This window comes from Blastococcus sp. SYSU DS1021 (assembly GCF_054050995.1).
This window is the reverse complement of the sequence record NZ_JBJHAL010000008.1, coordinates 1-55,391: the sequence shown is the minus strand read 5'-3', so window position 1 is coordinate 55,391 and position 55,391 is coordinate 1. Positions and strand designations below refer to the sequence as shown.

The following is a 55,391-nucleotide window of genomic DNA, read 5'->3' as shown; positions in this document are numbered from 1 at the left end:
CACCTGGCCGGCTTCCGGTCGCGGAGGGCGGCCGAGGCGGCGGGGGAGGAGCTGGTCGCCGCCGGCTACCGGATCGACGGGCTGCGGCGCCGGTTCCTCACCGTCTGGCTGGAGTTCAGCGCGATGACCGCCGTCGACTCCGACACCGCGGCCGCCTTCACCCGTGAAGTCGTGGGCATCGTCGACCGGCACGGCGGGAGCTACGACGGCTGGGGCGGCTTCCTGGTCGCCGCGGAGGACTAGCTCCTCGGCCCCGTCCAGAGGCCCGCGCCCGGGCCTGCGAGGGCGGGAGGAGGGAGGGCTCCTCTTTCTGGCACAATGAACGGTCGAACACGGCGCCAGCGGCCCTCTCACCGTTGACGCCCGTGTCCCTGGCTCCGCCCCGGCGTACCCCCACACGTCGTTCCGGCGAGCACCGAAACGCGTTCGAGGAGAACACCACACACCGTGGCAACCAAGATCAAGCTCATGCGCCTCGGCAAGATGCGCGCGCCGTACTACCGCATCGTCGTCGCCGACGCCCGCACCAAGCGCGACGGGCGCTCGATCGAGACGATCGGCAAGTACCACCCGAAGGAGGACCCCTCCTTCATCGAGGTCGACTCCGAGCGGGCGCAGTACTGGCTGGGTGTCGGCGCGCAGCCGACCGAGGCCGTCGCCGCCATCTTCCGGGTCACCGGTGACTGGCAGAAGTTCAAGGGCGAGGCCGCGCCGCCGCCCATGAAGGTCGCCGAGCCGAAGCCGGACAAGAAGGCCCTCTACGAGGCCGCCGTCCGCTCCGGCATGGACGAGCCGGCCGCCGGTGCCACCACCCCGAAGAAGAAGGCCGCCCCCAAGGCCGACGCTCCCAAGGCCGCCGCCGCCGAGGCCCCCGCGGCCGACGCTGCTCCGGCCGAGACGCCGGCCGAGTAAGACGTGCTCGAAGAAGCGCTCGAGCACCTGGTCAAGGGCATCGTCGACAACCCCGACGACGTCACCGTCGACCTGCTCACCAACCGCCGCGGCAAGACCCTCGAGATCCGGGTGCACCCCGACGACCTCGGCAAGGTCATCGGCCGCGGCGGGCGCACCGCCAAGGCGCTGCGCCAGGTGATGACCGGAGTCGGCGGACGGGGCCTGCGGGTCGACGTCGTCGACACCGACGGGCGCTGAGCACGAGCTCTTCGAGCGCGAGCACGTGACACAGGACGAACCCACCGACACCGTGGTGGTCGGCCGCATCGGCCGGCCCCACGGTGTCCGTGGGCTCGCCACCGTCGAGGTCCGCACGGACGACCCCGACCTCCGCTTCGCCCCCGGCGCGGTGCTGCTCACCGATCCGGCCGACCGGGGCCCGCTCACCGTCGTCGACAAGCGCTGGCACAGCGGCACCCTGCTGCTGCAGCTGGCCGGTCCGGCCGGTGAGGTCTACGACGTCCGCGAGGCCGTGGACGAGCTGCGCAACACCCTCCTGCTGGTTCGCGTCGCCGACCTGCCGGAGATCGAGGAGCCCGACTCCTACTACGACCACCAGCTGGTCGGCCTGACCGCGCGGCTGACCGACGACTCGGTGCTCGGCGAGGTCACCGCCGTCCGGCACGAGGCGCAGGACCTGTTGGTCGTGCGCCGCGCCGAGGGGCGCGAGGCGCTGATCCCCTTCGTCTCGGCGATCGTGCCCACCGTCGACGTCGACGGAGGGTTCCTGGTCGTCGATCCGCCGGAGGGGCTGCTCGACCTGTGAGCGGACAGGGGCGTGAGCATCGCAGCGAGGAACGAGCGAGGAGCGGAGCGGCCCGCGGGAGCGAACCGGGTGCACTGAGCGACGCCTTCCGCATCGACGTCGTCACGATCTTCCCCGAGTACCTGGCGCCGCTGCGTCAGTCGCTGCTGGGCAAGGCCATCGAGCGCGGCCTGGTCGAGGTCGGCGTGCACGACCTGCGGCAGTGGACCGACGACGTCCACCGCACCGTCGACGACGCCCCCTACGGCGGCGGCCCCGGCATGGTGATGAAGCCCGAGCCGTGGGGCCGCGCGCTGGACGCCGTCCGCCCGCCGGGCACCCGGCTGGTCGTCCCGACCCCCGCCGGCCGGCCGTTCACCCAGCGCATGGCCGCGGAGTGGGCCACCGAGCCGGGGCTGGTCTTCGCCTGCGGCCGCTACGAGGGCATCGACCAGCGGGTCGCCGACTGGGCCGCCGACGCCGGACCCGTCTCCGAGGTGTCGATCGGCGACTACGTGCTGGCCGGCGGGGAGTCCGCGGTCCTGGTGATGACCGAGGCCGTGACCCGGCTGCTCCCCGGCGTCGTCGGCAACCGCGAGTCCGTGGAGTTCGACTCGCACGCCGACGGCCTGCTCGAGGGCCCGTCCTACACCCGGCCGGTGACCTGGCGCGGTCACGAGGTGCCCCCGGTGCTGCTGTCGGGCAACCACGCCGAGATCGACCGCTGGCGCCGGGCCGAGTCGCTGCGGCGCACCGCGGCCCGCCGCCCCGATCTGCTCGCCGCGCTGCCGGAGGGCGCACTCACCGACGCCGAGCGGTCGGCGCTGGCCGGTGAGTGACCGGCCGGTCCTGCGCAGGACGGCGCGGGTGGTCGTCCTCGACCCGGCCGGGCGGGTGCTGCTGCTCGGCGCCCGCCTGCCCGACCCCTCCGTCCCGCCCGGCGAGGTGCTGTTCTGGTACACGCCCGGCGGGGGAGTGGAGGACGGCGAGACGCTCCGCACGGCCGCCGTTCGCGAGCTGGCCGAGGAGATCGGGCTGCACGTCGAGCCCGGCGCGCTGGAGGGGCCGGTGTGGCTCCGGCGGCACGTCGGCCCGTTCGGCGACCAGGTCTACGACACCCGCGAGACCTTCTTCGTGCTGCGCGACGTCGTCCACGAGGTCGTTCCCGGGGCGCTGACCGAGCTGGAGGTGCTGGCCGACGAGCCGCACCGGTGGTGGGCGGCGGAAGAACTGGCGGCGCGCGTGGACCTCGTGCCGGCCGAGCTCCCCGCGCTGCTGGCCGAGTTGCAGGCGGGGCCGTGGACGGGGCCGCCGCGCATCGTCGGCTGACGATGTGGCACAGTAGAGAGTCGCTGCTGACCGACGGCCGGGCTGTCGGGAGCTCCGCACCGGAGCCGCAGCACCCCGGAACGGACAGCCGGGGCGTTCCGCTGTCCGAACCGAGAACGAGCCATCTGAGACTGAGGACTGCCGAGATGAACACCCTGGACGCACTCGACGCCGACTCGCTGCGCGACGACATCCCCTCGTTCCGCCCGGGTGACACCGTCAAGGTGCACGTCCGCGTCATCGAGGGCAACCGCTCCCGCATCCAGGTCTTCCAGGGCGTCGTCATCCGCCGCCAGGGCGGGGGCATCCGCGAGACCTTCACCGTGCGCAAGGTGAGCTTCGGCGTCGGCGTGGAGCGCACCTTCCCGGTGCACACCCCGGTCGTCGAGAAGATCGAGGTGCTCACCCGCGGTGACGTGCGCCGCGCCAAGCTCTACTACCTCCGCGAGCTGCGCGGCAAGGCCGCCAAGATCAAGGAGAAGCGCGAGACCGTCGCGCGCTGACCTCCTCGCGAGGACACGCCTGCAGCCGGCCCGACCGGCTGGATCTCGGCGGGTCCCCTGCGCCGTACGCTTGCTCCTGATGAGCAGCGACCGGCCCGGGGGGCCCGCCGACGTCGTTCCGGGCGAACCCGACGAGCCCGACGAGACGCACGACGGTGCGCCGGCCGCCGAGAAGCCCGGCCGGCGCCGTCGCCGGGACGAGGACGCGAAGAAGGGCTCGCTGCTGCGGGAGCTGCCCGTCCTGCTGCTGATCGCCTTCGTGCTGGCCCTGGTGGTCAAGACCTTCTTCGTGCAGGCGTTCTTCATCCCCTCCGGGTCGATGGAGCAGACCCTGCACGGCTGCACCGGCTGCACCGGCGACCGGGTGCTGGTCAACAAGGTGCCGTACTGGTTCGGCGAGCCCGAGCCCGGCGACATCGTCGTCTTCCGCGGCCCCGACACCTGGACGCCGGAGATCTCGGTGGACGAGCCGGACAACTGGTTCACCGGCGCGCTGCTGTGGGTGGGGCGCACCATCGGCGTCGCGCCGCCCAGCGAGGACGACTTCGTCAAGCGGGTGATCGCGACCGAGGGCCAGACGGTGCAGTGCTGCGACCTCGAGGGCCGGGTCACCGTGGACGGCGAGCCGCTCGAGGAGCCCTACATCTTCGAGGACACGCCCATCGAGCGACGCGCGTTCGGCCCGGTGACCGTGCCCGAGGGGCGGCTCTGGGTCATGGGCGACCACCGCTCGGCGTCCGCGGACTCGCGCTCCCACATGGGCGACGAGTACGCCGGCACCATCGCCGTCGACGACGTCATCGGCAAGGCGGCGGTCATCGTGTGGCCGCTGGACCGGTTCGGCCTGCTGGACTCGCCGGACATCCAGGGCGTCGAGGCGGCGGCAGGTGCGCCCGCCGGTGAGCCGGCCCCGGTCCCGGCCGGGGCGGCGCTGGCGGCGCTGGCGGTGCTGCCGTGGGCGGCCGGGCTGGCCGGCGCCGTGCCGATCAGCGCCTGGCGCCGGCGCCGGTGGCCCAGGAGCGTGCCGCCGTCCCGCTAATGGTCGCGCCGTTACGGCTGTGACTCACGCATTGCACCGTTCCGGATGCCGATAACGGCTGAAGGAAAGGTTGGAAAAGCATTAAAGCAACCGTTTCACCCTTCCGATGCAGAGATTGAACCTACTCGGAAGTGAAACGGAGTCAGTCGTGTCCGCACCCATGGCGAGCACCGCACGCGGTGTCACCCGCGTGCTCCTCCTCGCCGACGCGCCCGTCCTGCGTCGCGGGTTGGTCAGCATGGTCAACGAGACCGCCGGCATGCAGGCGGTGGGCACGCCCGGCGAGCTGCGGCGGGCCCTCACCCTCGTCGAGACGGCACGCCCCGATGCGGTCGTGGTGGAGCTGGGCTCCGGCCGGCCGGCCACGCTGAACGCCTGCCGCGACCTGCGTCGCCGCTTCCCCCGGGTCGCGATCGTCGCCCTGGCGACCTCGGAGGACCCGGCCGTGGTCAACGAGGCGCTGGCCGCCGGCATCCGCGGCTACCTGATGATCAACACGTCCCCGACGCTGCTCGGCTGGGCGGTCCTGGCCGCCCGCGCCGGCCGGGTCGTCGTCGACCCGCAGATCCGCCGGGTGGAGCCCTCGGCCGTGCCCGCGGCGAAGCCGTTCGCACCCGAGGTGCCGCTGACCCGCCGGGAGCAGGACGTTCTGGACGAGCTGCTCCAGGGGCTGTCCAACCGGCAGATCGGCCGCAACCTCTTCATCAGCGAGGACACCGTCAAGTCCCACGTCAAGGCGATCCTGCGCAAGCTGGGTGCCCGCGACCGGGCCCACGCGGTGTCGCTGGTGCTCTCCAACCGCACGCCGGGCTGCACCTGTGGAGCCCACTCCCTGCCGGCGCCCGCCCCCGAGGCGACCGCCGATCTCTGACCGATCCTCCGACGGCTCCGTGGGCCGGCTCCCGAACTCCTGGGAGCCGGCCCGCGGGGCGTCCGGGGGTGGGCGTCGTCCCCGCGCCCGTCGTCGTACTGTCGTGCCGCGATGGCTGCTCGTCCCACCCACCCTCGATCCGCGCCGGTGGTGCGTGCCCGGAGGACGGTCGCCGACGACCGGCCCGACGCGTTGTGGGACATGGAGCGCGCGCTGCGACGCCGCGGCTTCGAGACCGTCGCCGGAGCCGACGAAGCCGGCCGCGGGGCCTGCGCCGGTCCGCTGGTCGCGGCGGCCTGCGTGCTGCCCGCGGGGCGCCGCGGCCGGGTGCCGGGGCTGGCCGACTCCAAGCTGCTCACCGCAGCCACCCGCGAGCGCGTATACGAGGAGATCGTGCAGCGCGCCGTCTCCTGGTCGGTCGTCGTCCTGCCGGTCGAGGACCTGGACGCCAGGGGCATGCACGTCACCAACATCGAGGCGCTGCGCCGCGCGGTCAGCACGCTGGACCCCGGCCCGGACTACGTGCTGACCGACGGCTTCCCCGTGCCCGGGCTCGCGCGCCCGGGGCTGGCGGTCTGGAAGGGCGACCGGGTGGCCGCCTGCGTCGCCGCCGCCTCGGTGCTGGCCAAGGTCACCCGCGACCGGATCATGGCCGAGCTGCACGAGCGCTGGCCCGAGTACGACTTCGCCGGCCACAAGGGCTACATCACCGACGTGCACACCGCCGCGCTGGAGCGGCACGGCCCCTGCCCGGAGCACCGGATGCGGTACGTCAACGTCGCCCGGGCCCGCGACCTGCACGCCGCGCGGACCACCCACCTGACCGGTCGCACCGCCATGGTCGATGATGGGGCCATGCGCCCTGTGTCCCGAGCCCTGACGAGCACCGAGGACCGATGAGCACCGAGGACCTCGAGAAGTACGAGACCGAGATGGAGCTGCAGCTCTATCGCGAGTACCGGGACATCGTCCGGCAGTTCACCTACGTGGTGGAGACCGAGCGCCGGTTCTACCTGGCCAACTCCGTGGACCTGCAGGTGCGGGAGGCCGGGGGAGAGATCTACTTCGAGCTCAAGCTCTCCGACGCCTGGGTGTGGGACATGTACCGGCCCGCCCGGTTCGTGCGGAACGTGCGGGTGCTGACGTTCAAGGACGTCAACGTCGAGGAGCTCGACAAACCCGACCTCGAGCTGCCGGACGGCCCGCGCCTGCCCTAGCCGTCCACACCCGGCGGCGTCGTCCACAGACCGCCGCCGGCCCTTCGCCCGCCGCCCCCTGAGCGGCACGGTCGAGGGGTGCCTCCCACCACCGAACTCGGCGCCCACGGCGAGCGGATCGCCGTCGCCTACCTGACCGACCGCGGACTGCAGGTCCTCGATCGCAACTGGCGCTGCCGCGAGGGTGAGCTCGACGTCGTCGCCCGGGAGGGCGACGCCCTGGTCTTCTGCGAGGTGAAGACCAGGCGGGGCGCCGGGTACGGCTCTCCCGTCGAGGCGGTCACGCCGGCCAAGCAGCGGCGGCTGCGGGTGCTGGCGCAGCGCTGGCTGGCGGCGCACGACGAGCACGCACCGGAGGTGCGGTTCGACGTCGTGGGCGTGCTGGCGCGCCCCGAGCGCCCGGCGGTCGTCACCCACCTGCGCGGGGCGTTCTCGTGACCCTCGCCCGCACCTGGTCGGTCGGTCTCGCCGGGGTCCGCGGCGCGATGGTCGAGGTCGAGGTGGACATCGCCGCCGGGCTGCCCGGCGTCGTCCTCGTCGGGCTGCCCGACGCCGTGGTCCGCCAGTCGGTCGACCGGGTGCGCGCGGCGATCGCCAACGCCGGGGGCGAGTTCCCCGCCCGCCGGGTCACCATCGGCCTGTCGCCGGCCTCGATGCCCAAGCAGGGGAGCGGGTTCGACCTGGCGCTGGCCGCCGCGGTTCTGGCCGCTGCCGGCGCCGTGCGGCGGCGGGCCGTGGACCGGCTCGTGCTCCTCGGCGAGCTGGGGCTGGACGGGTCGGTGCGCGCCATCCGCGGAGTCCTGCCGGCCGTCCTGGCCGCCGCTCGGGCCGGGCACGCGCAGGTCGTCGTCCCCGTCGCGAACGCCGCCGAGGCCGCCCTGGTGGATCGGGTCGAGGTGCTCGGCGTCGGCACGCTCACCCAGCTCGTCGCGCACCTGACGGGCACCGAGCGGCTGGTCCCGCACGTCCGGGGCGCGGTGCCGCCGCAGCCGCCGGTCCCCGACCTCGGGGACGTCGTCGGGCAGGCCGCGGGCCGCCGGGCGGTGGAGGTCGCCGCCGCGGGTGGGCACCACCTCTACCTGGCCGGACCACCCGGCGCCGGCAAGACCATGCTCGCCGAGCGCCTGCCCGGGCTGCTCCCGCCGCTGGACGAGGAGGCGGCGCTCGAGGTCACCGCCATCCACTCCGTCGCCGGCACCCTGCCGCCGGAGGCGCCGCTGGTCACCCGGCCGACGTTCGAGGCGCCGCACCACTCCGCGACGATGGCGGCGCTCATCGGCGGCGGCTCCGGCCAGATCCGGCCGGGCGCGCTCTGCCGGGCCCATCGCGGCGTGCTGTTCCTGGACGAGGCGCCGGAGTTCCCCCGCGCGGTGCTCGACACCCTGCGCCAGCCGCTGGAGCGCGGGCAGGTGACCATCCAGCGGGCCGCCGGCGCCGCCACGTTCCCGTGCCGCGCGCAGCTCGTGCTGGCCGCGAACCCGTGCCCGTGCGCCACCGCCGCCGGTGACACCGCCTGCACCTGCAGCCCGCTGGAACGGCGGCGCTACCAGTCGCGGCTCTCCGGCCCGCTGCTCGACCGGGTCGACCTGCGGGTCGAGCTGCCCCCGGTCACCCGGGCGGCCTGGCTGGACGGGCTGCCCGCCCCCGAGCCCACCGCCGTCGTCGCCCAGCGGGTGGCCCGGGCGCGCGCCGCGGCGCGGGAGCGGCTGGCCGGCACTGGCCACGCCCTCAACAGCGAGGTGCCAGGGCGCCTGCTGCGCGAGCGGTTCGTCATCCCGCGCCCGTCGCTGCGGCTGGCCGAGCGGGCGCTGGAGCGCGGCGCCATCTCGGTGCGGGGCTTCGACCGGGTGGTGAGGGTCGCCTGGACGGTGGCCGACCTCGCCGGCCGGACCGTGCCCCACGCCGACGACGTCGCCGAGGCCCTCGGCATGCGGCTCCAGCGGGCGGCGGCGTGACCACCCTCGAAGAGGACCTGGAGGACGCGGCCGCCGCGCCGGCGGTAAGCGGGGTGGTGCACCCGGGGGTCCGCCGGGCGCGGGCGTGGCTGACCCGGGCGGTCGAACCGGGCACCGTCGACCTCTGGCGCTACGTCGAGGACGTCGGCCCGGTCGAGGCGGTGCGGCGGCTGCGGACCGGTGCCGCACCGGCCGGTATCCGCTCGCTGGTCGGCGCCCGCGCGGAAGAGGAAGCAAGCCTGGCCGATCTGCGCCGCGCCGAGCGGTGCGACGCCCGGGTGGTCGTGCCCGAGGACGACGAGTGGCCGGCGTTCCAGCTCCACGCGCTCACGGTCGCGGTCGCGGAGGAACCGCTCGACCGTCGGGAGCAGACCGACCGCACGCTGGCGCTCGTTCCGCCCCTCGCGCTGTGGGTGCGCGGACCGGCCCGGCTCGACGAGGTGACCGCCCGCTCGGTCGGCGTGGTGGGCGCCCGCGCCGCCAGCGCCTACGGCGAGCACGTGGCCGCGGAGCTGGGCCACCAGCTGGGCGAGCGAGGCTGGACCGTCCTCTCGGGGGGTGCCTACGGGATCGACGGCGCCGCGCACCGGGGAGCGCTGGCCGCGGGGGCGCCCACGGTCGCGGTCCTCTCCTGCGGGGTGGACCGCCCCTACCCGGCGGGCCACGGGGCGCTGTTCCACCGGATCGCCGAGACGGGCCTGCTGGTGAGCGAGTGGCCACCCGGCTGCGCCCCGCTGCGGCACCGCTTCCTCGTCCGCAACCGGCTCATCGCGGCGCTGACCTGCGGAACGGTCGTCGTCGAGGCGGCCGCCCGATCCGGGGCCCTGGCGACGGCCGCGCGCGCTCGGAAGCTGGGCCGCCCGGTGCTCGTGGTGCCCGGGCCGGTGACCAGTGCCCTGTCGGTCGGCTGCCACGAGCTGCTCCGGGACGGGCAGTCCGAGGCGGCCCTGGTGACGTCGGCCGCGCAGGTCATCGAGGCGGTCGGCCGCATCGGCGACGACCTGGCGCCCCCGGTCGAGCGCCCGGTGTCCCCGCGGGACGGGCTCTCCGACCTCGCCGCCCGGGTGCTCGACGCCTGCCCGGTGCGCATCGGCGTGAGCCCGGAGCGGCTGGCCCGGACGGCGGGGTGCGACGTCCTGGAGGTGCTGCGGGTGCTGCCCGCCCTGGAGATCGCCGACCTCGTGGAGTGGACCGGCACCGGCTGGCGGCTGGCCCCGCGGGCGAAGCCGCCCGGCGCGGCGGCTTGACCGGGGCCGGGCACCGACGGACGGTGCAGTCGTGGCCACCCCCAGCACCGACGAGGTCCGCGCCGGGCTCCCGCCCGCGCTGGCCGAGGCGCTGGCCGGCTACGAGGAGCACCTGACCGGGCAGCGCGACCTGTCGGCGAACACCGTGCGCAGCTACGTCGGCGACGTCGCCCGGCTGCTGGACCACCTGGCCCGGCGCAGCGGCACCCAGCCGCACGACCTCGACCTCGCCACCCTGCGCAGCTGGCTCGCCCAGGGGCGCACCCGCGGGCACAGCCGGTCGACCACCGCCCGGCACGCCTCGGCGGCGCGCTCGTTCACCGCCTGGCTGCGCCGGGCCGGCATGACCCCCGAGGATGTCGGACAGCGCCTGGTGAGCCCGAAGGCGCTCCGCACCCTGCCCGACGTGCTCGCCCCCGATCAGGCGCGGGCGCTCGTGGAGACCGCGGCGGGGGCCGACGACCCGGCGCGGTTGCGCGACGCCGTCGTCCTCGAGCTGCTCTACGCCAGCGGCATCCGGGTCAGCGAGCTCGTGGGGCTCGACGTCGACGACGTCGACCGGGGCCGCCGGCTGCTGCGGGTGCTGGGCAAGGGGCGCAAGGAGCGCAGCGTGCCCTACGGCGTCCCCGCGGAGCGGGCGCTGGACGCCTGGCTCACCCGCGGGCGGCCGGCGCTGGCCCGGCCGGACTCCGGGCCGGCGCTGCTGCTCGGTCTGCGGGGGGGCCGGCTCGACGCACGCGAGGCCCGCCGCACCGTGCACGCCGCGACGGCCGACGTCCCGGGTGCGCCGGACATCGGCCCGCACGGGCTGCGGCACTCCGCCGCCACGCACGTGCTCGAGGGCGGCGCGGACCTGCGTTCCGTACAGGAGCTGCTCGGCCACGCTAGCCTCGCGACGACACAGATCTACACGCACGTGACGGTCGAACGGCTCCGTGCGGTCCACGCCCAGGCGCATCCCCGTGCCTGAGGCGGGCGGCCGGAGGGCGGGACCTGCGGCGGCAGTCATGACCACGCGGGACCACGGACGGTGCCCGCGCAGCACGACCGAGGAGCGCGACCGTGTCTGAGGCAACCATCCATCGCATCGACGGGTCCGATGACGACCGCGATGCCCTGCTGGCCGACCTGTGGGCGCGGTACGTCGAGGGCCGGGACTCCGGGCTGCGCGACCGGCTGATCCTGCACTACGCGCCGCTGGTGAAGTACGTCGCCGGCCGGGTGGGCAGCGGTCTGCCCGCACACGTGGAGCAGGCCGACCTCATCTCCTACGGCACGTTCGGGCTGATCGACGCCATCACCCGCTACGAGCCGACCCGCGAGGTGAAGTTCGAGAGCTACGCGATGGCGCGCATCCGCGGCGCGATCATCGACGAGCTCCGCAACACCGACTGGATCCCGCGGTCGGTCCGCGTCAAGGCGCGCGCCTTCGAGCGCACCGTCGCCGAGCTCGAGAGCAAGTTGCACCGGACGCCGAGCGACGAAGAGGTCGCCGACGCCATGGACATGGACGTCGAGGACATCCGGAAGTTCCTCGGCCAGCTCTCCCTGGTCAACGTCGTCGCGCTCGACGAGCTGCTCACCGACGACGACGGCGGCTCCCCGCGCCTCGGTGACACGCTCCGGGACCCCAGCGCGCTGGACCCGCAGGCGATGGCGGAGCACGGCGAGGCCCGGCAGCTGCTGGCCCGCGCCGTCGAGCAGCTGCCCGAGCGGGAGAAGGTCGTCGTCTCCCTCTACTACTTCGAGGGCCTGACGCTCGCCGACATCGGCCGGGTGCTCGGCGTGACCGAGAGCCGGATCTGCCAGCTGCACACCAAGGCGGTCCTGCACCTGCGCACCAAGCTCGCCGACATCGCCTGAGGCCGATCCCCTGACGACAGCTGGGCAGTCGTCTTGCCTCGGCAGCACGGCAGCGGTTCGTCATCTCGTGCGTCCGCGATGCGCGGCCGCGCGCTGCGGTCCCGGCGATCGCTGCGGGTGTGGTCTGCCGTGCTCGCGGTGGCCACCGCTCTGGTCCTCGCCGCGCCCACGTTGCGGCTGGCGTTCGACGAGGGCGCCGTTCCGCCGTCCTCGGACACCCCCGCGCTCCCCACCGGTGTCACGGTCGCGCGGGAGGAGGTGGCGTGCGGGTCCGGTGGCTGCTGGCGCGAGCTGACATTGCGTGGGCCCCGCGGTCAGTCAGCCGCGGACCTGGCGGCGAGCGTCGGCCTGCCGCAGGAGGTGTGCAGCGCGCGCAGCCTGCTCGATCGGCGCCGCGTCTGCACTGGGATCCACGTCATCGGAGAGCGGGTCCTCCTGTACGTGCAGTTCGACCGGTCGTTGTCTCTCTGATGACTCAGCACGGCCTCCCCGAGCCCTCGCCCGCGGCCAGGCGCGGCTCGACGACGAGCTCCCGTCCGTCGCCGTGTCCGTGCGTGCGCCCCGGCCCTCAGTCCCCGGCGGGCTCGTCCCCCGTCCGGGGGCCCAGCAGGGGCTGGGTCCCCGGCGGGTTGCGGTGCCCCTCCTGCCAGGGGAGCCGGCCGGTGGAGTCCGGCCACACCAGCTGCAGCGCGTCCACCGAGCCGTGGAGCTGCTCGACCACGGTGAGCCGCTCGGTCTCCTCGACGCGGAGGAACACCACGGGGGAGTCGGCGTCGGTGAGTGCGGTCGTCGCCGCTCCGACTGTGAAACGCGCCCCGGCGCGGACGGCCTCGCCGACCAGGTTCAGGTACTTCTCTGCGGCGGGGAAGGGCAGCCCGACCACGATGACCTCGGGGTGCTGCCAGGCAGCGAGCCCCACGGTGTAGGAGTACCGCGGTTCGCCGGGGTTGCCGCCGCCGTGCAGGACCGCCCAGCCGAACGTGTCGATCACCCGGCGCAGGTCGCGGAGCACCTGGTCGGGATCCTGGCCGCCCTCGACGGGCCCACCCTCGACCGGCTCGTTCGTGGCAGCCGGAGCGCCGGTCGGCTCGCCCGCGCGGGACTTCGCGGCCCGCTTGCGTCCAAATCGCACTCCCCGACGGTAGCGCCGGGTCACCGGCTCGACGGGGATCTGCGCCTGCTCGCGGTGCACGATCCGTCACCGGCTGTCGGTCGGCGGGATGCGGAACGTCCTATGCTCGGAGCATCGGCCGCGCGAACCTGGAGGCGGCGCGTGCCCATCGACTTCCACGACGCCAGGAACCGGCGGACGTACTCGGGCCGGGAAGTGGACGCCTCCTGGCGCGACACCGTCAGTCGGCTGGTCGAGCCGACGGGCGCCGTGGTCGTGGACGTCGGCTGCGGCGGGGGCCCCTACACCCGCGCATGGCACGAGCTCGGCGCCGTTCGCGTCATCGGCGTCGACTCCAGCCGGCCGATCCTCGTCTCCGCGCGCGCTGATCACGGCGGTCTCCCCGGCGTCGAGTTCACCGTCGGGGAGGCGACCGCCACCGGACTACCGGACGCCTGCGCCGACGTCGTCTTCGAACGGGCGCTGGTGCACCACACGCCCGATCCGTCGGCTGTTGCCGCCGAGGCGTTCCGGCTGCTCCGGCCCGGTGGTACCTACCTCGTTCAGGACCGCACCGCCGACGACGTCGCCCAGCCGGGCTCGCCCGGCCACCCGCGAGGCTGGCTGTTCGAGGTCTTCCCGCGGTTGCTGGACGTCGAGGACCGTCGTCGACCTGACCCCGTGGAGTTCCTGGCGACCCTCACCGCGGCCGGCTTCGGCGACGTCGGCACCACGTCGCTGTGGGAGGTCCGTCGCCGGTATCCAGGCCCGGAGCCCTACCTGGCGGAGATCACCGCCCGCACCGGCCGCTCGATCCTCCACGAGCTGACCGACGGCGAGCTCGCCGAGCTGGTCCAGGCCCTGCGAACCAGGCTGCCCGACGGGCCGCTGGAGGAGGCCGACCGCTGGACGGTCTGGAGCGCCCGGCGTCCGGGCTGACGCCTGTGCCGAGGGGCAGCAGCCGGACCTGCGGAGACCGGAGGAGTGACATCGGGTCCAGGTAGTCCTCACCGCGGCGCAGACCCCAGTGGAGGCAGGCGGGCGCCCGGCAGCCGGTGTGCCCGGTCGCCAGCACGCCGAGCACGGCTCCGCGGGCGACCGCCTGGCCGGCGCCCACCGACGGCGTCACCGGTTCGTAGGTCGTCCGCAGCCCGCCGAGGTGGTCGACGCTGACCACCGGCCGCCCGGCGACCATCCCCGCGAAGACGACCACCCCGTCCCCCGCGGCCAGGACGGGGGAGCCGGGTGCCCCCGCGAGATCCACTCCACGGTGCCCCGGCCCGTACCGGTGCGGCGGCGGCTCGAACGGCCGGCCGACCACGGGCTCGCCGGGCAGGGGAGGGCTCCAGATCGATTCCAGCCGGGTCTCGACGACCCGCTCGGGCGCGGCCGCTGCGGGGACGCCTCCGGCCAGCGTCACCAGACCGAGGAGCAAGGCGGCGAAGGGCGCGGCGCGGTAGGGCACCCCTCGATGCTGGCCGCCCCGCGGTCCGGTGGAGGGCGCCCGGCGTCGCCTGTGGACGCCTGTCGGCGCTGTGGACGGCGGGTGGGGCAGCCACCGCCGCGCTACCCGACGGCGAGGACCGCCACGAGCACGCCGACGGGCACCGCGTACGCCACGGCGAGGCCGAGCAGGATCGCGTCCCGGCCGTCGGGCGGGGCGGGCGGGAGCGCGAGGTCGAGCCGGCCCCGCCGGAAGTCCCGTTCCTCGCGTGCGCTGCGCAGCTGCATGGTCACCAACCAGCCGGCGGCCAGCGCCGCGTAGCCCACCCACGTGCCCGTGACGAAGACCGGCACGGTGTCGTGCACGACCGAGTTCCCCGTGCCACCGCGGCCCGGCGGCGGCGCCAGCAGCAGCATCGCGAGGACGAAGCCGCAGATCAGGCCGGTCAGCCACGGGGGATAGGGGGCGCCCCGCGCCCGCCGCTGCTCCCCGGCCACGGTGGCGAGGGCGACGAGCAGCGGGAGCACCGCGGCACCCAGCGCCTCGCTGGTGGCCGAGGGCATGAGGTGGGCGAGCGGGCGGGCCAGTCGGTCGTCCAGGATCGAGGCGGCCACGACGGTGGGCAGCACCCCGAGGATCACGAGCCGGACGGCTCGCTGCAGCCGCGTCTGGGACCGGGGGCTGCGCTCCGTGCTGTCCGGCGCAACGCTCACGGGTGAACCTCCTCGTCGACCGGCGGGACGGGCCGGTTCCGGAGGGGCAGCGTGGCATGCCGGCGGCGATCCGACCGGCGGACGAGCAGCGCCTGTGGACGGGTATGCTGACCGGTGCGGCCCGTGCGAGCGGGTCGACTTCGCGCGTCCTCTTCCCGCCGATCGGCGGGGCAGTCGCCACCTCGGTCCCGGCCCAGCCGGGTGAGTGGTGCCGCAGGGCGCCAGGGCGGTGCACCACCCGGTGCCCGCGACAACCGGAATGCGTGCGGCCTCGGTCGCGCGCGGAGCAGAAGGGCTGCGATATGGCAGTCGTCAGCATGAAGCAGCTGCTCGACAGCGGCGTGCACTTCGGGCACCAGACCCGTCGCTGGAACCCGAAGATGAAGCGCTTCATCTTCACCGAGCGCAACGGCATCTACATCATCGACCTGCAGCAGACGCTCGGGTACATCGACAACGCCTACGAGTTCGTCAAGCAGACGGTCGCGCACGGTGGCTCGATCCTCTTCGTCGGCACCAAGCGCCAGGCGCAGGAAGTCGTCGCCGAGCAGGCGACGCGCGTCGGCATGCCCTACGTGAACCAGCGCTGGCTGGGCGGCATGCTCACCAACTTCCAGACCGTGCACAAGCGCCTCCAGCGCCTCAAGGAGCTCGAGGACCAGGAGCAGACCGGCGTGCTGGTCAGCCTCTCCAAGAAGGAGCAGCTGGTCCTCAGCCGCGAGAAGGCCAAGCTCGAGCGCAGCCTCGGCGGTATCCGCGACATGCAGAAGGTGCCCAGCGCCATCTGGATCGTGGACACCAAGAAGGAGCACATCGCCGTCGGCGAGGCGCGCAAGCTCAACATCCCGGTCGTCGCGATCCTGGACACCAACTGCGACCCCGACGAGGTCGACTACAAGATCCCGGGCAACGACGACGCGATCCGCAGCATCACGGTGCTGACCCGGGTCATCGCCGACGCCGTCGCCGAGGGGCTCATGGCCCGGTCGGCCGCGCAGGCCAACGCCGGTCGTGAGGACGGCGGCGAGCCGGCCGTCGGCGCCGGCGAGCCGCTGGCCGACTGGGAGCGCGAGCTGCTCACCGGCGGTGGCGACGCCGCTGCCGCGCCGGCCGACGCCGACGCCACCGCCACCCCGCTGCCGGAGACCCCGGCGCAGCCGGCCGACGTCACCGTCGGCGAGGTCGCCCCGGTCGAGGACGTCCCCGCCACCACCGGTGGCAAGGAGACCAACGCCGTCTGACGGTCCGGCGCCGTCCTCCCGCTGATCGGCGGGAGGGCGGCGCCGCCGCACGGCCGTTCCACAGCACGCACCACCCGACCAGAGGGAAGAGACATGCCTGCCTTCACCGCTGCCGACGTCAAGCGTCTCCGCGACGCCACCGGCGCCGGCATGATGGACGCCAAGAAGGCCCTGACCGAGGCCGACGGCGAGTACGACAAGGCCGTCGAGCTGCTCCGGGTCAAGGGTGCCAAGGACGTCGGCAAGCGCCTGGAGCGCTCGACCACCAACGGCATCGTCGTCAGCAAGGACGGCGCCCTGCTCGAGCTCGACTGCGAGACCGACTTCGTCGCGAAGAACGCCGACTTCGTCGCCCTCGCCGAGCGGCTGCTCGCGATCGGCCTCGAGAACAAGGCGGCCGACGCCGCGGCGCTGCTGAGCACCGAGGCCGACGGGCAGACCGTCGAGAAGCTCGTCGAGGGCGAGTCCGCCCGCATCGGCGAGAAGCTGGTCCTCTCGCGCTTCGTCGCCTTCGACGGCACCACCGCCGTCTACCTGCACAAGCGGGCCACCGACCTGCCCCCGGCCATCGGTGTCGCCGTGCAGTACTCCGGTGGCAGCGAGGACGCCGCCCGCAGCCTGGCGATGCACATCGCCGCCGCGCGGCCGCGCTACCTCAGCCGCGACGAGGTCCCGGCCGAGGCGGTCGAGACCGAGCGCCGCGTGGCCGAGCAGACCGCCAAGGAGGAGGGCAAGCCCGAGCAGGCGATCTCCAAGATCGTCGAGGGTCGGGTCAACGCCTACTACAAGGACTTCGTCCTCCTCGAGCAGCCGTCGATCACCGAGCCCAAGCGCACGGTCAAGCAGATCGTCGACGAGGCCGGCCTGACCGTCGAGCGCTTCGCGCGCTTCGAGGTCGGCCAGGCCTGAGCCGCACCCGGTACGGATGACCGGCCCCGTTCCCCTCGTGGGACGGGGCCGGTCGTCTGTGCGGACGCCCCCCGCTCGGCAGGAGCCGGGCAGCGGGATGCGGCAGGATCACACACCACCGACAGCACCCATCGACCACTCCAGGGATGATTCGTTGACCGACACCACCGCGCCGCTCTCCGCCCCCACCGCCTTCCAGCCGGCCGACGGCAGCGGCTACCAGCGGGTGCTGCTCAAGCTCTCCGGTGAGTCCTTCGGCGGCGGCAAGGTCGGCGTCGACGCCGACATCGTGCGGGGCATCGCGGAGCAGCTCGCCGAGGTCGTCTCGCGGGGCACGCAGGTCGCCGTCGTGATGGGTGGCGGCAACTTCTTCCGTGGCGCGGAGCTGTCCCAGGCCGGCATGGACCGCACCAAGGCCGACTACATGGGCATGCTCGGCACGGTCATGAACTGCCTCGCGCTGCAGGACTTCTGCGAGAAGGCGGGCCTGGAGACCCGGGTGCAGTCCGCGATCACCATGGGCCAGGTCGCCGAGCCCTACATTCCGCGCAAGGCCATCCGGCACCTGGAGAAGGGGCGGCTGGTCATCTTCGGCGCCGGCGCCGGGATGCCCTACTTCTCCACCGACACCGTCGCCGCGCAGCGGGCGCTGGAGATCGAGTGCCAGGTCCTGCTCATGGGCAAGAACGGCGTCGACGGCGTCTACGACGACGACCCGCGCACCAACCCGGACGCCGTCATGTACCAGGACCTGGACTACGCGACGGTGCTGGCCAAGCAGCTGAAGGTGGCGGACGCGACGGCGATCAGCCTCTGCATGGACAACAAGATGCCGATCGTGGTGTTCGACCTGCTGCGCGACGGCAACATCGCCCGCGCCACCGCAGGTGAGAGGATCGGCACGCTGATCAGCCAGCCGGCCTGACGCCGGCCGCACCGATCGCGCACAGACGAGGACGCCGGCGGGACGACAACCGCCGCAGGAGGGACACCCCGTGATCGACGACACCCTGCTCGACGCCGAGGAGCGGATGGACAAGGCCCTCTCGGTGGCACGGGAGGACCTGGGGTCGGTGCGCACCGGCCGGGCCGCCCCCTCGATGTTCAACAAGATCATGGTCGACTACTACGGCGCCTACACGCCGGTGCCGCAGATGGCGTCGATCACCGTGCCCGAGGCGCGCATGGCGGTCATCAAGCCCTACGACATGAGCCAGCTGACGGCCATCGAGAAGGCCATCCGCGACAGCGACCTGGGCGTCAACCCGACCAACGACGGCCAGATCCTGCGGGTGGTGTTCCCCCAGCTGACCGAGGAGCGGCGCCGCGACCTGGTGAAGCAGGCCCGCGCCAAGGGCGAGGATGCCAAGGTGGCGATCCGGAACATCCGGCGCCGGGCCAAGGACGAGCTCGACCGCATCGCCAAGGACGGCGAGGCCGGTGAGGACGAGGTGCGCCGCGCCGAGAAGGAGCTCGACCACCTCACCGAGCAGCACGTGGCGCAGGTCGACGAGGCGATGAAGAACAAGGAGAGCGAGCTGCTCGAGGTCTGACCTCGCCGGCCGCCGCACGACCATGTCGTCTCCCTCCGCCGACCGCCCGGGTGCCCTGCGCCCGGGGGGTCAGCCGTTCCCGCGGCGCGGCGGCCCGATGTCGGGCGAGCGCCGTCGGGACGGCGACACCGGGCCGGTCCCGATCGCGGCCTCGCGTCCGCTGCCGCCGCTCCCGCCGCGCCAGCCGGTCCCGGTCCCGGACGACAGCGAGGTGGCCGAGCCCGATGACGTCCCCACCTCCACGGCTCTGCCCCTGCCCGAGGAGGTCGCGCAGCTCCCCACCACGGAGCAGCCGGTGAGCCGGGCCGGGCGGAACCTGCGCGCGGCCATCGGCGTCGGGGTGAGTCTGGTCGCGCTCGTCCTGCTGTCGCTGCTCCTCTGGCGGCCGGCGTTCCTGGGCGTGCTCGTCGCGGCGATCCTCGTCGCCGTCGTCGAGATCACCCGGGCCCTGGGCAAGGGCGGGTTCTCCGCCCCGCTGGTCCCGCTGCTCGTGGGGGCCTTCGCCATGGAAGCCCTCGCCTGGACGCGCGGCCCGACCGGCCTGCTGGCCGGCTTCTTCCTCACCGCGCTGGCGGTCCTGCTGTGGCGGCTGGCAGGCGGGCCGGTCGGCTACCGGAGGGATGCGGCCGCCGGGGTGCTGGTCGCGCTCTACGTGCCGCTGCTGGCCGGTTTCGCCGTGCTGCTCCTGGTGCCCGTCGACGGCGCGCTGCGGGTGATCGCCTTCATCGCCACGGTGGTGGCCAGCGACGTCGGTGGCTACGCCGCCGGGGTGATGCTCGGCAAGCACCCGATGGCGCCGTCGATCAGCCCCAAGAAGTCGTGGGAGGGCATGGCGGGCTCGGTGCTCACCTGCATGCTCGTGGCGACGCCGATCCTGGTCCTCGGCCTGGGCGCCCCCTGGTGGGGCGGGCTGGTCTTCGGCGCGGCGCTCGCCGTCTCCGCGACCGTGGGTGACCTCGCCGAGTCGCTCATCAAGCGCGACCTCGGCATCAAGGACATGGGCGACCTGCTGCCCGGCCACGGCGGGATCATGGACCGGCTGGACTCGCTGCTGCCGTCCGCAGCCGTCGCCTACGTGCTGCTGACGGTGCTCGCGCCGGTCTAGGCAGGCCGGTCGACCGCCCAGGTCGACCCCAGCTCGGTGAACCCGCGGCGGGCGTACCAGTGCCGCGGCCAGTCGTCGCCCGAGGCCTCCAGCACGACCAGGTCGCAGCCGGCCTCGGCGGCCAGCCCCAGTACCCAGGTGAGCACCGCGTCGCCGTACCCGCGCCCGCGTGCGGCCGGCTCGGTCATCACCGACTCCACCGCCGCCGTCGCGCCGTCGACCCGCAGCTGTGCGGCGGCCACCACCCGGCCGTCCTCCCGCACCACCACGTCGGTCACCGCGACCACCCGGTCGTTGAGCTGTTCGCGACCGACGAGCTGCCGCACCACCGGCTCCAGCCCTTCACCGAGCGACGCCAGGTCCCGGCGCCAGCCCCGCTCCCACAGGTCGTGCACCTCGTGCTGGTCCACCACCTCGGCTGCGACCGCCGCAGCCGGCACCGGGAGCGCCGTGGAGCGGCCCATCAGCACCAGCTCCTCGACGTTCCAGCCACGGGCCGCGAGGTCGGCGGCGACCGGACCGGCGCCCGGCCAGGCGAGCAGTGCGGCGAGGTGCGTCCAGCCGGCGTTGCCGCCCACCTCCTCGGCCGCTGCCTCGACGGTGCCGGCGTCCACCGGTCCGGTGAGCACCAGCCGGTTGTTGTCCCGCGAGTGCGGGAAGTCCGGGTCGAGCACCGCGACACCGCCCGGTACGTCGCCCACACCGATCGCCCGGCGGAGCGGGATGGACGTGTACAGCGCGAGCGCCCGCCCGAGTGCGTCGTCGGGAGCGGGGAGGATGAGCGGCGCGGGCGGCCGGTGGGGCACGACGGCGACCACGGCCGACGTCGGCAGGGCGCCGTAGAGGGAAAGGACCCCCTCCTCCCCACCCTTCGCAGCCTCAGGGTGGGACCCGGGACGGGGCCGGAGCCGCGCCGGGTCGATGACCAGCAGGACGAGGTCGCGGCGGCCGGGGGACAGCCGCTGCGCGGGCAGCTGCACCTGGTCGGGCGTCGACAGGTGGACGAATCCGCCCGGGCCGGGCTGGATCGACCCCTGCCGCAGGGCGGCGCGCCACCGCGCCGGCTCCAGGAGGTGCAGGAGGACGTCGGTGCTCACCCCTGCGATCCTCCCTGGGTGCACGACGACGAACTGCCCGGCCCCACCGACTGGGGGACGACCGTCGGCGTCGGCCCGTGGGCGGGGCCGTGGCCGGACGACCCCCGCTACGACCCGCAGCTGCTCGCCGAGGGCGACCGGCGCAACGTCGTGGACCGGTACCGCTACTGGACGGTCGAGGCGATCGTGGCCGACCTCGACCGGCGCCGGCACCCCTTCCACGTCGCCATCGAGAACTTCGGCCACGACCTGAACATCGGAACGGTGGTGCGCACCGCCAACGCCTTCCTCGCGGCTGAGGTGCACGTGGTGGGCCGACGGCGGTGGAACCGGCGCGGGGCGATGGTCACCGACCGGTACCAGCACCTCCGCCACCACGTCGACGTGGGTGAGCTGCTGACATTCGCGGTCCGGCAGGGGCTCACCGTCGTCGCCGTCGACAACGGGCCCGGCGCGGTCCCGCTCGAGACCACCGAGCTGCCCGAGCGCTGCGTGCTGCTGTTCGGCCAGGAGGGGCCGGGGCTCACCGAGGAGGCGCGCGGCGGCGCGGCGCTCACCGTCTCGATCGCCCAGTTCGGCTCGACCCGCTCGATCAACGCGGGCGTCGCCGCCGGGATCGCCATGCACGCGTGGATCCGGCAGCACGCCGGTCCCGCTTAGCCCGCGAGGACCTCCCGCAGCCGCGCCGCGAACTCCTCTGGCTGGCCGGGCTGGCCGAACTCGCCGCCCATGAACCCGCCGTGGTGGCTCGGGAAGACGGCCAGCTCGGAGCCGAGGAGCCGTGCGGTCGCCTCGGCGGTACGCCAGGTGACCGTTCCCTGGGACTCGGTCCCGGCGGCGATCACCACCCGGCTGGCCGCCGACCGGAGCGCCTCGGCGTCCGGCCGGAAGGCGGTGACCGCGTTGGAGGCGCCCGAGAGCAGGGGGTCGGTACGCGATCCGTCGTCCTCGGCAGGCAGCCCGAAGACGGCCGGGTCGGGGGCGGCGATTTCGTCGGTGAACTCGCCCTGCCACGAGGTGAGCGCGATGAACGCGGCCATGCCCGCACCCCAGCCGCTCTTGTCGTAGGTGAGCTGCACCTGCCGTTCGGCGGCGAAGGCCTGCTCGGCGTCGGGCAGGACCGACAGGATCGGGGGTTCGTGCGCGACCAGGGTGCGCACGTCGCCGGGGTGCTCGGCCACCCAGGCGAGCGCGGTCACCGCGCCGCCGCTGCTGGCGAAGACGTCGACCGGACCGGCGCCGAGGGCCTCGACGAGCAGGTGGAGATCCTCGGCCTGACGGGCGGGATCGTGATCGGTGCGCCCGTCGGTGCGCGTGCTGCGGCCCAGGCCCCGCGGGTCCACGGTGACCACGGTCCTTTCGGGGAAGAGGCCGGCGAGCGTGCCGAACCCGCTCGCGTCCATCGGCTGGCCGATCATCAGCAGCGGCGGCTGTCCGTCCTCGGCCGGGAGGGGGCCGCGGACGTCGTAGACGAGGGTGGCGCCCGGTACGGGCAGCGACAGCGTGGTGGTCATGCCCTTCCGACCGGCGCGCCGACCGGAACTCATCGGTGCAGCGGGGGATCGGGGTCGATGCCGCGGGCGTGCAGCGCCGACTCGACGGCCTCGCACACGGTGCGAACGACGGCCACGCGCGCCCACCGCTTGTCGTCGGCCGGGATGACGTGCCACGGGGCCACCGGGGTGTCGGTGCGGTCGAGCATCTCCTCGACCGCCGCCTCGTACTCGCCGCGCTTCTCCCGGTTGCGCCAGTCCTCGTCGGTGAGCTTCCACGCCTTGTAGGGGTTCGTGCGACGGGACTCGAAGCGGTGGAGCTGCTCCTCGGGGGAGACGTGCATCCAGAACTTGACCAGCACGGTGCCCTCGGCGGCCAGCGAGGTCTCCAGGTCGACGATCTCCTGGTAGGCCCGGCGCCACGCCTCCTCCGTGGCGAAGTCCTCCACCCGCTCGACCAGCACCCGGCCGTACCAGGAGCGGTCGAGCACGGCCATGCCGCCCCAGCCGGGCAGGACCGGCCAGAACCGCCACAGGAAGTGGTGCCGCTTCTCGTCGTTCGTGGGAGCGGCGAACTGCGCCACCCGGACGTGCCGGGGGTCGAGCTCGCCGACCAGCCGCTGGATCGCGCCGCCCTTGCCCGAGGCGTCCCAGCCCTCGAACAGCACCAGCAGCGGCGGGCCGAGCTCACCCGGCCCGATCTGCCCGCCCAGCAGCAGGCGCAGATGGACCAGGCGCTCCTGCGCCGCGGCCAGCTGTTTCTTCCCCTCCTTCTTGTCCAGGGAGAGGCTCAGGTCGACGTCGTCCAGCCGGCTCATGGCCCCAGACCCTGCCAGGGATTCACCCCGCTCGCGTGAGTTCGGTCTCCGGACCGGCCCCGGTGGCCCGGGGGAGTGGGACCATGGAGTGGTTATGACTGCCCTGCCCCTGGTCTTCGATGCCCCCCGCCGCGGCAAGCCGCCGCGCCACCTCGCCGATCTCACCCGCGAGGAGGCCCGCGCGGCGGTGGCCGAGCTCGGCCAGCCGGCGTTCCGGGCCGACCAGCTCGCCCGGCACTTCTACCGCGGGGTCACCGACACCGCACTGATGACCGACATCCCGGCCGCCGCCCGCGAGTCGCTGCGCGAGGCCCTGCTGCCCGGGCTGCTGACCGTCGTCCGCCACCAGACCGCGGACAACGGTCGCACCCGCAAGACGCTCTGGCGGCTGCACGACGGGGCGCTCGTGGAGAGCGTCCTCATGCGGTATCCCGACCGCGCCACCGTCTGCATCTCCAGCCAGGCCGGCTGCGGCATGGCCTGCCCGTTCTGCGCCACCGGCCAGGCCGGGCTCACCCGCAACCTCTCCGCGGCCGAGATCATCGGCCAGGCGGTTGCGGCCGCCGCGGACATGGCCAACGGGGAGGTCGCCGGTGGGCCCGGGCGGCTGTCCAACGTGGTGTTCATGGGCATGGGGGAGCCGCTGGCCAACTACGCCCGGGTGCGCAAGACCCTCGACGCGCTGCTCGGCACCGCCCCTTACGGACTGGGCCTCTCGCAGCGGTCGGTCACCGTCTCGACCGTCGGCCTGGTGCCGGCGATCCGCCGGCTCACCGAGGAGGGGCGCAACGTCACCCTCGCGGTCAGCCTGCACGCCCCCGACGACGAGCTGCGCGACACCCTGGTGCCGATCAACACCCGCTGGAAGGTCGGCGAGGTCATCGACGCCGCCGACGCCTACGCGCGGAAGACCGGCCGGCGCTACTCGGTGGAGTACGCGCTCATCCGCGACGTCAACGACCAGCCGTTCCGCGCCGACCTCCTCGGGAAGCTGCTGGCCGGGAAGCTCGCGCACGTCAACCTCATCCCGCTGAACCCGACGCCGGGCAGCCCCTGGGACGCCAGCCCGCTGCCCGCGCAGCGGGAGTTCGTCGCCCGGCTGCGGGCGGCCGGTGTCGCGACCACCGTGCGCGACACCCGGGGCCAGGACATCGACGGCGCCTGCGGTCAGCTCGCCGCCGCCGACCGGGTCGAGGGAGTGCCGGCCGTCGCGATCCCTGTCCCGGCCGTCGAGGAGCCGGTGCCGCTGGGCGCCGAGGCCGACCAGGGGTGAGCACGGCGCTGCCCGACGCCGAGGCCCACGAGCACACCCACGGCGACGTCTCGGGCGGCTGGCTCCGGGCCGCGGTGTTCGGCGCCATGGACGGCCTGGTCACCAACACGGCCCTGGTCGCCGGGGTCGGCGGGGGCGGCGCCGCACCGCGCGCGATCGTCCTGGCCGGCGTGGCGAGCCTGGTCGCCGGCGCGGTCTCGATGGCGCTGGGCGAGTACACCTCGGTCAAGACGCAGAACGAGCAGCTGGACCTCGAGATCGAGAAGGAGCGGCGGGAGCTCACCCGCAACCCCGCCGGCGAGCTCGCGGAGCTGACCGCGATGCTGCAGGACCGCGGGGTGGACGCGCGGCTGGCCCGGCAGGTCGCCGTGCAGCTGTCGGCCGATCCGGAGATCGCCCTGCGGCTGCACGTGCTGGCCGAGCTGGGCGTCAACCCGGAGGAGCGCCCCTCCCCACGGGTGGCGGCGGTCTCGTCGTTCCTGACCTTCGCGACGGGCGCCGTGCTGCCGCTGCTGCCGTACTTCCTGGGGGCCCCGGTCCTGTGGGTGGCTCTGCTCAGCGGGGGTCTGGGTCTGCTGCTGGCCGGTGCGCTGTCCTCGCGCTTCACCCCACGGCCCTGGTGGTACGCGGGCCTGCGCCAACTGCTGTTCGGCGCCGCCGCGGCGGGCGTCACCTACCTGATCGGTGCGGCGATCGGCGTCGCGGTCACTTGAGCCGGCGCCGTTCGCCGTCCGGGACGCCGTGGCGGCGTCCCGGACGAAGGAACTAGCGGCGCCAGGCGGTCTTCTTGCGGCGGATGTCCCAGATGAGGACCGTCGCCATGACGGCGGCGAGGCCGATCAGCCAGAGGTCCTCCACCCGGCCCTCGTGGTTGCCCACCAGGTAGAGCAGGATCACCGCGGTCGCGATCCAGCCGCCGATCTGGCCCCACTTCCCGGTCTCGCCGTGCCAGCCCCAGTCCTCGGGCTGCTCGTGCTCCACGGGGTGCTCGCCGGCGCGGACGACGGCCTCTTCACGGCCGGGCTGGTTGACCCGCTGGGTCGACGGGGAGTGCAATGCCTCGGTCACCCCGCCATTCTGGCAGGAGCCGGTCCCGCGCACGCCCCGAGGTGGCTCCTCGGCGGGTCGTCACCGGTCGCAGGAGAGGCCGGCCGCGACCACGGCGGCGGCGGTCTCCGCGGTGGGGAGGCGCAGGAGGGCCGGGCCCACCGGGTCGGATGCGGGCAGGATGGGGACGGCTCCCACCTCCGACCGGGCGAGCGCGATCAAGTCCACCACGGAGGTGCCAGGGTCGACCGCGATGGCATCGGCGGCGGTCCATGCCAGCGTCTGCAGGCGCCACGGGTGCAGACCTGACGCGCGGGCCCGGTCGAGCAGGGACGACAGGACCGTGCCGGCGGCACCGGCCCGTCCATCCGGGTCGACGGTCGCCGGCACCCACCGGTCGTCGACCAGGTGCTCGGGGTGCCGTGACCGCACGAGGGCCAGTGCGGTCGCGCCGTCGACGTGAACCTCCCCGGTGGACTCGAGGAGGAGGCCCGCCGCGGGGTCGCGCACGGCGCGGGGTACGTCGAAGGTGAGGCCGCCGACGGCATCCACCGTCGCCGTGAAGCCGGCAAGGTCCACTGTGACCAGGTGATCGGTGGGGATGCCGAGGCCGCACAGGCCGTCGACCAGGGCCTCCGGCCCATCCAGCCAGGCCATCGCCAGCCGGCCGGGGCGCTCGCCGGCCTTGACCAGTAGGTCCCGGGGGACGGAAACAGCAGTGGTCTCCGTGTCCGTCTGGTGCACGACGACGACGACGTCGGCGCGGCTGCCGGGCACGTCCTCGGCGCTGCCGAACTCCGCGGTGGTGGCGCCCGCGGGCAGGTGTGCCCGTGAGTCGAGGCCGACCAGCACCCAGGTCCGCCCGTCGGCGTCTCGGGGGCCGTCGGACAGGTCGACGTCCACCCGGTCGATGCGCGAGCCGACGAGGACGACGTCCACCGTCAGCGCGACGAGCAGTCCGGCCAGCAGGAGGAACGCGATGCGGCGGAAACGGTGGCGGAAACCGGAACGCGCCGGACGCCGGCCAGGGAGGTCCTGGCCGGCGTCCGGCGCGTGTTGTGCGGTCATGCTCAGGCCTGCGAGGCCCCTGGAGAGCGACGACGGCTGGCGATGAGTGCGCCACCGCCGACCACGAGGAGGCCGGTGCCCAGCGCCAGCGGCACGGCGACGCTCGCGCCGGTGTCGGCCAGCCTCGGGCCGGCCGCGGCGTCGCTGATCGTCAGGGCCTCCTGGAAGTAGGTGCCCATGCTCCCGTCATAGGCCAGGTCGTGGTCGCCGGCCGGGGTGCCCGCGGGAATGGCGAACGTCACGGTGACCACACCGTTGCCGTCCGCGTCGAACGTGCCGATCGTCTGCGGGGTCGAGTGCAGCGTGACCGTGACCTTCTCGAACGGCTTGAAGCCGCTGAGGATCCTGGTCACCGTCTCACCCACGGCGGGGGCCTTGGCGGTGGTGTCGGAAGACTTGCTGGCCACACCGGGGGTGTTGGCGGCAGTGCCGCGCAGGGTGCCGACGGGCTTGCCGCCCGGAGTGACGGTGACGGTGAAGTTGGCGTACTCGAACCCGTCGTCGTACTGGTCGCACAGCACCGAGAACTCATAGGCGCCGAACTCGGTCGGAGCGGTCTGCGTCATGCTCCAGGAGCCATCCGCCTCGGGCTCCAGGGCGTCGGCCCACTGCGGGTCGTCGACGGCCGGGAGAAGAACGGCGGCCACGGGGATCCCGTCGGTGCGCGGGAGGCACCCGGCGCCGGAGACGGTGTATTCGGCGCCGGGGGCGACGGTGGCCGAGCTGAGGCTCACGGTCGGCATGGCGGGCGCTGCCAGGGCGGCGGGCGCCACGGCCAGGCCGAGGACGGTGCTGCCGAGGGCGAGCCCGGTGGCCATGGCGGCGCGGAGCGGGAACACACGGGGCATCTAATTTCTCCGGTCTGGTAGTGGGCCCGGACTTCCGAGCCGTCGAGATGAGTATCGACACGCAGAGGAATCAGATGTAGCCAATCGCCTACGACACGCCGCGAAAACTCGCACCGCTCGGTCAGATCGCACGACGAGTGCAGGACGGGCATTTCGCGCTATGGCATGTCCTGCCAAGTGATCGAGGTTCGTTGGTGGGGGGTCACCGTGAGCGGCGGTGTCGCTCTCCGCTCGCTCACCCCGTCCCGGCGCCATCGGCGCCCGTGGTTGGCAGGATGCCCGCATGAGCCAGCCGCGCGAGGTCACCGTCCTCGGCTCCACCGGGTCCATCGGCCGGCAGGCGCTGGCCGTCGCCGCGCAGAACCCCGACCGGCTCCGCATCACCGGCCTGGCGGCAGGAGGAGGAGACGTCGGGCGGCTCGCCGAGCAGGCGCTGGCGCTGGGCGTGCGCACCGTCGCCGTCGCGCGGGCCACCGCCGCCCAGGACCTCCAGCTGGCCTTCTACGCCGCGGCGCAGCAGCGCGGCTGGGCCAAGGGGGAGTTCGCGCTGCCCGAGATCCTCGCCGGCCCGCGCGCCGCCGAGGAGCTGGCGACCCGCCCGGCCGACGTCGTCCTCAACGGGATCACCGGCTCGATCGGGCTGGGGCCGACGCTGTCGGCGTTGCGGGCCGGGCGCACCGTCGCCCTGGCCAACAAGGAGTCCCTCGTCGCCGGTGGTGACCTGGTCCTCGCGGCGGCCGCCCCCGGTCAGCTGGTGCCGGTCGACTCCGAGCACTCCGCCCTCGCCCAGTGCCTGCGTGGCGGCTCGCGCGCCGAGGTCGCCCGGCTGGTGCTCACCGCCAGCGGGGGACCGTTCCGGGGCCGCACTGCCGCCGAGCTCGCCGAGGTCACGGTGGCGGATGCGCTGGCCCACCCGACGTGGGCGATGGGCCCCGTCGTGACGATCAACTCGGCGACCCTGGTCAACAAGGGGCTGGAGCTGATCGAGGCGCACCTGCTCTTCGGCGTCCCCTACGCCGACATCGACGTCGTCGTGCACCCGCAGTCGATCGTCCACTCGATGGTCACGTTCGCCGACGGCGCCACGATCGCGCAGGCCAGCCCGCCGGACATGCGGTTGCCGATCGCCCTGGGGCTGGCCTGGCCCGACCGCCTGCCCGACGTGCAGCCGCCGCTGGACTGGTCGACCGCGAGCACCTGGGAGTTCTTCCCGCTGGACGAGCAGGCGTTCCCCGCCGTGCGGCTGGCCCGCGCGGCGGGAGAGGCCGGCGGAGTGGTGCCCGCCATGTACAACGCCGCGAACGAGGAGGCCGTCGCCGCCTTCACGGCGGGTCGCCTCTCGTTCCCAGGAATCGTCCAGCTCGTCGCGCGTACCCTCGACGCCGCGCCGGACCTCGGCGCCCCCACCTGCGTCGAGGACGTGCTGGCGGCGGAGAAGTGGGCCCGGGAGCACGCCCGGGGCGTCATCGCCGGAGGCTGAGCTGAGCGGGATCCTGCTGACGGTCGTGGGGATCGTCCTGTTCGCCCTCGGGCTGATGTTCTCCATCGCCTTCCACGAGGCGGGCCACTTCTGGTGGGCGCGGAAGTTCGGCATGCGGGTGCCGCAGTTCATGGTGGGCTTCGGCCCCACCGTGTTCTCCCGGCGCCGCGGCGAGACCGAGTACGGCGTCAAGGCCATCCCGCTGGGCGGCTACATCCGCATCGTCGGCATGATCCCGCCGGCCGAGGAGGGCGAGAGCAAGCGGGCCACCCGCATGCGCAGCTTCATCGCCGAGGTGCGGGGGCAGGCGCTCAACGACGTGCGGCCCTCGGACGGCGACCGCGTCTTCTGGAAGAAGCCGTGGTGGCAGCGGGTCATCGTCATGTTCGCCGGCCCCTTCCACAACCTGGTGCTCGCCGTCGTCCTCTTCACGGTCGTGCTGGTCGGCTTCGGCATCCCGGAGATCACCACGACGATCCGCCAGGTGCCCGAGTGCGTCCTGCCGGCGGGCGCTGCCACCGCCACGGCCGAGGACCCCTGCTCGATCCCGATCACGCCGGCGGGGGAACGCTGCGAGGCCGGGGCGGCCGACTGCTCCCTGCCGCCGCGCAGCCCCGCCGTCCGGGCCGGGCTCCAGCCCGGTGACACGGTGGTCGCCCTGGACGGGGAGCCGGTTCCCCGGGAGACCGACGTCGGCTGGGAGCAGGTGCAGGAGACGATCCGGGCCAATGCGGGTGAGCCGGTCGTCTTCACCGTCGAGCGCGACGGGGAACGCGTGGACCTCACCGTCACCCCGATCCAGAACCTCGTCTACGCCGACGAGGACGGCGAGACGACCCAGACCGTCGGGTTCGTCGGGATCAGCCCCCTCCAGCGAGAGGTGCGCCAGTCCTTCGCCGAGGTGCCCGGCCACTTCGGCGACATCCTGGTCCGGTCGGTCGACCGGCTGGTCGAGATCCCCGAACGGGTGCCGCAGCTGTTCCGCGCCGCCTTTCTGGGCGAGGAGCGCGACCCGCTGGGGCCGATCGGGGTCGTGGGCGTCAGCCGCATCTCCGGCGAGGTCTTCGCGCTGGAGCAGTTGTCCCCGGTGCAGAAGATCGGGTACTTCATCCAGCTGCTGGCCGGGTTGAACCTGGTGCTGTTCCTGTTCAACCTGCTGCCGATCTACCCGCTCGACGGCGGGCACGTCGCCGGAGCGCTGTACGAGAAGGCGCGATCGGTCGTCGCACGGCTGCGTGGCAAGCCCGACCCGGGTCCCTTCGACATCGCCCGGCTGATGCCGGTCGCCTACGCCGTCGCCGGGCTCTTCCTGGGGCTGTCCCTGCTGCTGCTCATCGCCGACGTGGTCAACCCGGTCAGGCTGGCTGGGTGACCGGCGCGGCCGGTGCCGCGGTGCGGCGGACCGGCCGGGAGGCGATCAGGACGCCGCCCACCACGAACCCGCCGGCGACGAGCTCCACCGGGTCGAGGATCTCGCCGAAGGCCAGCCACGACGCGAGGACGCCGACCACCGGCACGAGCATGGAGAACGGTGCCACCACGTTCGACGGGTGGCGCGACAGCAACGTGTTCCAGATGCCGTAGCCGATGAGCGTCGCCACCACGACGACGTAGAGCAGGCCGAGCACCGACGGCAGCGCCTCGGCCGTGACCGCGGTCGACAGCGAACGCAGGATGCGGTCCGGTCCCTCGACGAGCAGCGCCAGGGCCAGCATCGGCAGGGGTGGGATCGCCGCCGTCCAGAGCGTGAGGTGCAGGGCGTTCGGGGCCTGGGCCCGCCGACTGCAGACGTTGCCGATCGCCCAGCCCAGCGCGCCGCAGAGGGTGAGGACCACGGGCAGCCAGGCGGCCGTCTGCGCCCGGTGGACCGCGATCGCGGCGAGGCCGAGGACGGCGATACCGACCCCGGCGAGCTGCCGCGCGGACAGTCGCTCGTGCAGCCAGAAGCCGGCGATGAGCACGGTGAAGGGTGCCGACGCCTGCAGCACCAGGGAGGCCAGCCCGCTCGGCATGCCGGCGGCCATCCCGGCGTAGAGGAAGGCGAACTGCAGGATCCCGATGCCCACCGCCACCCCGATCAGCCAGCGGAGGGGAACGGGAGGGCGGGGGATGAGCAGGACCGCGGGCAGGCCCACGAGGGCGAAGCGCAGGGCGACCATGAACAGCGGCGGGAACTGCTCGAGCGCCAGGGCGGTGGCCGGGAAGTTCAACCCCCAGCACACCGCGACGAGGCAGGCGAGGAGGCGGTCGCGGAGAGGCACGCCAGAAAGCGTGCGTCTCCGCTTCGATGAAGGACAAGCACGAAGTCGTGAACGGTCCCTGTAGGTTCACTACATGAACGACGCCCCGGGCCTGTGGGACCGGGTCGACCCCGCGCAGCTCCTCCTCCTGCGCGAGCTGGCCGAGCACGGGTCGGTGACCGCCGCCGCTCGCTCCACCGGGCGGACGCCGTCGGCGGTGTCCCAGCAGCTGAAGGTGCTGCAGCGACGGGTGGGCGTGCCTCTGGTCGAGCGGCTCGGCCGGGGCGTCCGCCTGACCGACGCCGGCAGGGCGCTGGTCGGCATCGCCACCGGCGTCGCCACCGCGCTGGCCGTCGCCGAGGCGGACTGGGCCGGTTACCGCGGCGGCGCCGGCGGGACGGTCCGCCTCGCGGTCTTCCACTCCGCCGGCGAGCTGCTGGTCCCCGGGCTGCTCGACCGGCTGGCCGCGGTTCCGCAGATCGCCCTCGAGACGTATGACGAGGACGTGTCGCAGGACGGCTTCGCGGCGCTCACCGCGGGCTACGACATCGTGGTCGCGCACCGGTCCGACGACGTGGTGCCCCCGGACCGGGCGGGTACCGAGGTCCGGCTGCTCCTGCGGGAGCCGCTGGACGTCGCCCTGCCCCTGGACCACCCGCTGGCCCGGCGGGCCCGCGTGAGCCCGCTCGACGTGATCGGCGAGCAGTGGATCGCGCCCCCGGCCGAGTTCCCGATCGACCGGGTGCTGACGGCGATCGCCGCGCGGGCGGGGCGACCGGTGCACGTCGTGCGCCGGACCACGCACCTGCCCCTGATGGAGAAGCTGGTCGCCCGGGGGCACGGCATCGCACTGCTGCCGCGGCACACGACCCGGGAGCGGGCCGAGGGGCGGCTGGCGCTGGTGCCCCTGGCCGACCTCCGCGCCGGGCGGATCGTCGAGGCGCTGGCGCGCCCGGACAAGGCCGCCCGGCGCGCGGTGCGGACGGTGCTCGGCGAGCTCGTGGCGGAGGCGGAGCCCTACCGGGACCGCGACGCCGGCCGCGCCTGACCGGTCGGCGGGCGCGGCGCCGCGCGGTCGTCGTCGTCCAGCCCGACCGACGTCACAGCAGCGCCACCAGCATCGATCGCGCCGCGGGGGATACTGGCCCCATGGCGATCCCCGTGGGCCTCGGCATGCCCGCTGCTCCTCCGCCCGTCCTGGCCCCGCGCCGGAAGACCCGCCAGTTGATGGTCGGTGGCGTGGGCGTGGGCAGCGACCACCCGGTCAGCGTGCAGTCGATGTGCACGACCAAGACCGCCGACATCAACGCGACCCTCCAGCAGATCGCCGAGCTCACCGCGTCGGGGTGCCAGATCGTGCGGGTCGCCGTGCCCGACACCGACGACGTCGAGGCGCTGCCGATCATCGCGAAGAAGTCGCAGATCCCGGTGATCGCCGACATCCACTTCCAGCCGCGCTACGTGTTCGCCGCGATCGACGCCGGCTGCGCCGCCGTCCGCGTCAACCCGGGCAACATCAAGAAGTTCGACGACAAGGTCGGCGAGATCGCGAAGGCCGCGAAGGGCGCCGGCGTCCCGATCCGGATCGGCGTGAACGCCGGGTCGCTGGACAAGCGGCTGCTCGCCAAGTACGGCAAGGCCACGCCCGAGGCGCTGGTCGAGTCGGCGCTGTGGGAGTGCTCGCTGTTCGAGGAGCACGACTTCCGCGACATCAAGATCTCGGTCAAGCACAACGACCCGGTGGTCATGGTCCGCGCCTACGAACTGCTGGCCGCCCAGTGCGACTACCCGCTGCACCTGGGCGTCACCGAGGCCGGCCCCGCCTTCCAGGGGACGATCAAGTCCGCCGTCGCCTTCGGGGCGCTGCTGAGCCAGGGCATCGGCGACACCATCCGCGTCTCGCTCTCCGCGCCGCCGGCCGAGGAGGTCAAGGTCGGCAACCAGATCCTGGAGTCGCTGAACCTCAAGCAGCGCGGGCTGGAGATCGTCAGCTGCCCGTCCTGCGGCCGGGCCCAGGTCGACGTCTACAAGCTCGCGAACGAGGTCACCGCCGGCCTGGAGGGCATGGAGGTGCCGTTGCGCGTCGCCGTCATGGGGTGCGTCGTCAACGGTCCGGGTGAGGCGCGCGAGGCCGACCTGGGTGTGGCGTCGGGCAACGGCAAGGGCCAGATCTTCGTCAAGGGGGAGGTCGTCAAGACCGTGCCGGAGTCCCAGATCGTCGAGACCCTCATCGAGGAGGCCATGCGGATCGCCGGGGAGCACGTCGACGCCGGCGAGCCTTCCGGGCCGCCGGTCGTCACCGTCAGCTGACCCGTGCTCCGAACGCCCAGCGCCCGCGTCCTCGACGAGGCCGACGAGCCGGCGGTGCACCGGCTGCTGGCCACCGACCCGGTTGCTGCCTGCGTGCTCGCGGGACGGGTCGAGGTCGCGGGGACGGCGGCGCCCGCCCTCGGAGCCCCGCTCTGGGGCATCGGCAGTGGCCGCGAGCTGGACGCGGTGTGCCTGGCCGGCGCCAACCTCGTCCCGTTCGCCCGGCCCGGGGCCGAGCGGCCCGCCGCCGTCGCCTTCGCCGAGCGGGCCCGCCGGGCCGGGCGCCGCTGCTCCACGATCGTGGGCCCGTCGGCCGCCGTGGCACCGCTGTGGGAGCTGCTCGAGCCCTCCTGGGGCCCGGCCCGCGACCACCGGCCCCGGCAGCCGCTGCTGGCGATCGACGGCCCGCCCGCCGTCGCGCCCGAGCCCCGGGTGCGGCCGGTGCGCCCGGACGAACTCGAGGTCCTGCTGCCGGCGGCCGTCGCGATGTTCACCGAGGAGGTCGGGGTCAGCCCGCTCCGGGTCGACGGGGGCGCCGGGTACCGGGCGCGGGTCGACGAGCTGGTCCGGGCCGGCCAGTCGCTGGCGTGGATCGAGGACGGGCGCGTGCTGTTCAAGGCGGAGATCGGCGCGGTCTGCCGGGCCGCCTGCCAGGTGCAGGGCGTGTGGGTCGCGCCGACCCTGCGCGGCCGGGGGATCGGCACGGCCTGCACCGCAGCGGTGGTCGAGTACGCCCGAGCCGCCATCGCGCCGGTCGTCAGCCTGTACGTCAACGACTACAACACCCGGGCCCGCGCGTCCTACCGTCGGGTGGGGTTCCGCGAGGTCGGCGAGTACGCGAGCGTCCTCTTCTGAGCCGTCTCATTCGTCTGACAATCTGTGACCGTGTCGACACGACGACGTCTCGCTCTCCCGGCCGCTCTGATCGTGCTGACCGGCCCGGTGCTGGCCGGCTGCTCGGGCAACAGCGAGGACGACGTGCGGGCCGCGGCCCAGGCGTTTCTCGAGGACTGGGCGGCGGGCGACGTCCCTGCGGCGGCCGACGCGACCACCGATCCGGACGCCGCGGCGGCGCTGCTCGCGCAGACGGCCGACGACCTGCCCGGCGCCGAGCTGGCCACCGAGGTCGGCGAGGTGACCGTCGACGACGGCTCGGCCACCGTCGGCTGGACCGCGACCTGGGACCTGGCAGCGGCACCGGAGTGGAGCTACGAGGCCACCTTGCGGCTGCGGGAGGGCGACGACGCCTGGGAGGTGGTCGCCGAGCCCGCGATGGTGCACCCCGAGCTGGCGGAGGGTCAGCACCTCGAGCTCGACCGCACCCTGCCCGATCGTGCGCCGATCACCGATGCGACCGGTGCCCCGCTGTTCACCCCCACCGAGGTGGTCAACGTGGGCGTCGACCCGGCCCGCGTCATCGACCTGCCGTCGCTGGCGTCGGCGCTCGGGGCGGCCACCGGCATCGACCCCCAGGAGATCGTCGCGGACGTCCAGGCGGCGCCGGAGGGTCAGTTCGTGCCGGTGATCTCCCTGCGCCGCCCCGACTTCGAGGAGATCCGCGCGCAGGTGTTCGACCTGCCCGGTGCGGTCTTCCCCACCGAGACCCGTCTGCTCGCCCCGACGGCGCGGTTCGCCTCGGCCCTGCTCGGCCGGGTGGGGCCGGCGACCGCGGAGATCATCGAGGAGACCTCGGTGGACGGGCAGCCGCGGTACGCCGCCGGTGACCAGCTCGGCTTGTCCGGGCTGCAGCGGGCGTACCAGGACCAGCTCACCGGCACACCCGGGTTCACCGTGTCGGTGGTCAGCACCGACGAGGCGACCGGTGATGCAGGCCGGGAGATCGCCTCGGTGGCCCCGGTCGCCGGGGAGCCGGTGCAAATCCCCCTGGTGCCGGAGATCCAGAACGCCGCCGACGCCGCCGTGGCGGGGGAGTCCCGCCCCACCCACCTGGTGGCCGTCCGCCCCGGCACGGGCGAGATCCTCGCTGTCTCCTCGAACGAGGCGGCGGACCCGAGCAACGCCCTGCGCGGCCAGTTCCCGCCCGGATCGAGCATGAAGACGATGACGGCCACCGCCCTGCTGACGGCGGGTGGCCTGACCCCGGAGACGCCGGTCGCCTGCCCGGCCACGACCACGGTGGAGGGGCGGGAGTTCGAGAACCAGGACCAGTTCGACCTGGGCACCGTCCCCTTCACCGAGGCCTTCGCCCAGTCGTGCAACACGACCTTCATCCAGCAGGCCCTCGAGCTGCCGGACCCGGCGCTCGCCGAGGCGGCGGCGGCCTACGGCGTGGGCACCGACTGGGAGCTGCCGGTCGACATCTTCGGCGGCAGCGTCCCGCGTGACAGCACGGGCACGGGCAAGGCGGCCGACGCGATCGGCCAGGGCCGGGTGCTGATGAGCCCGGCCCAGATGGCCCTCGTCATGGCCGGTGTCGCCGGGGGCACGCCGGTGGCGCCGGTCGAGGTGGTCGGCGCCGAGGCGGCGGGGCCGGTTCCGGCCGGGCCATCGGCCGCGGTCCTCGACGCGCTGCGGCCGATGATGCGAGCGGTCGTGCTGTCGGGGACCGCTCAGGCCCTGGCCGACCGGGGCGAGGTCCACGGCAAGACCGGCACCGCGGAGTACGGCACGAAGACGCCGCCGGACTCCCACGGCTGGTTCGCCGGGTACCAGGTCGCCGGACCGGCCGGTGACATCGCCTTCGCCGTGCTCGTCGAGGGCGGGCAGTCCAGCAGCGCCGCGGTCGCGGTCACCGACGCGTTCCTCGGCGCACTCTGAGCGTCGCGGCGTCCGGATCCCGCCTCGCGCCGGGGGAGTGAGGGCGGGGGCCTGCTACCGGGGTGGCAGCCCGGGGAGGGCGCGCGTCACGGGCGTCTGGCCCGCAGCCTCCCGCCAGCCGACCGCCCGCACCTCCGCGGCGCTGAGCACCTCCATCGCCAGCGTGCGCGTGGTCCGCTCCTCGGCCCGGTCCAGGACCCGCACCCAGGCGGCGGTGACGCCCTCCTCCAGCACCGCGGCGAGGGCGGCGGCGTCCACCGCCGAGAGCACCGGGAAGGGCAGCGCGTAGCCGGCCTCGGGCAGCACGGGATCCGTGCCGCGCCCGTCGAGCAGGGTGATCAGCTGGTCCCGCACGTCGCGGTGCCCGGCCTCGGCGGTCGCGGCGGCCGCCCGGCCGCCCGCACCCAGCGCCGCCCCGACCACGCCGTATCCCCACACGGCGGCGTGCTCGGCGGCCAGCGCGGCGTTCAGGGCGTCGTCCTCGGGGGAGGGGCCGGTGGTCTCGTCGTCAGCCATGGCCGATCTTCCTCACGCCAGTCGTGCCTCGTGACCGCGCAGTCCCGCGGCGATGGAGCCCAGCAGCGCCGCCCGCCCTCCGGTCTGGCCCAGGGCGGCGGCGGCGTGGGAGGTGGCGGCGACGGCGACCTGCGCCCGCAGCCAGGCCTGCCCCTCGCCGGCCGGGGGCGTGTCCGGTGGCGGGGTGGCCGACGGGCTGCTGCCCGGGGTGGCCGCGCGGAGGCGGTCGAGCTGCTCGCCGGCCTGGGTCGCCAGGTTCCCGGCGGCAGCGGCGAGTGCGGGGTCGGCGTCGAAGGCCAGCTCGTACGCCCGGACGAGGGTCTCCTGGACGCCGACCTGCGCCGCCAGCTCGTCGGCCTGCGCGCTGGTCACGGTGTCGCGTTCCTCGACCGGCGGCGAGGAGGTGCAGCCGGCGGCCACCACGGCGACGCCGGCGGCGGACGCCACCAGGAGGGTCCGACGGGTGAACGCCCGCCGACCGGGACGAGGGGTGCCAGACATCGCCGTCCATCCTCGCAGCTCGACCGCACCGGCAGCCGGTCGCGCGGTCGGGCGGGCGCGCCGCGTCGTCGGGACGTCCACCGCGTCACCCTGCCCCCGTGCGCCCCAGTGGGCGCAGGGTCCGGCCGGAGCGGTCCGGTCGCCCCGCGCCGGGCCGCCGTCCCGGGGTGGGCGGTAACCTGAGCTCTTCCCCTCGACACCGGGCCCGGCCAGCGACGCAGGTCCGCGGCGCCGGGCCGCAGAACTGCGCGCACGGCACCGTGCCGCCGACCGAGCCTGAGGAGGCCAGCGTGTCCGCCTCTCGCGGAACCCAGCGGAGCGACCCCGCCACCGACCGGCTGACCGCCTGGATCCGCCCGGTCGTCACCGAGGCCGGGTACGACCTGGAGGAGCTCGTCGTCACCCCCGCCGGCCGGCGCAGCGTCGTCCGCGTGGTCGTCGACCGCGACGCCGGTGTCACCCTCGACGACATCGCCGAGGTGAGCCGGGCGGTCTCCGACGTGCTCGACCGCAACGACGACGGGATGGGCCGCACGCCCTACGTCCTCGAGGTGACCAGTCCGGGGGTCGACCGGCCGCTCACCGAGCCGCGCCACTGGCGCCGGAACACCGGTCGGCTGGTGGTGGTGGGGGTGGGCCCCGCCGGGGCCGTCGAGCAGCTCACCGGACGGATCACCGCGGTGGACGGCGACGGCGTGACCCTGGCGGTCGAGGCCAAGGGGAAGCCGGGGGCGAAGAAGCGGCCCCCGCAGCCGCGCCAGGTGCCGTGGGCGGAGCTCGGGGCGGGGCGGGTGCAGGTCGAGTTCGGCCGCGCCGACTCCCCCGACGACACCCCCGAGGACATCACCGACGACACCGCGGAGCACGACGCCGCCGAGCTCGACGACCTGGACCAGGCCGGGCTCGCGGACGACGACGGAGGAGAGAAGTGAACATCGATGTCACCGCGCTGAAGGCGGTGGAGCGGGAGAAGGGCATCCCGGTCGACACGGTCATCGAGGCGCTCGAGACGGCCCTGGTCACCGCCTACCGGCACGCCGACGGGGCGGCGAAGCACGTGCGCGTGCACGTGGACCGCAAGAGCGGCGAGGTCGCCGTCCTCGCCCAGGAGATCGGCGCCGACGGCGAGGTCGTGCGCGAGTGGGACGACACCCCGTCGGACTTCGGCCGGATCGCGGCCAGCACCGCCAAGCAGGTCATCGTCCAGCGGCTGCGCGACGCCGAACACGAGCAGACCTTCGGCGAGTACGCCGGCAAGGAAGGCGACATCGTCAGCGGCATCGTCCAGGCCGACCAGCGGCGCAACGCCAGCGGCATCGTGATGATCGACATCGGCAAGGTCGAGGCCGTGCTCCCCTCCGCCGAGCAGGTTCCGGGGGAGACCTACACCCACGGCAACCGGATCAAGGCCTACGTGGTGGCGGTCTCCCGCACCTTCCGCGGCCCGCAGGTGACGGTGTCGCGAACGCACCCGAACCTGGTCCGCAAGCTGTTCGCCCTCGAGGTCCCGGAGATCGCCGACGGCAGCGTCGAGATCGTCGCCGTCGCGCGCGAGGCGGGGCACCGCTCGAAGATCGCCGTCCGCACCGCGGTGCCCGGGCTGAATGCCAAGGGGGCCTGCATCGGCCCCATGGGGCAGCGGGTGCGCAACGTGATGAGCGAGCTGCACGGCGAGAAGATCGACATCGTCGACTGGTCGGACGACCCGGCGGACTTCGTCGCCTCGGCGCTCAGCCCGGCCCGGGTGAGCAGCGCCCGCCTCGTCGACCCTCAGGCGAAGGCGGTGCGCGTCGTCGTCCCCGACTACCAGCTGTCGCTGGCCATCGGCAAGGAGGGGCAGAACGCCCGCCTGGCCGCCCGGCTGACCGGCTGCCGGATCGACATCCGCAGCGACGCCCAGGCCGACGACGCCGACGCATCCCCCTCTCCGGGGGTGGGCCGCCCGCCGCTGCGGTCCGGGTTGCCACCCCACCCGGGCGGGGGGCGTGGCGGGGCGCCCGGGGCCCGATCGCAGGCTCCCGCGGGGGGTTCCCGCTCGGCTCCCCGCCGCGCGGAACAACGCGGACCGGCCACGCGCTAGAGTTGAGGATGGCCGAAACGTCGACTCCGGTCCGCACCTGCGTGGGGTGCCGGAAGCGGACGTCGGTCACCGACCTGCTGCGCGTCGTCGTCGTGGCCGGGGACCTCGTCCCCGATCCGCGGCGGCGCCTCCCCGGTCGTGGTGCCTCGCTGCACCCGACCGCGGAGTGCCTGCGCGCAGCGGAGCGACGCCGGGCCTTCCAGCGGGCGCTGCGATGCAGCACACCGCCGGGGGCCGGCCCGCTCCGGGCTCACGTCCTGGGTGCCTCCGCGGAGGCCACCGGGGCCGGGTCGGGGGAGGACAGCAGTACCCAGTCGGGTCGGCACCAGGCCGGTCCGCACGTCGACAGGACACCGTCGGATGACTCAGCCGTGAAGTTCTCACGATGACCATGCGCCACTAACGACGAGGTCGAGCGGGCAAGCCGCCGGCCTCACCAAGAGGAGACCCGTGCCAGGCAAAGCCCGCGTACACGAACTCGCCAAGGAGTTCGGTGTCGACAGCAAGACCGTGCTCGCCAAGCTCAAGGAGCAGGGCGAGTTCGTGAAGTCCGCGTCCTCGACCGTCGAGGCCCCCGTGGCCCGACGGCTCCGCGAGGCGCTCGGCGCCGCCACCGGTGGCGGCAACGGCGGGGCAGCCCCGCGTCCGAGCGCCCCCGCTCCCACGCCGGCCGCGCCCACGGCTCCGGCCGCGGCGCCTGCTCCGCAGGCTCCGGCCCCGCAGGCCCCGCAGGCCCCGGCGGCGTCGGCGCCGGCGCGCCCGGCCGCTCCCGGACCGCGCCCGGGTCCGCGTCCCGCGGCGCCCGCTCCGCAGCCTCCGGCCCAGGCCCCGGCGCCCCAGGCTCCGGCGCCCCAGGCTCCGGCGGCCCAGGCTCCGGCGGCCCCGCCGCAGCAGCCGTCGGCCCCGCGTCCCGGAGCCCCCCGCCCGGCCCCGGCCGGCGGATCTGCGCCCGGTGGTCCGCGTCCCGGTCCCCGGCCGGCCCCGCGTCCGGGCAACAACCCCTTCAGCAGCGCCCCCCGCCCGGCCCCCGCGGCCGGCGGCCCGCGCCCCGGCCCCACAGCCGGCGGTCCCCGTCCTGCGCCCAGCGCCGGCGGTCCCCGTCCTGCGCCCGGTGCCGGCGGTCCCCGTCCGGCCGGGCCCGGCGGGCCGCGTCCCGGCCCCGGTGCCGGTGGCCCGCGTCCCGCGGCCGGTCCGGGCGGTCCGCGCCCGAACCCGGGCATGATGCCGCAGCGCCCGTCGCCCGGCATGATGCCGCCGCGGCCGGCCGGCGGCGGCCGTCCCGGTGGTGGCCCCGGAGGTGCGGGTCGTGGCCGTCCGGGTGGTCCCGGTGGCGGCGGTGGCTTCCGTCCCGGCGGCGGTGGCGGTGCCCCGGGTGCCGGCGCGCCCGCCGGCGGTGGCTTCCGTGGCGGCGGTGGCCGTGGTCGCGGTCGCGGTGGCTCGGGTGCCGGTACGGCCGGTGCCTTCGGGCGTCCCGGTGGCCGGGGTCCGGTCCGCGGGCGCAAGAGCAAGAAGCAGCGGCGTCAGGAGTTCGACTCCATGGCGGCGCCCAGCATGGGCGGTGTCAGCCTGCCGCGCGGCAACGGGCAGACCGTCCGGCTGCCCCGCGGCGCCTCGCTGACCGATCTGGCCGAGCGCATCAACGCCCAGCCCGCCGCGCTGGTCACGGCGCTGTTCCACCTGGGCGAGATGGTTACCGCCACCCAGTCGGTGAACGAGGACACCCTGCAGCTGCTGGGTGCCGAGATCGGCTGGAACATCCAGGTCGTCAGCCCCGAGGACGAGGACCGCGAGCTGCTCGAGACCTTCGACCTCACCTTCGGTGACGAGGAGGGCGACGAGGAGGACTGGTCGCCCCGTCCGCCGGTGGTGACCGTCATGGGTCACGTCGACCACGGGAAGACCAAGCTGCTCGACGCCCTGCGCAACACCAACGTGGTGGCGCGCGAGGCCGGCGGCATCACCCAGCACATCGGCGCCTACCAGATCGTCACCGAGCTCGACGGCAACGAGCGGCCGGTCACCTTCATCGACACCCCGGGTCACGAGTCGTTCACCGCGATGCGTGCCCGTGGCGCGAAGGCCACCGACATCGTCGTCCTGGTGGTCGCGGCCGACGACGGCGTCATGCCGCAGACGGTCGAGGCGCTCAACCACGCGCAGGCCGCCGAGGTGCCGATCGTGGTCGCGGTGAACAAGGTGGACAAGGAGGGGGCCAACCCCGCCAAGATCCGCCAGCAGCTCACCGAGTACGGCCTGGTCGCCGAGGAGTACGGCGGCGAGACGATGTTCGTCGACGTCTCGGCGATCACCCGGCAGGGTCTCGACGACCTGCTCGCGGCGATCCTGCTGACCGCCGACGCCTCGCTGGACCTGCGCGCGAACACCGAGCAGGACCCGCAGGGTGTGGTCATCGAGGGCAAGCTGGACAAGGGCCGCGGCCCCGTCGCCACGGTGCTCGTCCAGCGCGGCACGCTGCGCCAGGGCGACTCGATCGTGGCCGGCGACGCCTACGGTCGCGTCCGGTCGCTGCTCGACGAGCACGGCAACAAGCTGAAGGAGGCCCTGCCGGCCCGCCCCGTGCAGGTCGTCGGGCTCACCTCGGTGCCCCGCGCCGGTGACACCTTCCTCGTCGTCGACGAGGACCGCGTCGCCCGGCAGATCGCCGACCGCCGCCAGGCCCGCATCCGCAATGCGCAGAACGCCTCGATGCGCAAGCGGATCAGCCTGGAGGACCTGGACGCGGCGCTCAAGGAGAACCGTCAGCTCAACCTGATCATCAAGGGCGACAACTCGGGCACCGTCGAGGCGCTCGAAGAGGCGCTGATGAAGATCGAGGTCGACGACGAGATTTCGCTGCGGGTCATCCACCGCGGCGTCGGTGGGATCACCAAGAGCGACATCGACCTGGCGCTGGCCGACGACGTCATCGTCCTGGGCTTCAACGTCCGGGCCGAGGGCCAGGCCACCGAGCTCGCCAACCGCGAAGGGGTGGACGTCCGGTACTACACGGTCATCTACCAGGCGATCGACGAGATCGAGGCCGCGCTCAAGGGCATGCTCAAGCCGGTCTACGAGGAGGTCCAGCTCGGTACGGCGGAGGTCCGCGAGGTCTTCCGGGTGCCGAGGATCGGCAACGTCGCCGGTTCGCTGGTCCGCAGCGGCACGATCGTCCGCAACTCGAAGGCGCGGCTCATCCGCGACGGTGCCGTGGTCGCCGACAACCTGACGGTGGAGTCCCTCCGCCGCTTCAAGGACGACGCGACCGAGGTCCGCGAGGGTTTCGAGTGCGGTATCGGCCTGGGGTCGTTCAACGACATCAAGGTCGACGACGTGATCGAGACCTTCGAGATGCGCGAGAAGCCGCGCGAGTAAGTCGAAGGACCCCCGTGCCCCCCACCACTCGCAGGCTCGTGGCGGGGCCCAGCACGAGGGCCGGCCCAGTTCGTCGCCAGCAGCAGGTCGTCGGGAGGTGATCCGGTGTTCACCGGGTCACTGACCGCCGACCTGCTGCTGGGCGACGTCCACTCGCTCAAGGGCAAGCGATCGGTCGTGCGACCGATCGTGGCCGAACTGCGCCGCCGCTTCGCCGTCGCCGCCGCCGAGGTGGGCGACCAGGACCTGCACCGTCGGGTGCAGGTCGCGGTCGCCACCGTGGCGGGGGAGGCAGCCCAGGTCACCGACGTGCTGGACGCCTGCGAACGGTTGCTGGCCGAGCGGCCGGAGGTGACGCTGCTGTCCACGCACCGGCAGCTGTTCAGCGACACCGACTAGAAGGACCCCCTCGCCCCCCACCGCTCGCAGGCTCGCGGCGGGGCCCTGCGAGGGGGCCGTTCCATCCACGCACCAGGAGGTCCCGATGGCCGATCCGGCCCGCGCCCGCAAGCTCGCGGTGCGCATCCGACAGATCGTCTCCGCCGCGATCGAGTCCCAGATCAAGGACCCCCGCCTGGGCATGGTGACCGTCACCGACGCCCGGGTGACCAGCGACCTCCGCGAGGCCACGGTCTTCTACACCGTGTACGGCGACGAGACCCAGGTCGCCGACTCGGCCAAGGCGCTGAGCAGTGCGACCGGTGTGCTGCGCTCCACCGTGGGACGGCAGACCGGGATCAAGTTCGTCCCCTCGCTGACCTTCGTCGCCGACATCGTGCCCGACACCGCGCGTGAGCTCGAGGAAGCGCTCGAGCGGGCGCGGCACGCCGATGCGGAGCTGGCCCGCGCCCGTGAGGGCGCCAGCTACGCCGGCGAGCCGGACCCCTACCGGAAGCCGGTGGAGGACGCGGACGACGACGAGGACGACATGGTGGCGTCCGACCCCGTCGACGACGGATCCGAGGACGCCGCCGACACGAGGAGTGCGCAGTGACCGAGAACGACCCCGACCCGTACGAGCCCGACGAGGGCCACGGCACATCGGTGCTGGGCGGTGCACCCGTGCCGGACACCGGCGACCCGACCGACGGCGGAAAGCGCGGCCAGATCGGCGAGGCGCCCAGCATCGCGGCCGACGAGCCCGACGACGGCGGCCCCGGCTACCCGGTGGGCGGGGGCGACATCACCGAGCACCAGGGCGGCCGCGTGGCCGACCCCGATCCGGGCGCGTGACCGCCGTCCCCGACGAGCGCTCCGCCGCGGATCTGGCGGACGCGACCCGGTCGGCGACCGCGGTACTGGCCGAGGCCGCGCGATCGCGTGCGACCGTCGTGCTGTCCGGCCACGTGCAGCCCGACGCCGATGCGCTGGGCAGTTGCCTCGCGCTCGCCGAGGCGTTGCGCCGGCGCGGCGCCCGGGTGCTCGCCACCTTCCCCGGTCCGTTCACGCTGCCCGCCTCGCTCGGGTGGATCCCCGGCGCCGAGGGGCTGGTGCCGTCCGCCGACGTGCCGTCCTCCCCGGACGTCTTCGTCGCCCTGGACGTGGCCTCCCCGGGACGGCTGGGGGAGCTGGCCCCGCTGCTGGACCGTGCCGGGACCTCCGTGGTCGTCGACCACCACGCGAGCAACCCGGGATTCGGCCGGGTCCGCCTGGTGGACCCGGCCGCACCGGCGACGGTCACGCTGGTGGCCGACCTGCTCGACGGCCTCGGTATTGCGCTGGACGACCGACTGGCGACCTGCCTGTACGCCGGCCTGGCCGCCGACACCGGCTCCTTCCGGTTCGGCAGCACCCGCCCCGAGACCCACGAGCTCGCCGCGCGCCTGCTCGCCACGGGGATCGACCACGCGGCGATCAGCCGCCGCCTCTTCGACACCGCGCCGTTCAGCTGGCTCGGGCTGCTCTCGGTCGTCGCGGGCCGGGCGGTCCTGGAACCGGGGGTCGGCGCCGGACTGGTCTGGACCTGGTCGAGCACCGCGGAGGCCGGCGAGCACGGCCTGCCCGGCGAGCAGCTCGAGGCGCTGGTCGACGTCGTCCGCGCCACCGAGGAGGCCGACGTGGCCTGCGTGCTCAAGGGGCAGGACGACGGGTCCTGGTCGGTGTCGCTCCGCTCCCGCGGCCGGACCGACGTCGCCCGTGTGGCGATGGCGCTGGGCGGTGGCGGGCACCGGGCCGCCGCGGGGTACACCTCCTCCCTCGATCGCGAGAAGACCATCGAGGCCCTGCGTCGTGAGCTGGACGCGGTGTCGGCCTCCGGCCTCCCCCCGCGACCAGGTGCCTAGAAGGACCGAGCCCCCCACGCCTCGCACGCCCGGCGCGGGCCCCCGCACCGAGGCCGATCGGGGCGCTGAGCGGGACCCGGCGCGGCTCCCGTCGCGCCCGGCGTCCGTCCTCTCCCTCGCCCTGCCGGCGTTGGTCGTCCTCGCTGCCGAGCCGCTGTACCTCCTCGTGGACACCGCCGTGGTCGGCAACCTCGGGACGGTCGCGCTGGGCGGCCTGGCCGTCGGGGGTGGCCTGCTGGCGTGGGCGGCCGCGCTCTTGAACTTCCTGGCCTACGGCACCACCGCGCGGGCCGCCCGCCGGGCCGGGGCCGGCGACCGGGCCGGCGCCGTCGAGGAGGGCGTGCAGGCGACGTGGTTGGCCGTCGGTCTGGGCCTGCTCGTGCTGGCCCTCTTCCAGGCGCTGGCCGGTCCGCTGACCCGGGCGCTGGCCGGCGGCGCGGGCCCGGTCGCCGAGGCGGGGGAGCAGTGGCTGCGGGTCGCCTCGCTCGGTGCCCCGCTGCTGCTGGTCTCGCTGGCCGGCAACGGGTGGCTCCGCGGCGTGCAGGAGCTGCGCCGACCGGTGCGCTACGTCGTCGCGGGGAGCCTGCTCAGCCTCGTCCTGTGCCCGCTGCTGGTGCACCCAGCGGGGCTGGGCCTGGTCGGCTCCGCCGTGGCCAACGTGGTCGGGCAGGCGCTCACCGCGGCGCTGTTCGTGCGGGCGCTGCTGCGCGAGGGGGCGGCCTGGCGGGCGCGGCCCGCCGCGATCGTGCGCCAGCTGGTCATCGGCCGGGACCTGCTGCTGCGGGCGGCGGTGCTGCAGCTGTCGTTCCTCGTCGCCGCCGGCGTGGCCGCCCGGGCCGGGACCGCCGCCCTGGGCGCCCACCAGATCGCGCTCCAGCTCTTCTTCTTCCTCGCGCTGGTGCTCGACGCCTACGCGATCGCCGCGCAGACCCTGGTCGGGCAGGCGCTCGGCGGCGGGCGTCCCGACGACGCCCGGGCGACCGCGCGCCGGGTCGCCGTCTGGGGGCTGGTCACCGGCTGCCTCGTGGCCGCCGCGCTGGTCGCGCTGCGCGGGGTGCTGCCGCCGCTGTTCACCGACGACCCGGCGGTGCTCGCGCAGGCCGCCGTCGTCTGGTGGTTCCTCGCCGGCTTCCAGCCGCTGGCCGGCGTGGTGTTCGCCCTGGACGGCGTCCTGATGGGCGCCGGGGATGTCGGCTACCTGCGCACCGTCACGATCGCGGCCGCCCTGGTCGGCTTCCTGCCGCTGTCGCTGTTCGCCGCCCCGCTGGGCCTGGGGCTGGCCGGCATCTGGACCGGTCTCACGCTGTTCATCGGGCTGCGGCTGCTCGCCGTGCTGGTGCGGGTGGCGGGTGACCGCTGGCTGCGGGCACCTGAGACGGTTGCCGGGTGAGCCCGAGACGCCCCGACGCCGACGTACCGCCCGGTCTGCTGCTGGTGGACAAGCCCGGCGGCATGACCTCCCACGACGTCGTCGCGCGCGCCCGGCGCGCCCTGTCGGTGCGCAAGGTCGGCCACGCCGGGACCCTGGACCCCATGGCCACCGGCCTGCTGGTGCTGGGTGTCGGCACCGCGACCCGGCTGCTCGGGTACGTCGGCGGCCACGACAAGACCTACGAGGCCACGATCCGCCTGGGGCAGGCCACCGTCACCGACGACCGCGAGGGGGAGCTGCTGAGCTCCGCCTCGACCGCCCACGTGCCGGACGACGCCGTCCGCGCGGCCCTGGCGGCGCAGACCGGGCCGCTGCGGCAGGTGCCGTCGACGGTGAGCGCGGTCAAGGTCGACGGCCGCCGGTCCTACGACCGGGTGCGCGCGGGGGAGGAGGTCGTCCTCGAGCCCCGCGCGGTCACGGTGCACCGCCTCGAGGTGCACCGGATCGCCCGGCCGGAGCCGGACCTGGTCGACGCCGACGTCACCGTCGAGTGCACCGCCGGCACCTACATCCGGGCCATCGCGCGCGACGCCGGGGCGGCGCTGGGCGTCGGCGGCCACCTGACCGCGCTGCGCCGCACCGCCTCCGGCCCGTTCACCGTCGCGCAGGCGGGCACGGTGGAGGAGTCCGCCGCCTCCCTGGTGGCCGGCGGCGGCCCCGGGTTCCTGGGGCTCACCGAGGCGGCCCGGCTGGTCTTCCCCGAGCGCGCGCTCGCCGCCGAGGAGGCGCGGGCGCTGGGGTACGGGCAGCGCATCCCGGCCACCGGGGCCGCCGGGTTGCACGCCGCCGTGGACCCCGACGGCCGCCTGGCGGCGCTGGTCGAGGACGCCGGCCGCACCGCCCGCGTCGTCGTCGGCTTCCCGCCGGCCTGAGCCGGTGGCAGCCTGGCGGCCGTGACCCTCGACGCCCGGCTGGCCGACCTCGACGCGCAGCTCCGCCCGCTGCCCGGGGTGGTCGTCGCGTTCTCCGGGGGCGTGGACTCGGGGGTGCTCCTCGCCGCCGCGGTGCGTGCGCTGGGCCCGGGGCGGGTGGTCGCGGCCACGGCCGTCTCGCCGAGCCTGCCCACGGCCGAGATGGCCGGCGCCGGGGAGTTCGCCTCGTCGCTCGGCGTCCGGCACGAGCGGCCGCGCACCGACGAGCTCTCCCGCGCCGGGTACCGCGCCAACGCCGGCGACCGGTGCGCCTTCTGCAAGTCCGAGCTGGTCGACGTCCTGATGCCGCTGGCGGCGCGGCTGGGCATCGCCGACGTCGTCACCGGGACGAACGCCGACGACGTCGTGGCCGGCTTCCGGCCGGGGATCCGGGCTGCCGCCGAACGCGGTGCCTGGGCGCCGCTGGCGCGGGCGGGCCTCACCAAGGACGACGTCCGCGCCGCCGCCCGGCGCTGGGGTCTGCCGCTGGCCGGGAAGCCCGCCGCCGCATGCCTGGCCAGCCGGATCGCCTACGGCGTGCCGGTGAGCGCCGAGGCCCTGGCCCGGGTCGAGCGCGCGGAGGTGGCGCTGCGCTCGGCCCTCGCGAGTGCGGGTCTGCCGGTGCGCGACCTGCGCGTGCGCGACCTGGGGGACGACGTCGCCCGGGTCGAGGTGGACGCCGCGCTGGTGGACGAGGTCGCCGCCCGGGTGGACCTGCCCACCGCCGTCCCCGGCTTCGGCCGGGTGGAGCTCGATCCCCGGGGCTTCCGGTCGGGCGCGATGAACGAGCTGCTGCCCGACCCCGTCCGCTACCGCTGAGCCGAGCGCACGATCCGGGCGGCGGCCACCCCGGCGCCGAACCCGTTGTCGATGTTCACGACGAGCACCCCGGGGGCGCAGGCGGTGAGCATGGTGAGCAGCGCTGCCAGCCCCTCGAACGCCGCGCCGTAGCCCACCGAGGTGGGGACGGCGACGACGAGGCGGTCGGTCAGGCCGGCGACCACGCTGGGCAGCGCGCCGTCCATCCCGGCGGCGACGACGATCGCGTCGGCCGCCGCCAGGTCCGGCGCGACCGCCAGCACCCGGTGCACGCCGGCCACCCCGACGTCGTCCACCCGCCGGTATCCCACGCCGCACGCGCGCAGGGTGGCGGCCACCTCCGCGGCCACCGGGCCGTCGGAGGTGCCCGCCGTGAGGACCAGCACCTCGCCGACCGGGGACGGCGGAGTCCCCACGAACGCGCACCGCGCCTCCTCGTCGACCACCGCGTCGGGCCAGCGCTCGCGGATCGCCTCGGCCGTGGCGTCGTCGACCCGGCTCGCCCAGGCGAACGCCGCCGGTGACCCCTCGAGCAGGCCGGCGAGGCAGGCGACCGTCTGCGCTGGGGTCTTGCCGGCCGCGTACACCACCTCGGGGGTGCCGGTGCGGGCCTCGCGGTCGAGGTCGAGGCGGGCGAAGCCCAGGTCCGTGGTGCGGGGTGCGCTCACCTGCGCCAGCGTGCCGCACGGGCGGGTGGCCGTGGGGTTGGCGGCCGCGCCGACCGGGAAGGGGACGACCATGAGCGTCGTCAAGATCAACGCGATCACCGTGCCGAAGGACAAGCAGGAGCGCTTCGAGGAGCGGTTCCGCGGGCGTGCCGGAGCCGTGGAGAGCACCCCGGGCTTCGAGTGGTTCGAGCTCCTGCGGCCGGTCGAGGGCACCGACCAGTACCTGGTCTACACGCGGTGGAGCAGCGTCGAGGCGTACGAGGCATGGCAGTCCAGCCAGGACTTCGACCGCGCCCACGACGGCGGCGGCGACACCCTCGCCTCGGCCGCCCCGCACTCGGCGCACGTGTGGACCTACGAGGTGCTGGAGTACGCCGGGCCGAAGGTCAACCAGGACCACCAGGCCTGACCGTCGCGGACCCGGACGCCGGCCGTCCCGGAACCGGGTCGGCCGGCCGGCCGCGCAGCAGGAGGATCCCGTAGGCCAGCAGGCCGGCGTGCGCCGCCACGTACCAGCCGGTGGGCGCCTCCTGCCCGAGCACCGACGTGACATCGGTGGCCGCGTGCACCAGCACCAGCGGCCACAGCCAGGTGAAACGGGCCTGGAAGGCGGCGAGGGCGAAACCGTAGACGCCGGACAGGACGACGTTCACCGCGACGTCGGCGAGGGCGCGGTCGCCGGTGACCAGGTGCGAGAGGTGCTGGGTGCCGAAGAGGGCAGCGGTGACCAGGACGGCGACCCCGACCGGGAGGTCGCGCCGCAGCCTGGAGAGCACCACGCCCCGGCTGATCAGCTCCTCGTTGACACCGACCAGCAGCAGGGTCAGCAGCCAGAGCGGAAGCCCCGGTGCCCGGACGGTGATGCCTCCGGGCAGCGCCCACAGCGCCGCCTCCGCCACCAGGGGGAGGAGGGACAGCAGCGCCAGACGGGAGGGCAGCAGGCGGAGCAGGCCGGTCGAGCGCCACAGCCGCATCCGGGTGACCAGCGCGACGGCGTACACGGTGCAGGCGACGTTCGCCGCCAGCCCCAGGTACCAGCTGGAGATCCCGGCCAGCGGCCCGAGCGCGAGGGTGGCCAGGATGACCACCAGGCGGGCCGCGTGCACGGCGATCCCGAACCCGACGGCGCGAAGCGCCCCGGACGCGGGGGTCCGCGCGGGATCCCCGCCCATCCACCGGAGCCTAGGGCGGCCGGGTGTCCCCCGGGCGACGTCCGGGTGACCGGGCGCCGCCCCTGGGGTGGCCGCCGATCGTCGCGTGGTCGCGGGCGCCGGGGGTGCTTCGCCGTCGGCTCCCGCGCGGGCGCGGGCTAGGGTGAGCCCGCGGATCCGGCGCTCGCCGCTCCGTCCGAACACCCGCCCGTCAGGTAGGAGCCATGACCGAGACGCTCGCCGACAGCCGTACCTCGTCCCGGACGTTCGTCGAGGGCGTGCCGGTGGTCGTGGAGGACGTGCAGCGCCGCCCCACGGCCGAGCGCGAGGAGCTGCTGGCGGACCCCGGGTTCGGCCGCTACTTCACCGACCACATGTTCGTGGCCCGCTACCAGGCCGGCCGCGGGTGGTACGACGCCCGGCTCACCCGGTACGGCCCGCTGCCGATGGACCCGGGCACGGCCGCCCTGCACTACGCGCAGTCGATCTTCGAAGGGCTCAAGGCCTACGCCCAGCCCGACGGCAGCGTGGCCACCTTCCGGCCGGAGGCCAACGCCGCGCGCTTCGTCCGCAGCGCCGAGCGGCTGGCGATGCCGCCGGTGCCCGAGGAGGCGTTCCTCGCCGCCGTCGACGCGCTCGTGGACGCCGATCGCGAGTGGGTGCCGACCGGGCCCGACCAGACGCTGTACCTGCGTCCGTACCAGCTGGCCAGCGAGTCCTTCCTCGGTGTCCGCCCGGCGCACGAGTACCTCTTCCTGGTCATCGCCAGCCCGGCCGGCGCCTACTTCCCGCGCGGCGTGCACCCGGTCTCGGTCTTCGTCTCCGAGGACTACGTGAGGGCCGCGCCCGGCGGAACCGGCGACGTCAAGTGCGCCGGCAACTACGCCGCGAGCCTCCGCCCCCAGCAGCAGGCCGGCGAGCTGGGCTGCGACCAGGTCGTCTACCTCGACGCCGTGGAGCGGCGCTACATCGAGGAGCTGGGCGGGATGAACCTCTTCTTCGTCCTGGGCTCCGGCGAGGACGCCGAGCTGGTCACCCCCGAGCTCTCCGGCACGCTCCTGCCGGGCATCACCCGCGACTCGCTGATCACCGTCGCCCGGGAGCTCGGGCACCGGGTGACCGAGCGCAAGGTGACCCTCGACGAGTGGCGCAGCGGCGCGCTCGACGGCTCGATCACCGAGACCTTCGCCTGCGGGACGGCCGCGGTCATCACCCCCGTCGGCGAGGTCAAGGCGCGGACCGGTGACTTCACCGTGGGCGACGGCGAGCCCGGCCCGCTGACCATGCGGCTGCGGGAGACCCTCCTGGACATCCAGCACGGGCGGGTGGCCGACACCCACGGCTGGCTGCACCGGGTCTCCTGATCGCGGCTGGAGGCGGTCGCATGCTGCGCTGGCGGGGGCTGGAGGCCACCCCGGGGGACCTCGGGCGGACCGTGGTCACCGTCGGCATGTACGACGGCGTCCACCGCGGGCACCAGGAGCTGATCGGGGCCGCCGTCGCGCGCGCCCGGGCGATGCGCCGTCCGTGCCTGCTGCTGACCTTCGACCCGCACCCGGCCGAGGTCGTCCGGCCGGGTTCGCACCCCGCGATCCTCACGTCGCTGGACCGGAAGGCGGAGCTGGTCGCGGAGCTCGGGGTGGACGCGATGTGCGTGCTGCCCTTCACCCCGGAGTTCATGAAGCTCCCGCCGGAGACGTTCACCCACACGGTGCTCGTCGAGCGGCTGCACGCGGCCCAGGTCGTCGTGGGGGAGAACTTCACCTACGGCCACCGCGCCGCCGGCACGGTGGCGTCGCTGACCGCGGAGGGACGGCGCTTCGGGTTCGCGGTCGAGGGCATGGCCCTGGCGCAGGACGCGTCGGAGGACGGTGAGGTGACCATCTCCTCGACCTACATCCGCGCCTGCGTCGCCGCCGGGGACATGGTGCCGGCGGCCCGCGCGCTGGGCCGGCCGCACCGGGTGGACGGCGTCGTGGTGCGTGGTGACCGCCGCGGGCGGGACCTCGGTTACCCGACGGCCAACGTGGAGACGCCCCCGTACACGGCGATCCCCGCCGACGGTGTCTACGCCGGCCACCTCGTGACCCGTGACCCGCGCAGCGGTGCCAGCCGCGACCGGTTCCCCGCGGCCATCTCGGTCGGGACCAACCCGACGTTCCAGGGCAGCCGCCGCACCGTCGAGGCCTACGTGCTCGACTACGACGGCGACCTCTACGGCGAGCACGTCGGCGTCGAGTTCGCCCACCGGCTCCGGCCGATGGCCGCCTTCCCCGACGTCGACGGATTGCTCGCCGCCATGGCGCAGGACGTGGCCGACACCCGGCGTCTGCTCGGGCTCCGCTGACGCGGGACCCGGTCCTCGCCCGGGCGGTGTGTAAGGTTGGCAGCAACGTCGGGTGACCGACGTGTGTGTTCACCTGCCCTCGTGAGTCGGACCGAGGGCCACACGTGACCCGCCCAGGAGGCGAACCATGGCGCTCGACAGCGCGACCAAGCAGCAGATCATGACCGACTACGCGACGGTCGAGAAGGACACCGGTTCGCCCGAGGTGCAGGTCGCGATGCTGACCCGCCGGATCAGCGACCTGACCGAGCACCTGAAGATGCACAAGCACGACCACCACAGCCGGCGGGGCCTGCTCCTGCTGGTCGGCCGCCGCCGTCGGCTGCTGAACTACCTGGCGAAGACCGACATCAACCGCTACCGGTCGCTGATCGAGCGGCTCGGCCTGCGCCGCTAGCACGTCGAGGGGACCGCTCCGGATCACCGGGTCGGTCCCCTCTCTCGTGCGGCAACCGCCGCACGGGACAGGCGGGACCTCCGTCGGCCGCCCGCACAGGGCCGGTCCTCGGTAGTGGCCCCCGGGAGGAGTGGCCGGACCCCGGACGGGGAACGGCACGGCCCGAGGGCTTCGATCGAGCACCGGTCGCCCCGGGCGCAGACGGCGAACGCTCGCCGTAAGAGGAGTCGCGAACCGGTACGAGGCCGGCGCGACGAGACGAGAGAAGGACAGATGTCCGCACCCACCACCAGCGGCCCCATCGCCGCCGAGTTCGACCCCGAGGACGGGGTCACCACCGCCACCGCGGTGATCGACAACGGCGCATTCGGCAGCCGTTCGATCACCTTCGAGACCGGCCGGCTCGCGCGTCAGGCCGCCGGCTCCGTCGTCGTCACCATGGGCGACACCATGCTGCTGTCGGCCACCACGGCCGGGCGCCAGCCCAAGGAGCAGTTCGACTTCTTCCCGCTGACGGTCGACGTCGAGGAGCGGATGTACGCCGCCGGGCGCATCCCCGGCTCGTTCTTCCGCCGCGAGGGCCGGCCGTCGGAGGACGCGATCCTCACCTGCCGGCTGATCGACCGCCCGCTGCGCCCGACGTTCGCCAAGGGCCTGCGCAACGAGGTCCAGGTCGTCATCACCGTCCTGTCGCTGGACCCGGCGCACCTCTACGACGTGCTGGCGATCAACGGCGCCTCGGCGTCCACCCAGCTCTCCGGGCTGCCGTTCTCCGGCCCGGTCGGCGGCTGCCGCGTCGCGCTGATCAACGGCCAGTGGGTCGGCTTCCCGACGCACGCCGAGCTCGAGGACGCCGTCTTCGACATGGTCGTGGCCGGTCGGGTCCTCCCGGACGGCGACGTCGCGATCATGATGGTCGAGGCCGAGGCCACCGAGAAGACGGTCCAGCTGGTCGCCGGCGGCGCGCCCGCCCCGACCGAGGAGGTCGTGGCGCAGGGCCTCGAGGCGGCCAAGCCGTTCATCAAGGCGCTGTGCGACGCGCAGTCCGCGCTCGCCGACAAGGCCGCCAAGCCCGCCGCGGAGTTCCCGCGCTTCCTCGACTACCAGGACGACGTCTACGCCGCCGTCGAGGCGCAGGTCGGCGACAAGCTGGCCCAGGTCCAGCAGATCGCCGGCAAGCAGGAGCGCGAGGACGCGACCGACGCGCTCAAGGACGAGGTCAAGGCCGCGCTGGCCGGTCAGTTCGAGGGCCGGGAGAAGGAGATCTCCGGTGCCTTCCGCGCGCTGACCAAGAAGGTCGTCCGGCAGCGCATCCTGCGCGACAAGGTGCGCATCGACGGTCGTGGACTCACCGACATCCGGCCGCTGTCGGCCGAGGTCGAGGTCGTGCCCCGCGTGCACGGCTCCGCGCTGTTCGAGCGCGGCGAGACCCAGATCCTGGGGATCACCACGCTCAACATGCTGCGCATGGAGCAGCAGCTGGACACCCTCTCGCCGGTGGACCGCAAGCGCTACATGCACAACTACAACTTCCCGCCGTACTCCACGGGTGAGACCGGCCGCGTGGGTTCGCCCAAGCGCCGCGAGATCGGCCACGGCGCACTCGCCGAGCGCGCGCTGCTGCCGGTGCTGCCCGACCGCGAGGAGTTCCCCTACGCGATCCGTCAGGTGTCGGAGGCGCTGGGCTCCAACGGCTCCACCTCGATGGGCTCGGTCTGCGCCTCGACGCTGGCCCTGCTCAACGCCGGTGTGCCGCTGAAGGCTCCGGTCGCCGGCATCGCCATGGGCCTGGTCTCCGACGAGGTCGACGGGAAGACCGAGTACGTCGCGCTCACCGACATCCTCGGTGCGGAGGACGCCTTCGGTGACATGGACTTCAAGGTCGCCGGCACCCGCGACTTCGTGACCGCGCTGCAGCTGGACACCAAGCTCGACGGCATCCCCTCCGACGTCCTCGCCGGCGCGCTCACCCAGGCGCGTGCGGCCCGCCTGCACATCCTCGACGTGATGAACGAGGCCATCGACGCGCCGGACGAGATGAGCCCGTACGCGCCGCGGGTCACCACGGTGCGCATCCCGGTCGACAAGATCGGTGCGGTCATCGGCCCCAAGGGGCAGATGATCAACGCCATCCAGGACGAGACCGGCGCCGACATCACCATCGAGGACGACGGCACGATCTACGTCGGGGCCTCCGACGGTCCCTCGGCGCAGGCCGCGGTGGACCGGATCAACGCCATCGCCAACCCGCAGATGCCGAAGGTCGGCGAGCGCTTCCTCGGCACGGTCGTCAAGACCACGCCGTTCGGTGCCTTCGTCTCCCTGCTCCCGGGCAAGGACGGGCTGGTCCACATCAGCAAGCTCGGTGGCGGCAAGCGCATCGGCAAGGTCGAGGACGTCGCCAACGTCGGCGACAAGCTGCAGGTCGAGATCACCGACATCGACGCCCGCGGCAAGATCAGCCTCGCGCCGGTCGCCGCCGACGGTGCCGACACGCCCGCCGAGGCTCCGGCCGACGCCGCCCCTGCGGGTGAGTGACCACGACTGATCTGATCCGGGCCGGGGGGGGGGGGGGGGGGGGGGGGGGGGGGGGGGGGGGGGGGGGGGGGGGGGGGGGGGGGGGGGGGGGGGGGGGGGGGGGGGGGGGGGGCGGCGCCGCGCGGG

Annotated in this window: 61 protein-coding genes and 2 pseudogenes (1 of these 63 running past the window's edge); 49 read left to right on the top strand and 14 right to left on the bottom strand. The window is 74.3% G+C overall.

What is annotated here, in order from left to right:
• From ACI8AP_RS07960 to ACI8AP_RS07880, 17 genes are all read left to right on the top strand, one after another.
• A protein-coding gene (locus ACI8AP_RS07960) for a ribonuclease E inhibitor RraB (RefSeq protein WP_456588802.1) crosses the window boundary here: on the top strand, positions 1-243 show its 3' portion. It extends 99 nt beyond the left edge of the window; only the last 243 of its 342 coding nucleotides appear in the window; the start codon falls outside the window, past its left edge; the stop codon is at positions 241-243.
• A gap of 204 nt (positions 244-447) precedes the next feature.
• A complete protein-coding gene (rpsP, locus tag ACI8AP_RS07955) occupies positions 448-912 on the top strand; it encodes a 30S ribosomal protein S16 (RefSeq protein ID WP_456588801.1) in 465 nt (154 codons plus the stop codon).
• Between the two features lie 3 nt (positions 913-915).
• Entirely contained in the window at positions 916-1,152 is a 237-nt protein-coding gene (locus ACI8AP_RS07950; RefSeq protein WP_113799223.1) for an RNA-binding protein, read from the top strand.
• A 25-nt stretch (positions 1,153-1,177) separates the two neighbouring features.
• The gene (gene rimM, locus ACI8AP_RS07945) at positions 1,178-1,720 is read left to right on the top strand and encodes a ribosome maturation factor RimM (protein ID WP_456588800.1); all 543 of its coding nucleotides are present in this window, start codon (positions 1,178-1,180) and stop codon (positions 1,718-1,720) included.
• Positions 1,717-2,538 carry a tRNA (guanosine(37)-N1)-methyltransferase TrmD gene (trmD, locus tag ACI8AP_RS07940; protein ID WP_456588799.1) on the top strand — a complete coding sequence of 274 codons (822 nt, stop codon included), beginning with the start codon at positions 1,717-1,719 and terminating at the stop codon, positions 2,536-2,538. Before rimM ends, trmD begins: the two co-directional genes overlap by 4 nt.
• Positions 2,531-3,028 carry an NUDIX hydrolase gene (locus ACI8AP_RS07935; RefSeq protein WP_456588798.1) on the top strand — a complete coding sequence of 166 codons (498 nt, stop codon included), beginning with the start codon at positions 2,531-2,533 and terminating at the stop codon, positions 3,026-3,028. The genes trmD and ACI8AP_RS07935 overlap by 8 nt, the downstream gene beginning before the upstream one ends.
• 146 nt (positions 3,029-3,174) lie before the next feature.
• A complete protein-coding gene (gene rplS, locus ACI8AP_RS07930) occupies positions 3,175-3,531 on the top strand; it encodes a 50S ribosomal protein L19 (RefSeq protein ID WP_091933693.1) in 357 nt (118 codons plus the stop codon).
• Between the two features lie 79 nt (positions 3,532-3,610).
• Positions 3,611-4,570, top strand: coding sequence for a signal peptidase I (gene lepB, locus ACI8AP_RS07925; RefSeq protein ID WP_456588797.1), 960 nt, complete (start codon positions 3,611-3,613; stop codon positions 4,568-4,570).
• A gap of 148 nt (positions 4,571-4,718) precedes the next feature.
• On the top strand, positions 4,719-5,441 hold the full coding sequence (locus ACI8AP_RS07920) for a LuxR C-terminal-related transcriptional regulator (protein WP_456588796.1): 723 nt from the start codon (positions 4,719-4,721) through the stop codon (positions 5,439-5,441).
• Between the two features lie 111 nt (positions 5,442-5,552).
• The gene (locus ACI8AP_RS07915; RefSeq protein ID WP_456588795.1) at positions 5,553-6,341 is read left to right on the top strand and encodes a ribonuclease HII; all 789 of its coding nucleotides are present in this window, start codon (positions 5,553-5,555) and stop codon (positions 6,339-6,341) included.
• Positions 6,338-6,658 (top strand): DUF2469 domain-containing protein, encoded by a 321-nt coding sequence (locus tag ACI8AP_RS07910; protein WP_347057571.1) that lies wholly within the window; start codon positions 6,338-6,340, stop codon positions 6,656-6,658. Before ACI8AP_RS07915 ends, ACI8AP_RS07910 begins: the two co-directional genes overlap by 4 nt.
• A gap of 78 nt (positions 6,659-6,736) precedes the next feature.
• On the top strand, positions 6,737-7,096 hold the full coding sequence (locus tag ACI8AP_RS07905) for a YraN family protein (protein ID WP_456588794.1): 360 nt from the start codon (positions 6,737-6,739) through the stop codon (positions 7,094-7,096).
• Positions 7,093-8,613 (top strand): YifB family Mg chelatase-like AAA ATPase, encoded by a 1,521-nt coding sequence (locus ACI8AP_RS07900; protein WP_456588793.1) that lies wholly within the window; start codon positions 7,093-7,095, stop codon positions 8,611-8,613. The genes ACI8AP_RS07905 and ACI8AP_RS07900 overlap by 4 nt, the downstream gene beginning before the upstream one ends.
• A complete protein-coding gene (gene dprA / locus ACI8AP_RS07895) occupies positions 8,610-9,860 on the top strand; it encodes a DNA-processing protein DprA (protein WP_456588792.1) in 1,251 nt (416 codons plus the stop codon). The genes ACI8AP_RS07900 and dprA overlap by 4 nt, the downstream gene beginning before the upstream one ends.
• Positions 9,861-9,891: 31 nt before the next feature.
• Positions 9,892-10,830, top strand: coding sequence for a tyrosine recombinase XerC (locus tag ACI8AP_RS07890; protein ID WP_456588791.1), 939 nt, complete (start codon positions 9,892-9,894; stop codon positions 10,828-10,830).
• A 92-nt stretch (positions 10,831-10,922) separates the two neighbouring features.
• Positions 10,923-11,723 carry an RNA polymerase sigma factor WhiG gene (gene whiG / locus ACI8AP_RS07885; RefSeq protein ID WP_456588790.1) on the top strand — a complete coding sequence of 267 codons (801 nt, stop codon included), beginning with the start codon at positions 10,923-10,925 and terminating at the stop codon, positions 11,721-11,723.
• Between the two features lie 138 nt (positions 11,724-11,861).
• Positions 11,862-12,194 carry a hypothetical protein gene (locus tag ACI8AP_RS07880; protein ID WP_456588789.1) on the top strand — a complete coding sequence of 111 codons (333 nt, stop codon included), beginning with the start codon at positions 11,862-11,864 and terminating at the stop codon, positions 12,192-12,194.
• Positions 12,195-12,291: 97 nt separating this feature from the next.
• On the opposite strand, the gene ACI8AP_RS07875 is transcribed toward ACI8AP_RS07880, so the two are convergent.
• A complete protein-coding gene (locus ACI8AP_RS07875; RefSeq protein WP_456588788.1) occupies positions 12,292-12,915 on the bottom strand; it encodes a DUF4262 domain-containing protein in 624 nt (207 codons plus the stop codon).
• 81 nt (positions 12,916-12,996) lie between these two features.
• On the opposite strand from ACI8AP_RS07875, the gene ACI8AP_RS07870 reads away from it, so the two are divergent.
• Positions 12,997-13,773 carry a class I SAM-dependent methyltransferase gene (locus ACI8AP_RS07870; protein ID WP_456588787.1) on the top strand — a complete coding sequence of 259 codons (777 nt, stop codon included), beginning with the start codon at positions 12,997-12,999 and terminating at the stop codon, positions 13,771-13,773.
• Positions 13,774-13,837: 64 nt separating this feature from the next.
• Here the strand turns inward: ACI8AP_RS07870 and ACI8AP_RS07865 are convergent.
• Both ACI8AP_RS07865 and ACI8AP_RS07860 read right to left on the bottom strand, forming a co-directional pair.
• Positions 13,838-14,098, bottom strand: a pseudogene (locus ACI8AP_RS07865) (peptidoglycan DD-metalloendopeptidase family protein); the annotation flags it as partial.
• A 302-nt stretch (positions 14,099-14,400) separates the two neighbouring features.
• The gene (locus tag ACI8AP_RS07860; RefSeq protein WP_456588786.1) at positions 14,401-14,991 is read right to left on the bottom strand and encodes a hypothetical protein; all 591 of its coding nucleotides are present in this window, start codon (positions 14,989-14,991) and stop codon (positions 14,401-14,403) included.
• Positions 14,992-15,293: 302 nt separating this feature from the next.
• On the opposite strand from ACI8AP_RS07860, the gene rpsB reads away from it, so the two are divergent.
• From rpsB to ACI8AP_RS07835, 5 genes are all read left to right on the top strand, one after another.
• Complete coding sequence (rpsB, locus tag ACI8AP_RS07855; protein ID WP_456588785.1) at positions 15,294-16,232, top strand: 30S ribosomal protein S2; 939 nt, start codon at positions 15,294-15,296, stop codon at positions 16,230-16,232.
• A gap of 93 nt (positions 16,233-16,325) precedes the next feature.
• On the top strand, positions 16,326-17,141 hold the full coding sequence (tsf, locus tag ACI8AP_RS07850; protein ID WP_456588784.1) for a translation elongation factor Ts: 816 nt from the start codon (positions 16,326-16,328) through the stop codon (positions 17,139-17,141).
• A 154-nt stretch (positions 17,142-17,295) separates the two neighbouring features.
• Positions 17,296-18,066 (top strand): UMP kinase, encoded by a 771-nt coding sequence (gene pyrH, locus ACI8AP_RS07845; protein WP_456588783.1) that lies wholly within the window; start codon positions 17,296-17,298, stop codon positions 18,064-18,066.
• Positions 18,067-18,136: 70 nt separating this feature from the next.
• A complete protein-coding gene (frr, locus tag ACI8AP_RS07840; RefSeq protein WP_456588782.1) occupies positions 18,137-18,694 on the top strand; it encodes a ribosome recycling factor in 558 nt (185 codons plus the stop codon).
• Between the two features lie 211 nt (positions 18,695-18,905).
• Positions 18,906-19,799: a phosphatidate cytidylyltransferase gene (locus tag ACI8AP_RS07835; RefSeq protein WP_456588781.1), complete on the top strand. Its 894-nt coding sequence runs from the start codon at positions 18,906-18,908 to the stop codon at positions 19,797-19,799.
• Here the strand turns inward: ACI8AP_RS07835 and ACI8AP_RS07830 are convergent.
• Positions 19,796-20,896 (bottom strand): GNAT family N-acetyltransferase, encoded by a 1,101-nt coding sequence (locus ACI8AP_RS07830; RefSeq protein WP_456588780.1) that lies wholly within the window; start codon positions 20,894-20,896, stop codon positions 19,796-19,798. The two genes, ACI8AP_RS07835 and ACI8AP_RS07830, sit on opposite strands and share 4 nt — an antisense overlap.
• A gap of 18 nt (positions 20,897-20,914) precedes the next feature.
• Between ACI8AP_RS07830 and ACI8AP_RS07825 the strand changes: the two genes are divergently transcribed.
• Positions 20,915-21,556: a TrmH family RNA methyltransferase gene (locus ACI8AP_RS07825; protein WP_456588779.1), complete on the top strand. Its 642-nt coding sequence runs from the start codon at positions 20,915-20,917 to the stop codon at positions 21,554-21,556.
• Here ACI8AP_RS07825 and ACI8AP_RS07820 read toward each other — a convergent pair.
• Both ACI8AP_RS07820 and ACI8AP_RS07815 read right to left on the bottom strand, forming a co-directional pair.
• Complete coding sequence (locus ACI8AP_RS07820) at positions 21,553-22,410, bottom strand: alpha/beta fold hydrolase (protein ID WP_456588778.1); 858 nt, start codon at positions 22,408-22,410, stop codon at positions 21,553-21,555. The two genes, ACI8AP_RS07825 and ACI8AP_RS07820, sit on opposite strands and share 4 nt — an antisense overlap.
• Positions 22,411-22,439: 29 nt before the next feature.
• Positions 22,440-23,207 carry a polyphosphate kinase 2 family protein gene (locus ACI8AP_RS07815; protein WP_456588777.1) on the bottom strand — a complete coding sequence of 256 codons (768 nt, stop codon included), beginning with the start codon at positions 23,205-23,207 and terminating at the stop codon, positions 22,440-22,442.
• 94 nt (positions 23,208-23,301) lie between these two features.
• Between ACI8AP_RS07815 and rlmN the strand changes: the two genes are divergently transcribed.
• Both rlmN and ACI8AP_RS07805 read left to right on the top strand, forming a co-directional pair.
• Positions 23,302-24,480, top strand: a complete 1,179-nt coding sequence (gene rlmN / locus ACI8AP_RS07810) for a 23S rRNA (adenine(2503)-C(2))-methyltransferase RlmN (RefSeq protein WP_456588776.1) — start codon at positions 23,302-23,304, stop codon at positions 24,478-24,480.
• Complete coding sequence (locus ACI8AP_RS07805; protein WP_456588775.1) at positions 24,477-25,193, top strand: VIT1/CCC1 transporter family protein; 717 nt, start codon at positions 24,477-24,479, stop codon at positions 25,191-25,193. Before rlmN ends, ACI8AP_RS07805 begins: the two co-directional genes overlap by 4 nt.
• A 52-nt stretch (positions 25,194-25,245) precedes the next feature.
• Here ACI8AP_RS07805 and ACI8AP_RS07800 read toward each other — a convergent pair whose 3' ends face one another.
• Genes ACI8AP_RS07800 through ACI8AP_RS07790 form a run of 3 tightly spaced genes read right to left on the bottom strand, consistent with a single transcriptional unit; the run spans position 25,246 to position 27,443 of the window.
• Positions 25,246-25,548, bottom strand: a complete 303-nt coding sequence (locus ACI8AP_RS07800; RefSeq protein ID WP_456588774.1) for a DUF2631 domain-containing protein — start codon at positions 25,546-25,548, stop codon at positions 25,246-25,248.
• 60 nt (positions 25,549-25,608) lie between these two features.
• Positions 25,609-26,595, bottom strand: a complete 987-nt coding sequence (locus ACI8AP_RS07795) for an LCP family protein (protein WP_456588773.1) — start codon at positions 26,593-26,595, stop codon at positions 25,609-25,611.
• Positions 26,596-26,597: 2 nt separating this feature from the next.
• Complete coding sequence (locus tag ACI8AP_RS07790) at positions 26,598-27,443, bottom strand: hypothetical protein (protein ID WP_456588772.1); 846 nt, start codon at positions 27,441-27,443, stop codon at positions 26,598-26,600.
• A gap of 283 nt (positions 27,444-27,726) precedes the next feature.
• Here ACI8AP_RS07790 and dxr point away from each other — a divergent pair, with 283 nt between their 5' ends.
• Together dxr and ACI8AP_RS07780 are read left to right on the top strand one after the other, a co-directional pair.
• On the top strand, positions 27,727-28,923 hold the full coding sequence (gene dxr, locus ACI8AP_RS07785) for a 1-deoxy-D-xylulose-5-phosphate reductoisomerase (RefSeq protein WP_456588771.1): 1,197 nt from the start codon (positions 27,727-27,729) through the stop codon (positions 28,921-28,923).
• Positions 28,924-28,948: 25 nt separating this feature from the next.
• Positions 28,949-30,295 (top strand): M50 family metallopeptidase, encoded by a 1,347-nt coding sequence (locus tag ACI8AP_RS07780; RefSeq protein ID WP_456588770.1) that lies wholly within the window; start codon positions 28,949-28,951, stop codon positions 30,293-30,295.
• Here ACI8AP_RS07780 and ACI8AP_RS07775 read toward each other — a convergent pair.
• Positions 30,279-31,184 (bottom strand): EamA family transporter, encoded by a 906-nt coding sequence (locus ACI8AP_RS07775; protein WP_456588769.1) that lies wholly within the window; start codon positions 31,182-31,184, stop codon positions 30,279-30,281. The two genes, ACI8AP_RS07780 and ACI8AP_RS07775, sit on opposite strands and share 17 nt — an antisense overlap.
• A 73-nt stretch (positions 31,185-31,257) precedes the next feature.
• Between ACI8AP_RS07775 and ACI8AP_RS07770 the strand changes: the two genes are divergently transcribed.
• The 4 genes from ACI8AP_RS07770 to ACI8AP_RS07755 all read left to right on the top strand — a co-directional run bounded on the left by ACI8AP_RS07770 (position 31,258) and on the right by ACI8AP_RS07755 (position 36,251).
• Complete coding sequence (locus tag ACI8AP_RS07770; protein WP_456588768.1) at positions 31,258-32,211, top strand: LysR family transcriptional regulator; 954 nt, start codon at positions 31,258-31,260, stop codon at positions 32,209-32,211.
• A gap of 101 nt (positions 32,212-32,312) precedes the next feature.
• Positions 32,313-33,473 carry a flavodoxin-dependent (E)-4-hydroxy-3-methylbut-2-enyl-diphosphate synthase gene (ispG, locus tag ACI8AP_RS07765; protein WP_456588767.1) on the top strand — a complete coding sequence of 387 codons (1,161 nt, stop codon included), beginning with the start codon at positions 32,313-32,315 and terminating at the stop codon, positions 33,471-33,473.
• A gap of 3 nt (positions 33,474-33,476) precedes the next feature.
• Positions 33,477-34,328: a GNAT family N-acetyltransferase gene (locus ACI8AP_RS07760; RefSeq protein ID WP_456588766.1), complete on the top strand. Its 852-nt coding sequence runs from the start codon at positions 33,477-33,479 to the stop codon at positions 34,326-34,328.
• A 30-nt stretch (positions 34,329-34,358) separates the two neighbouring features.
• Positions 34,359-36,251, top strand: coding sequence for a penicillin-binding transpeptidase domain-containing protein (locus tag ACI8AP_RS07755; RefSeq protein ID WP_456588765.1), 1,893 nt, complete (start codon positions 34,359-34,361; stop codon positions 36,249-36,251).
• 54 nt (positions 36,252-36,305) lie between these two features.
• Here the strand turns inward: ACI8AP_RS07755 and ACI8AP_RS07750 are convergent, their stop codons facing one another.
• The gene (locus ACI8AP_RS07750; protein WP_456588764.1) at positions 36,306-36,767 is read right to left on the bottom strand and encodes a ferritin-like domain-containing protein; all 462 of its coding nucleotides are present in this window, start codon (positions 36,765-36,767) and stop codon (positions 36,306-36,308) included.
• 12 nt (positions 36,768-36,779) lie between these two features.
• On the bottom strand, positions 36,780-37,268 hold the full coding sequence (locus ACI8AP_RS07745; protein WP_456588763.1) for a hypothetical protein: 489 nt from the start codon (positions 37,266-37,268) through the stop codon (positions 36,780-36,782).
• A gap of 290 nt (positions 37,269-37,558) precedes the next feature.
• Between ACI8AP_RS07745 and rimP the strand changes: the two genes are divergently transcribed.
• The 12 genes and pseudogenes from rimP (at position 37,559) to larE (ending at position 48,164) form a co-directional block, all read left to right on the top strand.
• Positions 37,559-38,200, top strand: coding sequence for a ribosome maturation factor RimP (rimP, locus tag ACI8AP_RS07740; protein ID WP_456588762.1), 642 nt, complete (start codon positions 37,559-37,561; stop codon positions 38,198-38,200).
• Positions 38,197-39,348, top strand: coding sequence for a transcription termination factor NusA (gene nusA / locus ACI8AP_RS07735; protein WP_456588761.1), 1,152 nt, complete (start codon positions 38,197-38,199; stop codon positions 39,346-39,348). The genes rimP and nusA overlap by 4 nt, the downstream gene beginning before the upstream one ends.
• Before the next feature lie 8 nt (positions 39,349-39,356).
• Positions 39,357-39,737 (top strand): YlxR family protein, encoded by a 381-nt coding sequence (locus tag ACI8AP_RS07730; RefSeq protein ID WP_456588760.1) that lies wholly within the window; start codon positions 39,357-39,359, stop codon positions 39,735-39,737.
• 61 nt (positions 39,738-39,798) lie between these two features.
• A pseudogene (locus ACI8AP_RS07725) lies at positions 39,799-39,942 on the top strand (translation initiation factor IF-2 N-terminal domain-containing protein); the annotation flags it as partial.
• Positions 39,943-40,884: 942 nt separating this feature from the next.
• Entirely contained in the window at positions 40,885-42,720 is a 1,836-nt protein-coding gene (gene infB / locus ACI8AP_RS07720) for a translation initiation factor IF-2 (protein WP_456588903.1), read from the top strand.
• Between the two features lie 105 nt (positions 42,721-42,825).
• The gene (locus ACI8AP_RS07715; protein WP_456588759.1) at positions 42,826-43,119 is read left to right on the top strand and encodes a DUF503 domain-containing protein; all 294 of its coding nucleotides are present in this window, start codon (positions 42,826-42,828) and stop codon (positions 43,117-43,119) included.
• A gap of 85 nt (positions 43,120-43,204) precedes the next feature.
• A complete protein-coding gene (gene rbfA / locus ACI8AP_RS07710) occupies positions 43,205-43,714 on the top strand; it encodes a 30S ribosome-binding factor RbfA (protein WP_456588758.1) in 510 nt (169 codons plus the stop codon).
• Positions 43,711-43,953, top strand: a complete 243-nt coding sequence (locus ACI8AP_RS07705; protein WP_456588757.1) for a hypothetical protein — start codon at positions 43,711-43,713, stop codon at positions 43,951-43,953. Before rbfA ends, ACI8AP_RS07705 begins: the two co-directional genes overlap by 4 nt.
• The gene (locus tag ACI8AP_RS07700) at positions 43,950-45,002 is read left to right on the top strand and encodes a DHH family phosphoesterase (protein WP_456588756.1); all 1,053 of its coding nucleotides are present in this window, start codon (positions 43,950-43,952) and stop codon (positions 45,000-45,002) included. Before ACI8AP_RS07705 ends, ACI8AP_RS07700 begins: the two co-directional genes overlap by 4 nt.
• Before the next feature lie 130 nt (positions 45,003-45,132).
• Positions 45,133-46,392, top strand: a complete 1,260-nt coding sequence (locus ACI8AP_RS07695; protein ID WP_456588755.1) for an MATE family efflux transporter — start codon at positions 45,133-45,135, stop codon at positions 46,390-46,392.
• Positions 46,389-47,306 carry a tRNA pseudouridine(55) synthase TruB gene (truB, locus tag ACI8AP_RS07690; protein WP_456588754.1) on the top strand — a complete coding sequence of 306 codons (918 nt, stop codon included), beginning with the start codon at positions 46,389-46,391 and terminating at the stop codon, positions 47,304-47,306. Before ACI8AP_RS07695 ends, truB begins: the two co-directional genes overlap by 4 nt.
• Before the next feature lie 21 nt (positions 47,307-47,327).
• On the top strand, positions 47,328-48,164 hold the full coding sequence (gene larE, locus ACI8AP_RS07685) for an ATP-dependent sacrificial sulfur transferase LarE (RefSeq protein WP_456588753.1): 837 nt from the start codon (positions 47,328-47,330) through the stop codon (positions 48,162-48,164).
• On the opposite strand, the gene larB is transcribed toward larE, so the two are convergent.
• Positions 48,155-48,922: a nickel pincer cofactor biosynthesis protein LarB gene (gene larB, locus ACI8AP_RS07680; RefSeq protein ID WP_456588752.1), complete on the bottom strand. Its 768-nt coding sequence runs from the start codon at positions 48,920-48,922 to the stop codon at positions 48,155-48,157. The genes larE and larB overlap by 10 nt on opposite strands.
• Between larB and ACI8AP_RS07675 the strand changes: the two genes are divergently transcribed.
• The gene (locus ACI8AP_RS07675; protein WP_456588751.1) at positions 48,903-49,241 is read left to right on the top strand and encodes an antibiotic biosynthesis monooxygenase family protein; all 339 of its coding nucleotides are present in this window, start codon (positions 48,903-48,905) and stop codon (positions 49,239-49,241) included. The two genes, larB and ACI8AP_RS07675, sit on opposite strands and share 20 nt — an antisense overlap.
• Here the strand turns inward: ACI8AP_RS07675 and ACI8AP_RS07670 are convergent.
• The gene (locus tag ACI8AP_RS07670) at positions 49,219-50,004 is read right to left on the bottom strand and encodes a CPBP family intramembrane glutamic endopeptidase (protein WP_456588750.1); all 786 of its coding nucleotides are present in this window, start codon (positions 50,002-50,004) and stop codon (positions 49,219-49,221) included. The genes ACI8AP_RS07675 and ACI8AP_RS07670 overlap by 23 nt on opposite strands.
• Positions 50,005-50,207: 203 nt before the next feature.
• Here ACI8AP_RS07670 and ACI8AP_RS07665 point away from each other — a divergent pair, with 203 nt between their 5' ends.
• The 4 genes from ACI8AP_RS07665 to ACI8AP_RS07650 all read left to right on the top strand — a co-directional run bounded on the left by ACI8AP_RS07665 (position 50,208) and on the right by ACI8AP_RS07650 (position 55,265).
• On the top strand, positions 50,208-51,347 hold the full coding sequence (locus ACI8AP_RS07665) for a branched-chain amino acid aminotransferase (RefSeq protein WP_456588749.1): 1,140 nt from the start codon (positions 50,208-50,210) through the stop codon (positions 51,345-51,347).
• Positions 51,348-51,367: 20 nt separating this feature from the next.
• Positions 51,368-52,330, top strand: coding sequence for a bifunctional riboflavin kinase/FAD synthetase (locus ACI8AP_RS07660; RefSeq protein ID WP_456588748.1), 963 nt, complete (start codon positions 51,368-51,370; stop codon positions 52,328-52,330).
• 127 nt (positions 52,331-52,457) lie between these two features.
• Complete coding sequence (gene rpsO / locus ACI8AP_RS07655) at positions 52,458-52,727, top strand: 30S ribosomal protein S15 (protein WP_113812701.1); 270 nt, start codon at positions 52,458-52,460, stop codon at positions 52,725-52,727.
• 273 nt (positions 52,728-53,000) lie between these two features.
• Entirely contained in the window at positions 53,001-55,265 is a 2,265-nt protein-coding gene (locus tag ACI8AP_RS07650) for a polyribonucleotide nucleotidyltransferase (protein WP_456588747.1), read from the top strand.
• Positions 55,266-55,391 lie beyond the last annotated feature (126 nt).

Coding starts and splice junctions, on each gene's coding strand:
- rplS (WP_091933693.1), top strand. CDS start 3,175: ATGAACACCCTGGACGCACTCGACGCCGACTCGCTGCGCGACGACATC.
- lepB (WP_456588797.1), top strand. CDS start 3,611: ATGAGCAGCGACCGGCCCGGGGGGCCCGCCGACGTCGTTCCGGGCGAA.
- ACI8AP_RS07915 (WP_456588795.1), top strand. CDS start 5,553: ATGGCTGCTCGTCCCACCCACCCTCGATCCGCGCCGGTGGTGCGTGCC.
- ACI8AP_RS07910 (WP_347057571.1), top strand. CDS start 6,338: ATGAGCACCGAGGACCTCGAGAAGTACGAGACCGAGATGGAGCTGCAG.
- rpsB (WP_456588785.1), top strand. CDS start 15,294: ATGGCAGTCGTCAGCATGAAGCAGCTGCTCGACAGCGGCGTGCACTTC.
- tsf (WP_456588784.1), top strand. CDS start 16,326: ATGCCTGCCTTCACCGCTGCCGACGTCAAGCGTCTCCGCGACGCCACC.
- ACI8AP_RS07820 (WP_456588778.1), bottom strand. CDS start 22,410: ATGACCACCACGCTGTCGCTGCCCGTACCGGGCGCCACCCTCGTCTAC.
- ACI8AP_RS07815 (WP_456588777.1), bottom strand. CDS start 23,207: ATGAGCCGGCTGGACGACGTCGACCTGAGCCTCTCCCTGGACAAGAAG.
- rlmN (WP_456588776.1), top strand. CDS start 23,302: ATGACTGCCCTGCCCCTGGTCTTCGATGCCCCCCGCCGCGGCAAGCCG.
- ACI8AP_RS07795 (WP_456588773.1), bottom strand. CDS start 26,595: ATGACCGCACAACACGCGCCGGACGCCGGCCAGGACCTCCCTGGCCGG.
- ACI8AP_RS07790 (WP_456588772.1), bottom strand. CDS start 27,443: ATGCCCCGTGTGTTCCCGCTCCGCGCCGCCATGGCCACCGGGCTCGCC.
- dxr (WP_456588771.1), top strand. CDS start 27,727: ATGAGCCAGCCGCGCGAGGTCACCGTCCTCGGCTCCACCGGGTCCATC.
- ACI8AP_RS07770 (WP_456588768.1), top strand. CDS start 31,258: ATGAACGACGCCCCGGGCCTGTGGGACCGGGTCGACCCCGCGCAGCTC.
- ispG (WP_456588767.1), top strand. CDS start 32,313: ATGGCGATCCCCGTGGGCCTCGGCATGCCCGCTGCTCCTCCGCCCGTC.
- ACI8AP_RS07750 (WP_456588764.1), bottom strand. CDS start 36,767: ATGGCTGACGACGAGACCACCGGCCCCTCCCCCGAGGACGACGCCCTG.
- ACI8AP_RS07745 (WP_456588763.1), bottom strand. CDS start 37,268: ATGTCTGGCACCCCTCGTCCCGGTCGGCGGGCGTTCACCCGTCGGACC.
- ACI8AP_RS07730 (WP_456588760.1), top strand. CDS start 39,357: ATGGCCGAAACGTCGACTCCGGTCCGCACCTGCGTGGGGTGCCGGAAG.
- infB (WP_456588903.1), top strand. CDS start 40,885: ATGGCGGCGCCCAGCATGGGCGGTGTCAGCCTGCCGCGCGGCAACGGG.
- rbfA (WP_456588758.1), top strand. CDS start 43,205: ATGGCCGATCCGGCCCGCGCCCGCAAGCTCGCGGTGCGCATCCGACAG.
- ACI8AP_RS07675 (WP_456588751.1), top strand. CDS start 48,903: ATGAGCGTCGTCAAGATCAACGCGATCACCGTGCCGAAGGACAAGCAG.
- ACI8AP_RS07670 (WP_456588750.1), bottom strand. CDS start 50,004: ATGGGCGGGGATCCCGCGCGGACCCCCGCGTCCGGGGCGCTTCGCGCC.
- ACI8AP_RS07665 (WP_456588749.1), top strand. CDS start 50,208: ATGACCGAGACGCTCGCCGACAGCCGTACCTCGTCCCGGACGTTCGTC.
- ACI8AP_RS07660 (WP_456588748.1), top strand. CDS start 51,368: ATGCTGCGCTGGCGGGGGCTGGAGGCCACCCCGGGGGACCTCGGGCGG.
- rpsO (WP_113812701.1), top strand. CDS start 52,458: ATGGCGCTCGACAGCGCGACCAAGCAGCAGATCATGACCGACTACGCG.
- ACI8AP_RS07650 (WP_456588747.1), top strand. CDS start 53,001: ATGTCCGCACCCACCACCAGCGGCCCCATCGCCGCCGAGTTCGACCCC.